This is a genomic window from Propionicimonas sp. (assembly GCF_034927565.1).
GTDB lineage: Bacteria > Actinomycetota > Actinomycetes > Propionibacteriales > Propionibacteriaceae > Propionicimonas.
In genome coordinates this window covers 1-56,600 of record NZ_JAYFPT010000010.1, presented here as the reverse complement: position 1 = coordinate 56,600, position 56,600 = coordinate 1, and the positions used below count along the sequence as shown (strand labels likewise).

At 68.7% G+C, this 56,600-nt stretch carries 52 protein-coding genes and 1 pseudogene (1 of these 53 running past the window's edge); 30 read left to right on the top strand and 23 right to left on the bottom strand.

Annotated features, from left to right (window positions below):
• The 3 genes from VB080_RS03075 to VB080_RS03065 all read right to left on the bottom strand — a co-directional run.
• A protein-coding gene (locus VB080_RS03075; RefSeq protein ID WP_323416952.1) for a heavy metal translocating P-type ATPase crosses the window boundary here: on the bottom strand, nt 1–15 show its 5' end (the start). The gene continues 2,241 nt to the left of window position 1, outside the view; 15 of the gene's 2,256 nt are visible here — the first part of the coding sequence; it begins with the start codon at nt 13–15; its stop codon lies beyond the left edge, outside the window.
• A 138-nt stretch (nt 16–153) separates the two neighbouring features.
• Nucleotides 154–360 (bottom strand): heavy-metal-associated domain-containing protein, encoded by a 207-nt coding sequence (locus VB080_RS03070; RefSeq protein WP_323416951.1) that lies wholly within the window; start codon nt 358–360, stop codon nt 154–156.
• 102 nt (nt 361–462) lie between these two features.
• Complete coding sequence (locus tag VB080_RS03065) at nt 463–807, bottom strand: metal-sensitive transcriptional regulator (RefSeq protein ID WP_323416950.1); 345 nt, start codon at nt 805–807, stop codon at nt 463–465.
• A 502-nt stretch (nt 808–1,309) separates the two neighbouring features.
• Here VB080_RS03065 and dnaB point away from each other — a divergent pair.
• A complete protein-coding gene (gene dnaB / locus VB080_RS03060; RefSeq protein ID WP_323416998.1) occupies nt 1,310–2,653 on the top strand; it encodes a replicative DNA helicase in 1,344 nt (447 codons plus the stop codon).
• 245 nt (nt 2,654–2,898) lie between these two features.
• Here dnaB and VB080_RS03055 read toward each other — a convergent pair whose 3' ends face one another.
• The 3 genes from VB080_RS03055 to VB080_RS03045 form a co-directional block, all read right to left on the bottom strand.
• Entirely contained in the window at nt 2,899–3,183 is a 285-nt protein-coding gene (locus VB080_RS03055) for a YciI family protein (RefSeq protein WP_323416997.1), read from the bottom strand.
• Between the two features lie 630 nt (nt 3,184–3,813).
• Nucleotides 3,814–4,275 carry an SRPBCC family protein gene (locus tag VB080_RS03050; RefSeq protein ID WP_323416949.1) on the bottom strand — a complete coding sequence of 154 codons (462 nt, stop codon included), beginning with the start codon at nt 4,273–4,275 and terminating at the stop codon, nt 3,814–3,816.
• Between the two features lie 56 nt (nt 4,276–4,331).
• Nucleotides 4,332–4,637: a hypothetical protein gene (locus VB080_RS03045; RefSeq protein ID WP_323416948.1), complete on the bottom strand. Its 306-nt coding sequence runs from the start codon at nt 4,635–4,637 to the stop codon at nt 4,332–4,334.
• Between the two features lie 170 nt (nt 4,638–4,807).
• Here VB080_RS03045 and VB080_RS03040 point away from each other — a divergent pair, with 170 nt between their 5' ends.
• Nucleotides 4,808–5,281, top strand: a complete 474-nt coding sequence (locus VB080_RS03040; RefSeq protein WP_323416947.1) for a carboxypeptidase-like regulatory domain-containing protein — start codon at nt 4,808–4,810, stop codon at nt 5,279–5,281.
• Nucleotides 5,282–5,501: 220 nt separating this feature from the next.
• Here VB080_RS03040 and VB080_RS03035 read toward each other — a convergent pair whose 3' ends face one another.
• Nucleotides 5,502–6,635, bottom strand: coding sequence for an ROK family transcriptional regulator (locus tag VB080_RS03035; protein ID WP_323416946.1), 1,134 nt, complete (start codon nt 6,633–6,635; stop codon nt 5,502–5,504).
• 230 nt (nt 6,636–6,865) lie between these two features.
• On the opposite strand from VB080_RS03035, the gene VB080_RS03030 reads away from it, so the two are divergent.
• The 5 genes from VB080_RS03030 (at nt 6,866) to VB080_RS03010 (ending at nt 14,118) form a co-directional block, all read left to right on the top strand.
• The gene (locus VB080_RS03030) at nt 6,866–8,164 is read left to right on the top strand and encodes an ABC transporter substrate-binding protein (RefSeq protein ID WP_323416945.1); all 1,299 of its coding nucleotides are present in this window, start codon (nt 6,866–6,868) and stop codon (nt 8,162–8,164) included.
• 67 nt (nt 8,165–8,231) lie between these two features.
• A complete protein-coding gene (locus tag VB080_RS03025) occupies nt 8,232–9,158 on the top strand; it encodes a sugar ABC transporter permease (protein ID WP_323416944.1) in 927 nt (308 codons plus the stop codon).
• 1 nt (nt 9,159) lies between these two features.
• On the top strand, nt 9,160–10,038 hold the full coding sequence (locus tag VB080_RS03020) for a carbohydrate ABC transporter permease (RefSeq protein WP_323416943.1): 879 nt from the start codon (nt 9,160–9,162) through the stop codon (nt 10,036–10,038).
• Nucleotides 10,039–10,051: 13 nt separating this feature from the next.
• Nucleotides 10,052–12,334, top strand: coding sequence for an alpha-xylosidase (yicI, locus tag VB080_RS03015; RefSeq protein WP_323416942.1), 2,283 nt, complete (start codon nt 10,052–10,054; stop codon nt 12,332–12,334).
• Entirely contained in the window at nt 12,331–14,118 is a 1,788-nt protein-coding gene (locus VB080_RS03010; protein WP_323416941.1) for an alpha-glucosidase, read from the top strand. The genes yicI and VB080_RS03010 overlap by 4 nt, the downstream gene beginning before the upstream one ends.
• Before the next feature lie 67 nt (nt 14,119–14,185).
• On the opposite strand, the gene VB080_RS03005 is transcribed toward VB080_RS03010, so the two are convergent.
• Both VB080_RS03005 and VB080_RS03000 read right to left on the bottom strand, forming a co-directional pair.
• Complete coding sequence (locus tag VB080_RS03005) at nt 14,186–14,674, bottom strand: SRPBCC domain-containing protein (protein ID WP_323416940.1); 489 nt, start codon at nt 14,672–14,674, stop codon at nt 14,186–14,188.
• Nucleotides 14,671–15,015 (bottom strand): ArsR/SmtB family transcription factor, encoded by a 345-nt coding sequence (locus VB080_RS03000; protein WP_323416939.1) that lies wholly within the window; start codon nt 15,013–15,015, stop codon nt 14,671–14,673. The genes VB080_RS03005 and VB080_RS03000 overlap by 4 nt, the downstream gene beginning before the upstream one ends.
• Before the next feature lie 74 nt (nt 15,016–15,089).
• On the opposite strand from VB080_RS03000, the gene VB080_RS02995 reads away from it, so the two are divergent.
• From VB080_RS02995 to VB080_RS02980, 4 genes are all read left to right on the top strand, one after another.
• Entirely contained in the window at nt 15,090–15,425 is a 336-nt protein-coding gene (locus VB080_RS02995; protein WP_323416938.1) for a 4a-hydroxytetrahydrobiopterin dehydratase, read from the top strand.
• A 1-nt stretch (nt 15,426) separates the two neighbouring features.
• Complete coding sequence (locus VB080_RS02990; RefSeq protein ID WP_323416937.1) at nt 15,427–16,569, top strand: alpha/beta hydrolase; 1,143 nt, start codon at nt 15,427–15,429, stop codon at nt 16,567–16,569.
• 287 nt (nt 16,570–16,856) lie between these two features.
• Nucleotides 16,857–17,357, top strand: a complete 501-nt coding sequence (locus tag VB080_RS02985) for a GNAT family N-acetyltransferase (protein ID WP_323416936.1) — start codon at nt 16,857–16,859, stop codon at nt 17,355–17,357.
• Nucleotides 17,358–17,461: 104 nt separating this feature from the next.
• Complete coding sequence (locus VB080_RS02980; RefSeq protein ID WP_323416935.1) at nt 17,462–18,268, top strand: MOSC domain-containing protein; 807 nt, start codon at nt 17,462–17,464, stop codon at nt 18,266–18,268.
• A gap of 774 nt (nt 18,269–19,042) precedes the next feature.
• Here VB080_RS02980 and VB080_RS02975 read toward each other — a convergent pair.
• A complete protein-coding gene (locus VB080_RS02975) occupies nt 19,043–20,257 on the bottom strand; it encodes an MFS transporter (protein WP_323416934.1) in 1,215 nt (404 codons plus the stop codon).
• Between the two features lie 246 nt (nt 20,258–20,503).
• On the opposite strand from VB080_RS02975, the gene VB080_RS02970 reads away from it, so the two are divergent.
• The 3 genes from VB080_RS02970 (at nt 20,504) to VB080_RS02960 (ending at nt 24,397) form a co-directional block, all read left to right on the top strand.
• A complete protein-coding gene (locus VB080_RS02970) occupies nt 20,504–21,943 on the top strand; it encodes a threonine/serine exporter family protein (protein WP_323416933.1) in 1,440 nt (479 codons plus the stop codon).
• A 637-nt stretch (nt 21,944–22,580) separates the two neighbouring features.
• Nucleotides 22,581–23,789 (top strand): cysteine desulfurase-like protein, encoded by a 1,209-nt coding sequence (locus VB080_RS02965; RefSeq protein ID WP_323416932.1) that lies wholly within the window; start codon nt 22,581–22,583, stop codon nt 23,787–23,789.
• A gap of 116 nt (nt 23,790–23,905) precedes the next feature.
• Entirely contained in the window at nt 23,906–24,397 is a 492-nt protein-coding gene (locus tag VB080_RS02960; RefSeq protein ID WP_323416931.1) for a hypothetical protein, read from the top strand.
• Between the two features lie 214 nt (nt 24,398–24,611).
• Here the strand turns inward: VB080_RS02960 and VB080_RS02955 are convergent, their stop codons facing one another.
• The gene (locus tag VB080_RS02955; protein WP_323416930.1) at nt 24,612–27,800 is read right to left on the bottom strand and encodes a S8 family peptidase; all 3,189 of its coding nucleotides are present in this window, start codon (nt 27,798–27,800) and stop codon (nt 24,612–24,614) included.
• A gap of 201 nt (nt 27,801–28,001) precedes the next feature.
• Here VB080_RS02955 and VB080_RS02950 point away from each other — a divergent pair, with 201 nt between their 5' ends.
• A complete protein-coding gene (locus tag VB080_RS02950) occupies nt 28,002–29,390 on the top strand; it encodes an MBL fold metallo-hydrolase (protein ID WP_323416929.1) in 1,389 nt (462 codons plus the stop codon).
• Between the two features lie 127 nt (nt 29,391–29,517).
• Here VB080_RS02950 and VB080_RS02945 read toward each other — a convergent pair whose 3' ends face one another.
• The 3 genes from VB080_RS02945 to VB080_RS16045 form a co-directional block, all read right to left on the bottom strand.
• Nucleotides 29,518–29,652, bottom strand: a complete 135-nt coding sequence (locus tag VB080_RS02945) for a hypothetical protein (RefSeq protein WP_323416928.1) — start codon at nt 29,650–29,652, stop codon at nt 29,518–29,520.
• A 137-nt stretch (nt 29,653–29,789) separates the two neighbouring features.
• Nucleotides 29,790–30,500, bottom strand: a complete 711-nt coding sequence (locus VB080_RS02940) for a transposase (protein WP_323416996.1) — start codon at nt 30,498–30,500, stop codon at nt 29,790–29,792.
• Between the two features lie 329 nt (nt 30,501–30,829).
• Nucleotides 30,830–31,117: a helix-turn-helix domain-containing protein gene (locus VB080_RS16045; protein WP_416339588.1), complete on the bottom strand. Its 288-nt coding sequence runs from the start codon at nt 31,115–31,117 to the stop codon at nt 30,830–30,832.
• 86 nt (nt 31,118–31,203) lie between these two features.
• On the opposite strand from VB080_RS16045, the gene VB080_RS02935 reads away from it, so the two are divergent.
• Together VB080_RS02935 and VB080_RS02930 are read left to right on the top strand one after the other, a co-directional pair.
• The gene (locus VB080_RS02935; RefSeq protein ID WP_323416927.1) at nt 31,204–31,566 is read left to right on the top strand and encodes a hypothetical protein; all 363 of its coding nucleotides are present in this window, start codon (nt 31,204–31,206) and stop codon (nt 31,564–31,566) included.
• Nucleotides 31,563–31,886 carry a hypothetical protein gene (locus VB080_RS02930; RefSeq protein ID WP_323416926.1) on the top strand — a complete coding sequence of 108 codons (324 nt, stop codon included), beginning with the start codon at nt 31,563–31,565 and terminating at the stop codon, nt 31,884–31,886. Before VB080_RS02935 ends, VB080_RS02930 begins: the two co-directional genes overlap by 4 nt.
• Nucleotides 31,887–32,218: 332 nt before the next feature.
• Here the strand turns inward: VB080_RS02930 and VB080_RS02925 are convergent, their stop codons facing one another.
• Nucleotides 32,219–32,899: a nucleoside phosphorylase gene (locus tag VB080_RS02925; protein ID WP_323416925.1), complete on the bottom strand. Its 681-nt coding sequence runs from the start codon at nt 32,897–32,899 to the stop codon at nt 32,219–32,221.
• A gap of 227 nt (nt 32,900–33,126) precedes the next feature.
• Nucleotides 33,127–36,123, bottom strand: a complete 2,997-nt coding sequence (locus tag VB080_RS02920) for an FAD-binding and (Fe-S)-binding domain-containing protein (RefSeq protein ID WP_323416924.1) — start codon at nt 36,121–36,123, stop codon at nt 33,127–33,129.
• A gap of 231 nt (nt 36,124–36,354) precedes the next feature.
• Between VB080_RS02920 and VB080_RS02915 the strand changes: the two genes are divergently transcribed.
• Nucleotides 36,355–37,050, top strand: coding sequence for a GntR family transcriptional regulator (locus tag VB080_RS02915; RefSeq protein WP_323416923.1), 696 nt, complete (start codon nt 36,355–36,357; stop codon nt 37,048–37,050).
• 143 nt (nt 37,051–37,193) lie between these two features.
• Entirely contained in the window at nt 37,194–37,817 is a 624-nt protein-coding gene (locus tag VB080_RS02910) for a CAP domain-containing protein (protein WP_323416922.1), read from the top strand.
• 596 nt (nt 37,818–38,413) lie between these two features.
• On the opposite strand, the gene VB080_RS02905 is transcribed toward VB080_RS02910, so the two are convergent.
• Nucleotides 38,414–38,884: an aromatic ring-opening dioxygenase LigA gene (locus tag VB080_RS02905; RefSeq protein WP_323416921.1), complete on the bottom strand. Its 471-nt coding sequence runs from the start codon at nt 38,882–38,884 to the stop codon at nt 38,414–38,416.
• Between the two features lie 367 nt (nt 38,885–39,251).
• Here VB080_RS02905 and VB080_RS02900 point away from each other — a divergent pair, with 367 nt between their 5' ends.
• From VB080_RS02900 to VB080_RS02880, 5 genes are all read left to right on the top strand, one after another.
• Nucleotides 39,252–40,121 carry an aldo/keto reductase gene (locus VB080_RS02900; RefSeq protein ID WP_323416920.1) on the top strand — a complete coding sequence of 290 codons (870 nt, stop codon included), beginning with the start codon at nt 39,252–39,254 and terminating at the stop codon, nt 40,119–40,121.
• 245 nt (nt 40,122–40,366) lie between these two features.
• Nucleotides 40,367–41,854 carry an MDR family MFS transporter gene (locus VB080_RS02895; protein WP_323416919.1) on the top strand — a complete coding sequence of 496 codons (1,488 nt, stop codon included), beginning with the start codon at nt 40,367–40,369 and terminating at the stop codon, nt 41,852–41,854.
• A 141-nt stretch (nt 41,855–41,995) separates the two neighbouring features.
• Nucleotides 41,996–42,490 (top strand): NUDIX domain-containing protein, encoded by a 495-nt coding sequence (locus VB080_RS02890; RefSeq protein WP_323416918.1) that lies wholly within the window; start codon nt 41,996–41,998, stop codon nt 42,488–42,490.
• Between the two features lie 30 nt (nt 42,491–42,520).
• Nucleotides 42,521–44,212 (top strand): sodium:proton antiporter, encoded by a 1,692-nt coding sequence (locus VB080_RS02885; protein WP_323416917.1) that lies wholly within the window; start codon nt 42,521–42,523, stop codon nt 44,210–44,212.
• Between the two features lie 221 nt (nt 44,213–44,433).
• Nucleotides 44,434–44,958: a DUF2199 domain-containing protein gene (locus tag VB080_RS02880; RefSeq protein WP_323416916.1), complete on the top strand. Its 525-nt coding sequence runs from the start codon at nt 44,434–44,436 to the stop codon at nt 44,956–44,958.
• 75 nt (nt 44,959–45,033) lie between these two features.
• On the opposite strand, the gene VB080_RS02875 is transcribed toward VB080_RS02880, so the two are convergent.
• A complete protein-coding gene (locus tag VB080_RS02875) occupies nt 45,034–46,023 on the bottom strand; it encodes a patatin-like phospholipase family protein (RefSeq protein ID WP_323416915.1) in 990 nt (329 codons plus the stop codon).
• Between the two features lie 100 nt (nt 46,024–46,123).
• Here VB080_RS02875 and VB080_RS02870 point away from each other — a divergent pair, with 100 nt between their 5' ends.
• Nucleotides 46,124–47,062, top strand: coding sequence for a rhomboid family intramembrane serine protease (locus VB080_RS02870; protein WP_323416914.1), 939 nt, complete (start codon nt 46,124–46,126; stop codon nt 47,060–47,062).
• A gap of 109 nt (nt 47,063–47,171) precedes the next feature.
• Here VB080_RS02870 and ccsA read toward each other — a convergent pair.
• Together ccsA and VB080_RS02860 are read right to left on the bottom strand one after the other, a co-directional pair.
• Nucleotides 47,172–47,291 (bottom strand): annotated as a pseudogene (gene ccsA, locus VB080_RS02865) (cytochrome c biogenesis protein CcsA); the annotation flags it as partial.
• A gap of 131 nt (nt 47,292–47,422) precedes the next feature.
• On the bottom strand, nt 47,423–48,622 hold the full coding sequence (locus VB080_RS02860) for a glycine C-acetyltransferase (RefSeq protein WP_323416913.1): 1,200 nt from the start codon (nt 48,620–48,622) through the stop codon (nt 47,423–47,425).
• Nucleotides 48,623–49,263: 641 nt separating this feature from the next.
• Between VB080_RS02860 and VB080_RS02855 the strand changes: the two genes are divergently transcribed.
• Nucleotides 49,264–50,181, top strand: a complete 918-nt coding sequence (locus VB080_RS02855) for a hypothetical protein (RefSeq protein WP_323416912.1) — start codon at nt 49,264–49,266, stop codon at nt 50,179–50,181.
• A 255-nt stretch (nt 50,182–50,436) separates the two neighbouring features.
• On the opposite strand, the gene tdh is transcribed toward VB080_RS02855, so the two are convergent.
• Nucleotides 50,437–51,474 carry an L-threonine 3-dehydrogenase gene (gene tdh, locus VB080_RS02850; protein WP_323416911.1) on the bottom strand — a complete coding sequence of 346 codons (1,038 nt, stop codon included), beginning with the start codon at nt 51,472–51,474 and terminating at the stop codon, nt 50,437–50,439.
• Between the two features lie 268 nt (nt 51,475–51,742).
• Nucleotides 51,743–52,660 (bottom strand): RDD family protein, encoded by a 918-nt coding sequence (locus VB080_RS02845; RefSeq protein ID WP_323416910.1) that lies wholly within the window; start codon nt 52,658–52,660, stop codon nt 51,743–51,745.
• Between the two features lie 95 nt (nt 52,661–52,755).
• Here VB080_RS02845 and VB080_RS02840 point away from each other — a divergent pair, with 95 nt between their 5' ends.
• The 3 genes from VB080_RS02840 to VB080_RS02830 all read left to right on the top strand — a co-directional run bounded on the left by VB080_RS02840 (nt 52,756) and on the right by VB080_RS02830 (nt 54,498).
• A complete protein-coding gene (locus tag VB080_RS02840; RefSeq protein WP_323416909.1) occupies nt 52,756–53,160 on the top strand; it encodes a DUF2752 domain-containing protein in 405 nt (134 codons plus the stop codon).
• Between the two features lie 183 nt (nt 53,161–53,343).
• On the top strand, nt 53,344–54,054 hold the full coding sequence (locus tag VB080_RS02835) for a cyclic nucleotide-binding domain-containing protein (RefSeq protein WP_323416908.1): 711 nt from the start codon (nt 53,344–53,346) through the stop codon (nt 54,052–54,054).
• Between the two features lie 48 nt (nt 54,055–54,102).
• Complete coding sequence (locus tag VB080_RS02830; protein WP_323416907.1) at nt 54,103–54,498, top strand: globin; 396 nt, start codon at nt 54,103–54,105, stop codon at nt 54,496–54,498.
• 69 nt (nt 54,499–54,567) lie between these two features.
• Here the strand turns inward: VB080_RS02830 and VB080_RS02825 are convergent, their stop codons facing one another.
• On the bottom strand, nt 54,568–55,497 hold the full coding sequence (locus VB080_RS02825; RefSeq protein WP_323416906.1) for a polysaccharide deacetylase family protein: 930 nt from the start codon (nt 55,495–55,497) through the stop codon (nt 54,568–54,570).
• 213 nt (nt 55,498–55,710) lie between these two features.
• Between VB080_RS02825 and VB080_RS02820 the strand changes: the two genes are divergently transcribed.
• Nucleotides 55,711–56,319, top strand: a complete 609-nt coding sequence (locus VB080_RS02820; RefSeq protein WP_323416905.1) for a GNAT family protein — start codon at nt 55,711–55,713, stop codon at nt 56,317–56,319.
• The last annotated feature ends 281 nt before the right edge of the window (nt 56,320–56,600 follow it).

Sequence of the window (56,600 nt, the reverse complement as noted above, 5' to 3'; positions counted from 1 at the left end):
CTGCTGGGTTGTCATGGGTTCTCGGAGTTCACTTCCCGCCACGCCGCCGCACAAACCGGGTGATTTCGGCGAGCCGCGTGGATAGTGCACGCCGCCGGCCGATTCCGCCCGGTTTGTGAGGCCGGCTCGGGCTTGGGACTGGTGCTGGACGGATCAGGCGATGCTGTACTGGTCGCCGGCCTCGTAGACCGCCTCGACCAGCCGGTCGAAGTCGATCGGGGTCTGGCTCTCGACCTTCAGGGCGCCGTCCTCGAGGGTGAGCTCGACACCGGTCACGCCGGGGACGGCGCCGACCTCCTCCTTGATCGCGTGCGCGCAGTGGTTGCAGGTCATGCCGGACACGGTGTAGGTGGCAATCATCTTGTTCTCCTTGGTTGGGGTTCTGGGTGGTTTTGAGGCGGTGCGGACGTCCCGATCACCGGCCGGACGGCGTGCCGACCAGCGCGCGGGTTCGGGAACGGGTCAGGAGCGGACGAGCCGGGCGATCGCGGCGGAGGCCTCGCTGAGCTTGGCATCGGCGACATCGCCGCCCTGCTGGACGGCCTGGGCGACGCAGTGGCTGAGGTGCTCGTCGAGCATGGCCAGCGCGAAGGACTCCAGGGCTTTGGTCATCGCCGAGACCTGGGTGAGGATGTCGATGCAGTAGGTGTCCTCCGACACCATCCGCTGCAGCCCGCGGGCCTGGCCCTCGATGCGCTTGAGACGCTTGAGGTAGTCGTCCTTGTTGTGGCTGTAGCCATGTTGGGGGACCGCTTCCGGCGTGTCGTGAGCCGGGTGTTCCGTATGTGACAACTGTGCTGATTCCATGTCCGTCCCTTCCCCTGCACAATACCCCTACGGGGTACCTGTATCAACCAGGGAGGTTGTGGACAGGATGTGTATAACTTCCGGCCCGGCGACCCCTATAGACCCCCTGCGCCGGGTTGTCAACCTGCCGCGTTGGTCCGTTCGTAACCTTCCAGATAATTTCAATCCACACCCTGCGTCTAGCATATCCCCTAGCCAACCGCTATATCGCGACGAAGGCTCGGGACTGTCCACAGGTAGGGCCCCGGGTTGTACACAGCCCCCTAGGCGTGTCCTGAAAGTTATCCCCAGATCATCCACATCACCTGTGGAGACTCGCATTGAGAGTCCTCCGCCAGAGGTCTACGTTGGCATCTCGGAACGTTCGCCGGATTCCCGCCCCCAACCGCTCGGTCACCGGCGACGTGTCCGCAGTACCCGTGACTGTCAGTGGGTCTGCCTAGGGTCGGAGGTGTCCGGTTCGAGGCTGCTCGGAGGTGAACAGGTGTCGTTGGCTGAAGCCATGCCCTACGACGATGAGGCGCCCGTCGCCGGCATCGACCGTACCCCTCCGCAGGACGTCCAGGCAGAGCAGAGCGTGCTGGGCGCGATGCTGGTCAGCAAGGACGCGATCGGCGAGGTCGGCGAGATCGTCAAGGGCCATGACTTCTACCGCCCGGCCCACGAACTGATCTTCAACGCCATCGTCGACCTGTACGGCCGCGGTGAACCCGCGGACGCGATCACAGTCGCCGACGAACTCACCAAGCGCGGCGAGCTGGGCCGGGTCGGCGGGCACATCTACATCCACGAACTGCTCTCCACGGTGTCGATCGCGTCCAACGCCACCTACTACGCCGAGATCGTGCGCGAGAAGGCGGTGCTGCGGCGGCTGGTCGAGGCGTCCATCCGGATCGCCCAGCTTGGCTACTCCGGGCAGGGCGATGTCAACACCATCGTGGACGCCGCCCAGCAGGCGATCTACCAGGTGTCCGAGGGCAAGGCCGGGGAGGACTACGAGCCGCTGTCGGCACTGATGGAGTCGACCCTCGACGAGATCGAGGCGCTCAGCTCGCACGGCATCATGGCGGGTGTGCCGACTGGCTTCGTCGAACTGGACGAGCTGACCAACGGCCTGCACCCCGGTCAGATGGTGATCATTGCCGCCCGTCCCGGTGTCGGCAAGTCGACCCTGGGGCTCGACTTCGCCCGGGCAGCGGCGATCGGGCACGGGCTGTGCTCGGCCTTCTTCAGCCTGGAGATGACCAAGACCGAGATCGTGATGCGGCTGCTGTCGGCCGAGGCGCAGGTGCCGCTGCACGACATCCGGCGCGGACACATGAGCGACGAGAACTGGGCCCGGATCGCCCGCAAGACCGGCGACATCTCGTCCGCCCCGCTGTTCATCGACGACTCGCCGAACCTGACCATGATGGAGATCCGGTCGAAGGCCCGGCGAATGAAGCAGCGCAACGACCTCAAGCTCGTCATCGTCGACTACCTGCAGCTGATGAGTTCCGGCAAGCGGGTGGAGAGCCGGCAGCTGGAGGTCTCGGAGTTCTCCCGGCAGATGAAGCTGCTGGCCAAGGAACTCGACGTCCCGGTGATCGCCCTCTCCCAGCTCAACCGTGGCCCCGAACAGCGCACCGACAAGCGCCCAATGCTCTCCGACCTGCGCGAGTCGGGTTCCCTGGAGCAGGACGCTGACGTCGTCCTGTTGCTGCACCGCGACGACATGTACAACAACTCCTCCGAACGTTCCGGGGAGGCCGACTTCATCGTGGCCAAGCACCGCAACGGCCAGACCAGGACCGTAACCGTCGCCTTCCAGGGGCACTACAGCCGTTTTGTCGACATGCAACACTGACGGCTGGCGGCGAGCCTGGCGAAGACAGGGAGGCGACCGGTGAGTAGCGAGTTGCCCGCCTGGGTCGCGAGCAGGATCACCCTCCTGCAGCGCCAACCCTGCCTTTGATCAGCCTCAGACAGCGCTCCATGTCCGCGACGATCGCCTCGCTCACCGCATCCTCGGCGACGTCGAGGTCACCGAAGCGGCGAGTGAGCGAGGCGACAGCCGTCGGTGCCCGGCACGGAAGACATCATCAAGCGATGTCACAGGGTCTGGAAGGGCCGGACCTCGACCTTCGCCCGGCAGGCCTTCGAGCCCGCCGCAGCAAGCTCCAGCGCGACATCGAGGTCGGGCGCTTCGATCACCCAGAAGCCGCCGAGGTACTCCTTCGACTCGGCGAACGGCCCGTCGGTAGAGACGACCTTCTCGCCCTGCCCGTCGACGGTCGTCGCCGACTCGGGAGGCTGCAGGCCGCCCGCGAAGACGAAATAGCCGTCATCGATGAGCCTCTGGTTGAAGGCCCCCGTGCCGGCCATCGCCTCGTTCATGTCAGCCTCGCTGGCATAGCCGCCGTGTCGGCTGTCGGCGTTGTAGACCTCGATCGAGTGATGCACGGAAAGCAGATACTGCGGCATTGTCGGCCTCCCTCTCCGGCAGCCCCGGTGGCTGCCTCGCATGATGTTTACGGATGCACCCGACCGAATTCGACAGACCCGCCCGGATTTTACCCGGACTGGTTCGCCGACCAGCTCACCCATGGTCACTCGGCGTCGGGCAGGAGGCCACCACGCCGCATGGTCATCCCGGCAAGGACTGTCGTGATCCTGCGCCTCGATGTCCACCGACTGCCGTAAACGGCGAGCAACCAGAATCGAGACGCAGAATCGCGTCAGCGATCTCGCCTGTGCCCACCGGGAACGCTGCGACCTCAGCGGTGGTGTAGGCGGAGCTACGGGTGTGCTCAGTGATCCCGCCTGTGCCCACCAGGCACGCTGCGACGGCGAGCACGCAAGCGTCCTTGCCGGCCCGGGACGGGTGACCGCCGTGCCTCCCTGGACCGGCCCGCACCCCGCCATGCCGGCATCGTCGGTGGCGGACTGCCGTCGTCTCGGGCGGACCGGCGGCGAAGCCGGTTTCCATTCCGGACGCCCGCCCGGCCCGCCACAAATCCCGTGGCCTCAGCGGGCTTCGATCATGGCCTTGATCCGCTGCAGGGTCACCGGTATCCCTGAGGCCGCAACCCGCCGGCGGTTCTCCTCCTCGGTCTCGGCGGCGGCACCAAATCGCTCACGGAAGGCCTCCTCGGCGGCCGCGCCGAAGACCGTGTACTCAGTCAACTCGGTCGCACGACCGGCCGCGGGAGCCATCCGGTAGCCCCACCGGGTCCGGCCGGCACCGACCTCCCAGGCGAACTCGATACCGGGGGTCGCGACCACGACTGTTGAGGTGGTTGACCACTCCCGGTCCGGGGTGCGGTTGTGGCCGACGAAGGTCGCACCGACACCGCGGGCCTCGCTGCTCCACTCACACCGGTAGCACACCGGGCTCCACTCGCCCGTTCGGGTGACATCACTGACCACGTCATAGATCCTCTCCGGGGCGGCCTGGATGATCACGGAGTCAGCGAGTTCGTACGCCATGTCCGGACGCTAGCACCCTGCACCAGGCGTGCCGCTCGTGGAGTTGCGACATTCAGCTAGCTCTTCACCGCCCGGCCAGCCCGTCCCGCCGCGCGGACTGACCACAACAGCGCCAGAGTTGACGCGAGGGCGCACAACAGCGGCGGCGCACCGGCCAGGACCAGGCCGGCCACCGTGATCGCAGTTCCGAAGCCGCTGAGCGCAGTCGCCAGCGCCGACACCGGGACGGGGCCGGCCTCGGTCAGGACGATGCCGCCGGTGAAGTCCGGGGCTGGCGTGGCGATCCGCCGCGAACCGGGGGCGCGTCCGCAAATCTGGCACCTTGGATTCGTCCAGCCCTCTGGCGGAGCTGTAACCCTCATAACCAACACCGGCATCACCTCCTGGAGGCCGTCCACGGTGGGGTTCTTGAGATTTGCCAAGCCAGTGCCTGCAACAAGCCCCCACCACGATCTCGGTGAAGTTCAGCAGCATCGCTGTCACGTCGCCATCGGGCAGCATCACACCCTCGTGAACCAACACGGGTAACGTCGTGCAGCAGCAGTATCAGTTCGACCAGCACCACCACAACACTGGGCTGGAAGATCTCCTGACAATGCCGCAGCAGAGAGGCAGGTATGAAGTGGAGCGCCATCGACACCCGCATTGGCTGGTAGTGACGGTAAGCCTCCTCGTCCTCATGCCCGCCTTGGCCGCGTGCGGCTCAACGGCTTCCAGCGACATGGGTCAGTTGACTGGCGTCGTGTACACCAAGGGCGGGATGAACGCCGAGACCAGCCCGGCCGAGGCGAAGCTCACAGCAACCCCGACCGGTGGGGACACCAGCAAGAACTACACCACCGAGACCGCGAGCGACGGTTCGTTCAGCCTTGATCTACCGGCGGGAACCTACGAACTCACCGGAACACTGATCACCCGCATCCCGGGAGGGCAGACAACTCCGCAAGAGGTGACGATCAGCGCCGGTCAAACCACGAGCGTGGAGGTCTTCGCGATCCACCCATGACGTCCTGACGCACGACCAGGCTGGCCCGGCACCCTTTCGAAGAAGTTCGGTTGAGGCGCTCACCTTTCCAGAACCACCACGGCCTGACGCCATGGCTGCACGCTGCGATCAGCCGGGCAGCCTGACCGGGCCTGAGTCGCCTCGTCGCGAGCTGGCGCGATAAGTGGCGTGATTCTGGCGCGATTCCCCATATTCCCCAGCGGAGCAACCCGACAGCAGGCTAGCGCTCCCGGCGGGCGAACGCCTGCAGTGCCGGGATGGCCGCGCCCCGGGACCACAGCACGGTCTCGGGCTCGCGAACCACGATCCTCGGAGCACTGGCCGCCGGGTGACGCTGGGCAGCCATTGCCGTCTCCAGGTGGGGACGGGCGACGGTGGCGATCTCCACCCCCTCACCGGCCAGCACGACAGCCTCGGGCAGGAACAGATTGGCGGCCTGGCCGACGAACCTGCCCAGGGCGGACGCAGCCTCCTCCAGCAGCCGGCGGGCCGCCGGCTGGCCCTGCTTCGCAACGTCGATGAACTCCTCCCAGCTCAACTCCCGCCCGAGCGCGGTGGCGGCCTGCGAGAGGATCGCTGCGTCGGTGAGCATCGCCTGGGCGCAGCCCCGGTGCCCCTCGGGGCACAGCGGTCCGTTGCAGTCCAGCGGCCAGTGCGTGACCATGCCGAGGCCGAAGTCCTCGCCCTCGATGGCACGGTCGTGCACCACGGCCCCGAAGCCGACACCCGCACCCACCGTGATCACCAGGAAGGTCTCGACCTCGCGTCCGATGCCGAACCAGTGTTCGGCGGACAGCAGGGCTGCCACATCGTTCTCCACGATCGTCGGCCTGGCGATTCGGGCCTCGACCAGGGCCGCGAAGTCCACTCGGTCCCACCCCAGGAAGCCGGCATGCCTGACGGTTGAGCCGCCCGTCACCTGACCACCGACCGACACGCCCAGTCCTGCGCTCACGGCATGCCCGTCGAGTTCGTGGACGACCGCCGCCACCTCCTCGGCCACCCTGGCCGGTTCGGTGACCTCCAATCCGGTCTCGGCGACCGCCACCACTTCACCGCGGAAGTCGACCAGAGCGCCTCGGACATGGTGGCCGGTGACCTTGATACCCGCGAAGTGGTGGGACGAGCGCTCGACGTCCAGCAGGATGGCCGGACGGCCGGCGCCGTCGGAGTCGGCTCGTCCGACCTCGATCAGCAGGCCGCGCCGCAGGAGCGGCTTGGTGAGCCGCGACAGGCTGGGCTGGGAGAGATCCAGGCGCCGGGCCAGTTCGGTGCGGGAGATCGGTCCCCGCAACAGCACCTCCATCGCCACCCGGTGCTCGGGATCGCTGGCCAGGCCCCACGCCGCTGTCACTGAACACACCTCCAGGAGTTTCTTTTGGGGTGAGTGTAATAGCTCGCCACGCGCTGGGCGAGAGGAACTTTCCAGCACCACTTGACGCCCAAATACATTTGCTGCAACAGTATTACCGTCAACGGGGACCAACGGGGACCCCACCGGAAACGTCATCGTCGACGACAACTCCATGAAGCTCGTGCGTCACTCCCGCCTCGCGACGAGCTCACCCAAGGAAGGAAGACACCATGACCACATTCCGTACCGCGTTACTGGCTGCCGGTGCGGCGGCCGCGCTGGTACTCACCGGCTGCAGCGGCAGCCCCGCCGAGTCAGGCACCGACTCGACCACCCTCACCTTCTGGCACTACGAGGACGACACCTCGGCCATGGCACAGTCCTGGCAGGCCGCCATCGCCGACTTCGAGAAGGAGAATCCGGGCGTCACCGTCAAGGTCGAGAAGCAGACCTTCGAACAGCTCCAGAAGAACGCCAAGATCGTTCTCTCCGGGGACACCGTCCCCGACGTCATGGAATACAACAAGGGCAACGGCACCGCGGGCCAGCTGGCCTCCCAGGGCCTGCTGGCCGACCTCACCGACTCGGCCAGCCAGCTCGGCTGGGACCAGAAACTGCCCGGCTCGCTGCAGACCACCGCCCGCTACGACGAGAACGGCCTGATGGGCTCGGGGAACTGGTACGGCGTGCCCACCTATGGCGAGTTCGTCCAGATCTACCTCAACAACGACATGTTCGCCGAGAACGGGATCGCCGTTCCGACTGACCAGGCAAGCCTGATCAGCGCCATGGACGCCTTCGTCGCCAAGGGCATCACACCGATCGCCACCGCCGGGGCCGAGTACCCGCTGGCCCAACTGTGGTCCGAGCTGGTGCTGTCGCGTACCGACCGCTCCTTCGTCGATGCCTACCAGCTGTTCAAGGGCGACGTGTCCTGGACCGACGGCCCGCTGGCCGAGGGCACCAAGGAACTCGCCGACTGGGTGGCCAAGGGCTATGTCGCCAAGTCCGCCAGCGGCCTGAAGGCCGAGGACATGGCGGTCGGGTTCATTTCGGGCAAGTACCCGATGATGGTCTCGGGTTCCTGGTGGTTCGGACGGCTGCAGTCCGACGTGAAGTTCGACATGGGCCAGGTGCTCTTCCCCGGGTCGGGCTACAGCAGCGGCTCGTCGGGCAACCTGCTCGTGGTGCCGACCAACGCGAAGAACAAGGATCTGGCGATCAAGTTCATCAACGACGCCCTCGGTGAGAACGCCCAGAACGTGGCCGCTGTCAAGGGCGGGCTGCCCGTGGCCGGCGATGCCAGCAAGATCACCGACCCCCAGACCAAGCAGCTCACCGAGAACTGGCAGACCCTGGTCGGCCGGGACGGGCTGTCGTTCTACATGGACTGGCCGGTGGCCGGCTTCTACGACAAGCTGGTGAGCTTCTGCCAGACGGTGATGAACGGCTCCAAGGATCCGATGGCGGCCCTTGCCGAACTCGGCGAATTCTACGAGTCCGGCAAGAAGGACATCGTCGGAGGCTGATGCCAGGCAGCGGGGACGGCCCGGCCGTCCCCGCCCCGGCACCCCGGCCTGCTGAGAGGAAACTCTGATGACAACAGCCACCAACTCCCGCCGCCTGCGCGGCACCCGCATCTACTGGGCTTACCTCGTCCCGGGAGCCCTTGCCCTGATCGCGGTGATCCTGGTCCCGTTCGGCATGAACGTCTGGTACTCGCTGCACCGCTGGAAGGGCGGCCTCGCGCCGATGATCTGGACCGGGGCGGGCAACTACCTCGCCCTGCTGGGCGACCAGGCCTTCTGGCAGTCCTTCCAGAACTCCCTGTGGATGATCGTGGCCATGGTGATCCTGCCGACCCTGATCGGGCTGGTGCTGGCCGCGGTGCTCTTCGACTACATCGGCAAGCACGTCGGCGACCGTGTCGCCACCTTCCTGCGGGCCACCTACTACCTGCCGCAGATCATCCCGATCGCGGTCGCCGGCATCGTCTGGAACTGGATCTTCAACGCCGAGACCGGGGCGCTGAACCAGATCCTGCGTGGCCTGGGCGTCGCCGAGCCGCCGAACTGGCTGGGCGACCCCGCCCTGGCCATGCCCGCGGTGATGCTGGTCCTGGTCTGGATCCAGATCGGCTACCCGACCGTGATCTTCATGTCCGCGCTGCAGCGGGTCGACCCGGAACTCTACGAGGCTGCCGAAGTCGACGGGGCCACCTGGTTCGCCCGGTTCCGTGCGATCACGATCCCGCAGATCCGCCCGGAGACCTTCGTGATCACCCTCACCTGCACGATCGCGGCGCTGAAGGTGTTCGCCCCGATCTACGTGCTCACCCGCGGCGGCCCCGAGGGCAGCACTCTGGTGCCGTCCTACTACTCCTACCTCAACTTCTTCGACACCTCCAAGGTCGGCTACGGCGCCGCGATCGCCACCGTCCTGACCCTCGTCATCATCATCGTCGCGTTCATCATCCAGTTCTTCCAGGCACGCTCCGACCGTCGCGAGGAAGCAGGTCTCTGACATGACTGCCACCGCCATCGACACCCCGATCGTCATCACACCCAAACCCAACCGGCACCATCGCGGTGCCCTGCGCTGGGTGGTGCTGATCGGCTGCGCCATCGTCGCCCTGCTCATGCTGGCGCCGATCCTGCTGATGCTGCTCAACGCGTTCAAGGATCCGGTCACCTACTCGACCGAGGGGCCGCTGTCGCTGCCCCACTCCTTCTACGTCGACGGGCTGCAGAAGTTCTGGGAGGCGACCAACTTCCCGACGAAGCTGTGGAACTCGGTGTGGACCTCGGCAGCGGTCTCGGTCCTGGCGACCGCACTGTCGCTGCTGACCGCCTACGCGATCGGCATTGGACGGGTCCGCGGCCGAATGTGGATCGTCATGGTCTTCCTGCTGGCCAACATGCTTCCCCAGGAAGTGCTGCTCTACCCGCTGTTCACCATGGCGCAGAAGATCGGGATCGCCGACACCGGCTGGTCGATCGTGATCATCTTCACCGTGATCAACTCCGCGTTCGGTACCTACCTGCTCGCCTCGGTGCTGGGCACCTTCCCCCGTGCACTGCTGGAGGCCGCCTCGCTGGACGGCGCCAACAGCTGGACGGTGCTGTGGCGGGTGGTCTTCCCGGTGGTGCGGCCTACCTGTTCGGTCCTGATGATCTTCTTCTTCATCTGGACCTGGAACGAGTTCTTCATCCCGCTGGTCATGCTCACCAGTCCGGACTCGCAGACCGTGCCGATCGCGCTCGCCTCGCTGCAGGGCGATCGCATGCTCGACGTTCCCACGCTGAACGCCGGCGCCCTGCTCTCGCTGATCCCGACCCTGGTGTTCTTCCTGATCTTCCAGCGCACCCTGGTCCGCGGCGTCACCGCCGGCGCGGTGAAGTGAGGGTCACCCGGCGATGAAGTTCACCGACGGCTACTGGTTGCTGCCCGCGGGGTTCACCGCCCTGCGGGCAGCGGAGGTCCGCGATGTCGAGGTCGATTCCGACCATGGACGCCTGATCGTGTACGCGACGACCCGGGTGGTCCGCGACCGGGGCGACACCCTCAATGCGCCGCTGCTGACCGTGACATTCAGTTCCCCTGCGTCGGGGGTGGTGGGGGTGAGGATCGCCCACCACGAGGGCTACCCCCGGCGCAGGCCCGGCTTCGAGTTCACCGGCGAGCCGGGTTTCCGGCCGGTGGTGTGGGCCGATCCCGATGCGGCGGTGCTGGTGAGCGGCGACCTGGTGGTCACAGTCCGGCGCGGGCCGGGCTGGCAGGTCGAGTTCAGCTCGGCGAGACGGGTGCTCACCACCAGTACCGCGCGCTCGGTCGCGGCGGTGATCGACGACCAGGGCCAGCACTACGTCCATGAGCAGCTCACCCTGTCGCCCGGGGAGGCGATCTACGGGCTGGGCGAGCGGTTCGGCCCGGCCGTCCGCAACGGTCAGTCGGTCGACATCTGGAACGCCGACGGCGGCACCTCCAGCGAGCAGGCCTACAAGAACGTCCCCTTCTTCCTCAGCTCGCGGGGCTACGGCGTGCTGGTCAACGACCCGGGCCGGGTGTCCTTCGAGATCGCCTCCGAGGCCGTGGAGCGCACCCAGTTCTCGGTGCCGGGGCAGAGCCTGGAGTACCTGCTGATCGACGGGCCGACCCCCGCCGACGTGCTGCGCCGCTACACCGCGCTGGCCGGACGTCCGGCGGCCCTGCCGGCCTGGTCGTTCGGGCTGTGGCTGTCGACCTCGTTCACCACCTCCTACGACGAGGCGACGATCACCGGCTTCGTGGACGGGATGGCCGAGCGCGGGCTGCCGCTGTCGGTCTTCCACTTCGACTGCTTCTGGATGCGCGAGTTCCACTGGACCGACTTCGTCTGGGACCCGGAGGCCTTCCCCGATCCCGGTGGCATGCTGGCCAGGCTCAAGGCGCGCGGGCTACGGATCTGCGTGTGGATCAACCCCTACATCGCGCAGCGCTCGCGGCTGTTCCGCGAGGGCGCGGAGCGGGGGTACCTGGTGCACCGGCCGGACGGCAGCGTGTGGCAGTGGGATCTGTGGCAGGCCGGCATGGGGCTGGTGGACTTCACCAACCCGGACGCCCGGAAGTGGTTCACCGGCTACCTGCGGCAACTACTGGATCTCGGAGTGGACTGCTTCAAGACCGACTTCGGCGAGCGGATCCCGACTGAGGTGACCTACCACGACGGTTCCGATCCGGTCCGGATGCACAACTACTACACCCACCTCTACAACCGGGCCGTCTTCGACACCCTCCGGGAGGTCAAGGGCGAGGGCGAGGCCGTCCTGTTCGCCCGCTCGGCCACCGCCGGCGGCCAGCAGTTTCCCGTGCACTGGGGCGGCGACAACGAGTCGACCTTCGCCTCGATGGCCGGCACCCTGCGCGGCGGGCTGTCGCTGGGCCTGTCCGGCTTCGGCTACTGGAGCCACGACATCGGCGGCTTCGAGGGAACCCCCGATCCGCTGCTGTTCAAGCGCTGGCTGGCCTTCGGCCTGCTGTCGTCCCACTCCCGGCTGCACGGTTCGGGCTCGGTGCGGGTGCCCTGGTCCTTCGACGAGGAGGCGGTCGCCATCACGGGGAAGTTCACCCGGTTGAAGCACCGGTTGATGCCCTACCTGGCCCGGATCGCCGAGCAGGCCCACAGTGACGGCCTGCCGATGCTGCGCCATCTCGTCCTGGAGTTCCCCGACGACCCGGCCGTCCGGCAGGTCGACACCGAGTATCTGCTGGGCGACTCGCTGCTGGTGGCACCCGTCCTGGAACCCTCGGGGGAGGTCGAGTTCTACCTTCCCCAGGGCCGCTGGGTCTCGTTGCTGGACGGCTCACAGACCAGCGGCGGGCGCTGGCTGCGGCAACTCCATGCGGTCGACTCCCTGCCGTTGCTGGTCCGGCCGGGCACCGTGCTGCCGCTGGGAGCGGTCGACGACCGTCCCGACTACGACTGGGCCGACGGTGTCACCCTGCTGGCGGACGCCCTGGCCGAAGGTGACCGCTGCCAGGTGCACGTCCCACGCCCCGCCGGCCAGCCGGCCCAGTTCGTGGTCGAGCGGACCGGCGGACTGCTCACCGCCACCGGTCCACAGAACCTGGTCTGGAGCCTCCGGCTGGACGCCCGCACCGTCGCTGCCCGCGGCGGCAGGGCGGAACTGACCATCGACGACCGAGAGCCGATCCCGTGACCACCGCAGCGCCGAACCCACCGTGGTGGACCTCTGCCGTGGTCTACCAGATCTATCCGCGTTCCTTCGCTGACTCCAATGGCGACGGCCTCGGTGACCTGCGTGGCGTCCTCGCCCACGTCGACCACCTCGCCGAACTCGGGGTGGGTGCGGTCTGGTTCTCGCCGCTGTATCGCAGCCCGCAGCAGGACAACGGCTACGACATCAGCGACTACACCGACATCGATCCGAGGTTCGGCACCCTGGCCGACTTCGACGAAGTGCTCGCCGCACTGCACGACCGCGGCATCCGGGTGGTCATGGACCTGGTGGTGAACCACACCAGCGACGAGCATCCCTGGTTCGCCGAGGCGCGATCCGCGAAGGACAGTCCGCTGCGGGACTGGTACTGGTGGCGTCCGGCCCGGCCCGGCCGGCGGCCCGGCGACCCCGGTGCCGAACCGACCAACTGGCGTTCCTTCTTCTCCGGGCCGGCCTGGACTCTCGACCAGACCACCGGCGAGTACTACCTGCACCTGTTCGGCACCAAACAGCCCGACCTGAACTGGGAGAACCCCGCGGTGCGCCGGGCTGTCTACCAGGTGATGCGGTGGTGGCTGCAGCGGGGGGTGGACGGCTTCCGGATGGACGTCATCAACCTGATCTCCAAGGACGTCGCGGCGGACGGCTCGCTGCCCGACGGCGCGGTGGGGCCGGACGGGCTGGGGGATGGCACGCCCGTCTTCACCGGTGGACCGCGGCTGCATGAGTACCTGCAGGAGATGCACCGCGAGGTGTTCGCCGACTACGCCGATCGGCTGCTGCTGGTCGGCGAGTGCCTCGGCGCGACGGTGGACGACGCCCGGTTGATCACCGACCGCGGCCGCAGTGAACTCGACATGATCTTCACCTTCGAGCACATGGTGCTCGACCACGGCCCCGGCGGGAAGTACGACCCGGTGCCGCTGCGGCTGCCGGAACTCAAGGCCACGATGAACCGCTGGCAGCAGGGTCTGGCCGAGGTGGGCTGGAACTCGCTGTACTGGGAGAACCACGACCAGCCCCGGGTGGTGTCCCGGTGGGGCGACGACGCGCGCTACCGCCGGGAGTCGGCGACAGCCTGGGCGACCGTGCTGCACCTGCACCGCGGCACCCCGTATGTCTACCAGGGCGAGGAACTCGGCATGACGAACGCCGGTTTCACCCGACTCGACCAGTTCCGTGACATCGAGGCGCTCAACCATGCCCAGGCGGTGCTGGACGGCGGCGCGACCGAGGCCGAGGTGGTGGTGGCGCTGAGTCCTCTCGGCCGTGACAACGGCCGTACGCCCATGCAGTGGGACGCGCGCCCGAACGCCGGCTTCAGCAGCGGCGAACCCTGGATCGAGGTGAACCCCAACCACCAGACGGTGAACGCCGCCGCCGAACGCGCCGACCCCCACTCGGTCTTCCACCACTACCGCCGGCTCATCGCCCTGCGGGCAGCTGACCCGGTCGTGCAGTTCGGTGATGTCACCATGCTGCTGCCCGAGCACCCCACGCTCTACGCCCTCGTCCGCCGGCTCGGCGATGCGGTGGTGCTGATGGTGGCCAACCTGAGCGGCGCCGACCAGCAGGTGAGCCTCGATCCTGCCTTCGGGGACACCGCCGACCTGGTGCTGGGCAACTACGACCGTGCCGCAGGCTGCACACTGTCCGAGCTCACGCTGCGTCCCTGGGAGGCGGTCGTGCTGCGGCCGGCGCCGCTACCACCCACATCGCCATCATCAGCGGCTGGCTCAAACGACTTTCATAGCAGGCGCTAGGACGCGTCCGAGAAGAGGTGCCAGGAAGTGGCCGCGCGGAGCGGCGAGTTCCTGACGTGCCCTCAGCTCAGGAGCCGGAGCCGACCATCGGGTGTCCGGTCTCGACCAGCGTCTTGAGGCCGGCCAGCGTCCACGGCCAGCCACCGCCACCCTGGTTGGGTTCGCCACCACCGGCGACCTCGTCGGCCAGCGGCGGGTAGGCGGTCACGTCGTGGGTGAGCACCACCCGGGTCAGGGGCCCGTCGAATTCAGTCAGCTCCCAGGTGAGAACGGTGGGCGGCGTGCCCGGGTACCAGGCCGGCTGCCAGGTCAGCTCCAGCCGCCTGCCCGGGTCGACCGAGACGACGGTGCCGCTGATTGCCACCTCGCCCATCCCCACGGCCTTCATGGCGTCCGTCGTGAGGTTGCGGTACGCACCGCCGGGGGTGAGGTCGTACTCGGTGTCGCCGCCGTAGCCCCACCGGTTGGTGTACTCCGACGTGGTGATCGCATCCCACACTGTGCTGGCGGGTGCCTCGATGTAGATGGTGTAGACCTGAATCAGCTTGTCGCTCATGGTTCGGGGTTCTCCTCGAGTCGGGTTTTGAGATCGACCAGCGCGCCGGCGATCACCGATCGCTCGGTGTACTTGCCGATCCAGCGCCGCTGGATCTGCTGGATCGGGACCGGGTTGAGATAGTGCAGCTTCTCCCGGCCGCGCCTGCGGCTGGTGACGAGATTGGCCGCCTCCAGTTGTCGCAGGTGTTTGGCGACACCGAACCGGGTCATCTCGACCTCGTGGTTGACCACTGCCTCGAGTTCCCCGAGCGAGCGGCCGTCCCGCTCAAAGAGGGCATCCAGCAGCAGCCTCCGGACGGGATCGGCCAGCGCCCGGAACACCAGGTCGCCGTCATCCACCCTTCGACAATAAGTGACCATTTAGTCACATGTCAAGAGGTTTCATTCCGCCGCTCATGGGGCATGGTGAACAGATGAGTGATGTGAGACTGACCCCTGAGCAGGTGGCGGCAGCCGGCCTTGACGGCTGGCAACAGTCGGACGACACCCTGCGCGCCCGTTTCGCCACCGGCGACTTTGCGACCGGCCTGGAGTTCGTCAATCGCGTCGGTGCCGCCGCCGAAGCCCGGCAGCACCACCCCGATCTCACCTTGACCTACCCCGAGGTGACGATCTCGCTGAGCAGCCACGATGTGGGCGGGCTGACCAGCCGCGACATCGAACTCGCCCGCGAGATCTCGGCCATCGCCGCCGCGTTGCACCTCGATCACAGCGCCATCGCGGACGGAGACGGCGCACTCGGAGGATGACATGCCCGCCGGCTACCTGATCACCGTCCTCCTGGTCGCCGCGGCGACCGCGGCAGCGGTCTGGCCCCGGCCCACGAACGGCCCGCACACCACACCGTCGTTCGTCCTCGGCACCCTGGGCAACGAGATACCGTTCGCGCTGACCTGGTACCTGATCCTCGCCACCTGGCTGGCCTGGGACGCCGGCGACCTGACGAGCCCGGCGGGGTGGGCGATGGCCGGCCTGGCTGCCGTCACGGTGGCCGGGCTCGCCTGGATCGCCTGGCAGTCGACGCGGGCGTCGGGCATCCTCGACGCAGCCCTCGACACCACCTTGGGCACCGATCGCCCCCGGGCGAGCAGACTGCACCACCGACTGCGGTCGGCCTGGGCCCTGGTCGCGCCGCTGCGAGTGCCCAACCCGCGCATCCAGCGGACACGCAACCTACGCTACGGCCCGTCCAAGCGCTGGAACCGACTGGACGTCTACCGCCGGCGCGACGCGATCTCCGCACCGACCCTCCTCTACTTTCACCCCGGGGGTTTCCGCAGCGGCTCCAAGAACCGGCAGTCGACGCTGCTCCTGGAGGCGCTCGCCGCCCGCGGCTGGGTGTGCGTGAGCGCCGACTACCACCTGCGCACCGAGTACCCGAACATCCTGATCGACGCCAAGCGGGCGATCGCCTGGGTCCGCACCGAAGGAGCGGCCTACGGGGCTGATCCGGGCACCCTGGCGATCGTCGGCGGCTCGGCCGGTGCCCACCTCGCGGTCAACTGCGGGCTGTCGGCCGGCCAGCCGGAGCTACAGCCGGGGTTCGAGAGCATCGACACCTCGGTCTCGGCGGTGATCGGCCTCTACGGCTACTACGGCCGGGCGTTCGGGCAGCACCCTTCCGCTCCGGAGGACTTCACGGGTTCTGCGCTCCCTCCGCTGTTGGTGGTCCACGGAGAGAAGGATCCGATGGCCAGCGTCGGCCACGTCCGGGAGTTCGTGGCGGCGATGCGCGCCCGTGACGAGTCCCCGGTCGCCTACGCCGAACTCCCGGCCGCCGGGCACAACGTCGACCTGTTCGCCTCGCTGCGGCACGCAGCGATCACCACGGCCGTGCTGGAGTTCACCGACTGGCTCACCGCGAACCGGCACCACGAGGAGCCTGCTGAATAATGCCGGAACCATCCACAGGCCGCTGGCAAGGTGCGATGCGTTCACATCGGGCCGGACCGACACTTGTTCAGCAGGCTCTCCCAGCCATGGCGCTCCGGGCGGGAGCCTGGCTGAAACCGTCCACACCAGCCCCGCTCGCTGGCGTCCAGTGGCACCCCGAGCACCCGGCGGTGAGCCTGGCCCAGCCCACCCGCCGGCTCCGGCAGTTGGATCGGCAGGTCCGGGCCGGACGGGCGACGCGGTCCACTGATCAGGGCGGGGACGGCTCCGCGGCCTACGATCGCGCCATGACCATCCGTATTCGTCCGGTCACGCCCACGGACCACGCCGCCGTCGAGGCAATCGAGAACGCCGCCGACCGGCTGCTGGTCGAGTGGCTGGGGGCGAGCGACTGGCCGGCGGCTCCGTCCGGGCAGTCGCGGGCGGAGCAGGACGGGTTCCTGCTCGTCCTCGAGGTGGACGGGGAGGTCGTCGGGTTCGCCCACGTCCTCCAGCTGGACGGACTGACCCACCTGGAGCAACTCTCCGTCGCCCCCGACCACAGCCGCCGCGGGTACGGACGGCAACTGCTGCAGGCGGCCAGGGACGAGGCCCGCAGCCGCGGCCACCACCGCCTGACCCTGCGGACCTATGCCGAGGTGCCGTGGAACGCCCCGTTCTACCGCCGCGCCGGGTTCGTCGACGACCTGCCCACCACCGCCTTCCACCGCCAGCTGATCGAGGTTGAGGAACAGCTCGGGCTGGACCGGTACGGCCCCCGCGTCCAGCTGGTCGCCCGCCTGGACTAGGTGCAGGTCTCCCCATCCCAGCAGTGGCCTACTGCGCGGTGCCCCGCTCGCGACGCCCAGGGATGAGGAGACACGCTCGAAGCCGAACAGGCAAGAATGGGGTCATGCCCCAGGTCTCCGCGCTCTACCGGTACCCCGTCAAGGGGTTTACCCCCGAACGCCACGACGCCCTGGTGGTGCAGGACGACGGCCGGGTCGCCGGCGACCGGGTGCTCGCCTTCCGGTTCGCTGACGCCACCCGTCCCGAGGACCGCGACGGGCTCGACTACTGGCCGAAGTCGCGCGGGCTCGCGCTGATGGACTTCCCGTCCCTGGCCCGGCTGCGGCTGGCCTACGACCACGGCGCCCATCGGCTACGGATCACCGACAGCGACCAACGGGTGGTCGAGGACGGCCTGGACGAGGCCGGCCGCCGCCGGATCGCCGACGCCGTCACCGACTGGGTGCTTGCCACCGGGGACGGGGCCCGCCTGGGCAGGCCCGGACGGCTGCCGCTGGCCCTGCTGGGGGACGGCGACACCTCGCGCTTCCAGGACCGGCCGCGAGGGTACATTTCCCTGCACGGCGAGGCCTCCGTGCAGGCGGTCGCCGATCACGCCCCCACTGCGCCGGTGGACGATCGGAGGTTTCGCTCCAACGTGGTGATCGACGGGGTCGAGGCGTGGCAGGAGTTGGCCTGGGCCGAGGCGGGAGCCGAGATCGTGATCGGCGAGGTGCGCTTCACCGTTCAGGCACCGATCGGACGCTGCCTCGCCGTCGCCGCCAACCCGGACACCGGCGAGCGCGACGCCAACCTGCTCAGGGTGCTGACTGGCGACCTCGGCCAGGACAAGCCGACCCTCGGGGTCCTCCTGCTGCCCGCCGGCCCCGGCGGCACCATCCGGGTCGGCGACCTGGTGACGGTCGCCTAGCCCCGGGCCGGGGGACGGTTCCGGTGTCCCACCTTGTGGGCCAGGGGACGGTTCCGGTGTCCCAGCTTGTCAACCGGCGATTGAGCTGCAGACGGCCCAACTCGGGAGCGAGCCGGGACGCGGAACCGTCCTTCGAGCCCACGGCACCCCGTCCCTCGCCCGACATTGCGCGCCGTGGGTCACGTTGCGCGTGTTCTGACAGGCGCAACGTGATGTCGCAACGTGACAGCGGACGCGCAACATACGTCATCGCGTCCCATGCGTATCTGTTCGGGGATGACCGCCCGCGACACCCTGCTGGCCAACGTCGCCACGAGCGGATGCGGGAGTTCGGGGTGTCCGAGCGCACGCTGGCGATGGAGCGGGAGGGCTGGATCCTGGTGGAGGTGCTCTACCCCGACCTGATCGACGCGTGGATCCGGTCGCAGTCGGCGATGTTCGATGACCCCGGGTTCCGCGAGCCCTACCTGCTCACCGACCAGGCCCTCGACTGGCCGCCGGACGACCCGCTCGCACACCTCACCCTCGAGGTCGGACGCACCACCTACGAGAACCTCTCGGCGGACACCGACGTGGTGGTCTGGCAGGCCCCCGCCCCCGCCAGCCCCGCACATCGAGCGCCTGCCTTCACGCCGAGCGCCAGGCCCCTGGGACGGGCGCTCGGCGACAACGGTGGCGCTCGATTCTCTAGGGGTGGCGCTCGATGGGCTTGGGTGGCGGTGGTGGGCGGTGGGGGGCGGGGCTTGTGGGGGGACGGGAGGCCGGTGGCGTGGCTCAGCCGGCGGGGGTCGGCGGCTCCGCGGCCGCCGCCTGCGGCGGCTTGGCCACCGGGACGATCAGAATCGCCAGGACGGAGATCGCGCCGACCACCAGCAGTGCATGCAGGATGCCGAAGTGGTCGCCCAGCAGGCCCAGCAACGGCGGACCGGCGAGGAAGGCGCCGTAACCGATGGTGGACACCACGCTCAGCCGCAGCGGCGCCCGGACCGGGTCGTCCGCGGCGGCCGACATACCGACCGGGAAACCGAGGCTGGCGCCGAGCCCCCAGATCGCGGTGCCGACGAAGGCCAGCCAGGGCGGCCCGAAGACCACCAGGACACAACCCACGATCGCCGCACCGAACAGGATCCGCAGCACCGGCACCCGGCCGTGCCGGTCGAGCAGATGGGTGCCGAGCAGTCGTCCCGCGGTCATGAAGGTCAGGAACACCGCCAATGCGACCACGCCGAGGGCGTTGTCAAGGTGGTGACCGTCGACGAAGGCGACCGCCAGCCAGTCGTTGGCGGTGCCCTCGGTGAACGCGGCAGCCAGCACCATCACCCCGATCAGCAGGGTACGCGGCTCGGTCCAGGCCGAGCGGGCCGGACGGTCGGCGGCGGCAGCGCCCGCGTCCTCCTCGAAGGCCGGCAGGAACTGCGCGGTCCCCCACCACACGGCGACAGCACCGAGCACCGCCATCACGCCGACATGCCAGACCAGTGACACCTTCAGCGCGGTCATCCCGGCCCCGATCAGTGCCGCCAGCACGGTCCCGCCACTGAAGGCGGCATGGAACCACGGCATGATCGCGCGCCGGGTGGCGCGCTCGATGATGGTGCCCTCCAGGTTCTGGGCCACGTCCCAGGTGCCGTTGCCCAGGCCGAACAGGAACAGCCCCGGCATCACCGCGTACATCGACGTGTGCGCCTCCACTGCGACCGCGGCCAGCACCAGACCCGGCAGAGCCAGCACCATCCCGAGCCGCACAGTGTTCGCAGCGCCGATCCGGCGCGTCACCCGTCCGGCCATCGGCAACCCGACCAGCGAACCCACCGACACCGACAGCAGCAGCACGGCCAACTGGCCGGGGGTCAGGCTGAGGAAGTCCTTCACGTCCGGCACCCGGGACATCCAGGAAGCCAGCCCGAAACCGTTGACCCCGAACACCAGCAGATCGGCGTTGCGGGCGCGCGAGATCCTGCGGGCGTCCAGGGAGATCGGGCTGGCCATCTGCTGTCGGGCTCCTCGGGCTGTGGTGGGTGCGCGGCAGTCGTGTCACCCCGGTCCTGCCGCCACGGCGGCGTACCACACAGCAGCCTGCCAGCCGGCGGGCACCAAGAGCGAATCCGGCACCACCGGTATCACGGTGGCGGCGAAGGAGTGCGTGAAACAGGCGCACGGACGCCGGCGGTGCGGGCGTCCCGGCGACCGCGCAGGGGTCGGGTAGGCGGCCGGCACTGGCGTAGCGTTGTCCCCATGTCGGACGACCAGCCTTTCAGTACCGAGTCCTTCGACGAGCACGAGTACGAGGACGCCCTCGAACCCCGCCATCTGATTCGGCGCTCGGATGTCATCCTGAAGGCTGGCATCCTGATGCTCGGCGCCGGCACCAGCGGGCTGCGGGTTCGCGAGTTGATGCAGTCCGTGGCCAGCTCGGTGGGCATCCAGCGACTGCACGCCTCGATCTCCTACACCGACATCGTCCTGACCGTTCGGCGACGCGACACCTTCCGTACCCAGGTCGCCGAGATCGCCAACCCGGGGGTGAACGCCCACCGGATCGCGCTCCTGCAGGACTTGGGCCGTACCCTGCCCGACCGGGCGACCGCCGCCGAGGTGGACGACCGACTGCGCCAGATCGAGCAGACTCCGCGGCTCTACCCCGGCTGGGTGCTGGTGCTCCTGGTGGCGCTGGCCTGCGCGTCCATCACCGTCCTGGGCAACGGCGGCTGGCGTGAGGTGGTGGCGGTGCTGCCGGCGTCCGCGCTGGCCTACGGCCTGCACCGCCGGCTGTCCGCCTGGCAGCTGAACCACCTGGCAGTGGTGCTCACCTCGGCGGCGGTGGCGTCCGGGTTGTACCTGGCGTTCAGCAACCTGCTCGGCCTGCTGCTCGGCTCGGGCAGCCCTCGGACGGCCGCGGGCTTCATCAGCGCGTGCATCTTCCTGATCCCCGGCTTCCCGCTGGTCACCGCCGGGCTCGATCTCACCCGGATCGACCTGGAGGCCGGTGTTCCCCGGCTGGTCTACGCGGCGATGGTGCTGCTGGCGATCACCCTCGGAGTGTGGATCGTGGCGTCGGTGGCCGGGCTGTCGGCCGATCCTGTCCCGGCCATCGACGGACATCCGGCGGCGGTGCTGGCCGCCCAACTGGCAGCAAGCTTCTTCGCGGTCTTCGGCTGGGCGGCAATGTTCAACAGCCCGCGGTGGACGGCGGTCGCCTCCGGCCTGATCGCCCTGGTCTGCAACCTGCCTCGCCTGCTGCTGCTCGACCAGGGCGTCCGGCCGCATGTGGCCACCTTTGCCGCCACCTTCCTGATCGGCCTGGGCTGCGCCGCGGTCGCCCGGATCTTCGGCATGACGAAGATCATCATGACCGTCCCGGCGATCCTGGTGACCATCCCGGGCGGATCGGCGCTGCGCACCCTGCTCTACTTCGACCAGGCCGATGTCACCAGCGCGCTGGAATCGGGGGTTTCCACCGTCCTGGTGGTGATCGCGATGATCGCCGGACTGGCCGGCGCCCGCATGCTCACCGACCCCGAGTGGGCGTTCACCCGTCCCGAGCCGCAGACCGTGGCGCTGGCCAGAATGCGCCGCCTGCTCGCCTTCGGACGCAGCAGCCGGTTGCGCGAGTTGGTGCGGGAGGGAAAGGTCAGCGCCGCCGACGCCGACCATGCCGCCGACACCGAGCCCTGACCCGACCGAACCGGGCAACGAATCCGGTGCCCCGCGTTCCGACCTCGGCTCGACACGCTGAGATGAACGCTGCCGCCGGGAGCACCCTGTCGCGATGCTGCTCCTCGATACTGCACGATCGCCCAATTCGGGCCATCGCCGCCATCGAACTGCAGAATTGCGACAGAGACCTGGCCGTGGAGGACAATCCTGGGCCGGGGACGGTTCTAGGCCGGGGGACGGTTCCGTGGCCCAGCCGGTGTAGGCCAGGGGACGGTTCCATGGCCCAGCTGGTGTATAGGCCAGGGGACGGTTCCATGGCCCAGCTGGTGTATAGGCCAGGGGACGGTTCCATGGCCCAGCTGGTGTAGGCCAGGGAACGGTTCCATGGCCCCCGCTTGTCAACGGGGCTTGCCGTGGTGGCGGTCGTGGGCCGGACGAGAGGTGGGACACCGGAACCGTCCCCTGGCCCAACGGAGCCGGCGCTGCCCAACGGAGCCGTCGGACCGCGGGTCAACCAGCCCGCGGTGACCGCTAGGCAATCGCTCTCCTAGCACGCGGCGGGTGCTGCCACTAGTCTCCCCGGCAGAGAACCACACAGGAGGTGCTTGGTGGAGCCCGCTCCAGCACGCCGACGGCATGCCCTGGAAAGGACACCATGAGCTACGACGTGGCGCTGCTGCGCTCCGCCTTTCCGTCCCTGCTCTCGGGGACCGCTCACTTCGACTCGCCCTCGGGCACCCAGACCCCCCGCGCGGTCGGTGAAGCCATCGCCCGGACGATCACCGGGCCGCTCTCCTATCGCGGTGCGCTCGGCCGCTCCGAGGCCAACGCCGAGACCACCGTGCTGCGCTTTCGCAAAGCCTGCGGTGCCCTGCTCAACGCCGACCCGACCGGGATCGTCTTCGGCCGCAGCGCCACCCAGCTGATCTACGACTTCTCCCGCCACCTCTCGCTCGCCTGGGGCCCCGGCGACGAGATCATCCTCACCCGGCTTGAGCACGACGCGAACCTCCGTCCCTGGGTGCAGGCAGCCAAGCGCACCGGCGCCCAGGTGAAGTGGGTCGACTTCGACCCCGAGACCGCCGAACTGGACGCCGACCGCGCCGTCGAGTTGATCGGTGACCGCACCCGGCTGGTCGCGCTCACTGCGGCGTCCAACCTGCTGGGCACGATGCCGCCGGTTGCCCGGCTCGCCCGGGCAGCGCACCGCGCCGGCGCCCTGGTGTTCGTGGACGGTGTGCACTACACCGCCCACAACCTGGTGGACATCCACGCGCTGGGCGCCGATTTCTTCGTCTGCTCGCCGTACAAGTTCCTCGGCCCGCACTGCGCTGTGCTCGCCGCCGACCCGGCCACGCTCCAGGGCATCCACCCGGACAAGCTGCTCCCCTCCCCAGACGACGTCCCTGAGCGCTTCGAGTACGGAACCCTGCCCTACGAGATCCTCGCGGGGGTGACCGCGGCGATCGACTTCCTCGCTGGCATCGCTCCCGGCGAGGGCAGCACCCGCCGGGAGAAGCTGGAGCAGTCCTGGGCCGCGATCGACGCCCACGAACTCCGGCTGCGCGAACGGATCGAGTCCGAGTTGGCCCAGTTGCCAGGTGTCGTGGTGCACTCCCGGGCCGAGCACCGCACCCCCACTCTGCTGGTGACCATCGACGGCCGCTCGACCCGCGAGGCCTATGCCTTTCTCGCCCGGCGCAACGTCCTGGTGCCGGCCGGCTCGTTCTACGCCGTCGAGGCATTCGGACGACTCGGCCTGGCCGACACCCACGGCCTGCGGATCGGTCTGGCCCCCTACACCGACGACCAGGACGTGCAGCGCCTGATCGAGGGCCTGCGCAGCTTCCTGACGCTCGGCTGAGCGGCCGGGGGACGCCTGTGCCCCGGTAATCCGCACCGCCCCGCCGGAGGCGGCCGGGCCCGAGGCTACGCTGGAGGAGTGGCGCCACCGGGCGCCCCCATCAGCAGGAGGCAGCCATGGGGCAGCGTTCAGCAGCGCGCATCGCGGCCGCCCTCGCCCTCGGTCTGCTGACCGCCTGCAGTTCCCCGGGAGGTTCCATGCCCGCCAGCCAGCCACCGTCCGCCGGTTCTGCCTCCCCAGCACCGGAAGAGTCGGTCCAGCCGCCGTCCGGCACGCCGCCGACGGTCCCGACGCCGTCCGGCAGGCCGCCCTTCCAGACCATGCCCCCGCTGCCCGACAGCACCCCGGTGACCATCCCGCAGGACCGCTGGCAGGCGATCCTGGACGATCTCGCCAGTCGTGGCGTGGCCGTCGAGGTGGCCCCCGAGGTGGAACGGGCCGAGCGGGTGACCTGGCCGGACTCCTCGCTCGGCTGCCCGTCCCCGGGGACGATGTACACCCAGCAGCTCATCGACGGCATGCGGGTGGTGGTGACGGCGGACGGCCAGCGCTACGACTACCGCTTCGGGACAGACGCCACGCCGAAGCTCTGTACCCGAGCCCGCTGACCGGGCGCAGCCGCCGCTTGCCCGGCAGAAACCGGGCAGGAGAGACCACGCGCGTGGATAGTGTCCGCGACTGGCCTGAATCACCCGGTTTCTGCGGACGCCACCCGCCTGACTCAGGTTGGAACCGCCCTGGGTTCGACAGTCCCCCAGCGCACACCGCCGGAGAGGCCGAAGCGCCCCGCCCCAGGAAGGGACGGGGCGCTTCGGACTTGCCTTACTTGCCGGCGATGAGCAGGGCCTCGTCGGCTGCCTTGTTGTCGAAGGCCACCACCATCGAGCCCAGCGGCTTCTGCGCGGCCCACTGGTCAGCGTCGATGGTCAGGGTCGTCTTCGCCGAACCCTTGCGCGCCACCTGGAGGTAGTCGCCGTCGGAGATCGCCTTGGCGTACGGGTTGTACGTCGCGGACGACGTCGAGTCCGACTCCGGGTAGCCGAGCACCGAGTAGGTGTCGACCGAGTAGCGGAAGGCTCCGGTGTCCTGCGAGATCCCCAGATCGCTGGCGAAGACCGGGATCAGCACGGTGCTGCTGTCGGTCGGGGCAGTGGCCAGGAAGCCGGCGGCGTACACGTCACCCGTGGCCGCTTCCAGCAGGAAGACCTCCATATGCCCGTCAGCGCTGCCGTCCCGGATCAGGCCCGAGTCGACCGCGATCACCTGCCAGTCCACGGCGCCGTCCCGGTCGACGTCGATGTTGACGTCGTACTCGAACTCGGCAGCGTTGGAGAACCGCTTGTGCGAGTTGACCGCGAACACCAGCAGTTGACCGTCCGCGCCGTAGTCGAGCGACTGCACGCCCACGGCCCGGACGTCGAGGCCACCCACGGCGCTCCGCGGGAGGTCCTTACCGTCCGAGATCCCCCAGGTGTAGAAGTCCGCCGCCGCGGGCAGCGCGCCCTTGGAGTTGGTCAGCTTCACGTCCACCGAGGTGACCGGCACCGGCGTGGGCGTCGGCTTGCCCTTGCCGTGGCTGCCCTTCGACGATGACCACGGGGTGCCCGGCTTGGTCTTCTCGGCCAGCTTGAAGGACGAGGGGCTCGCCTTCACATCGGCCTGCGCCCGCGGCACCAGCAGGTACGGCACCGCCAGCTTGACGCCGTCACCGGAGGGCTTCAGCACAATGCTGCCGGAGACCTGGTTGAAGCCGAACTCGCTGGCCAGGGACGAACCGATCACGCCCGCCGACACCTTCAGGTGCACCGCCACAGCGGTGGTCTTGCCAGCCTTGACGGTGACCGTCTTCGGGAAGATCGTCAGCTTCGCCGGCAGCGACTGCTCGGAGGCGACCGCGGACAGCTTGTAGGTGACCGACGTCTTGCCCTTGTTGGTGATGGTGAGCACCTTGATCCCGTTGTAGCTCTTCTGGACGTCGGCGAAGCCGAAGCTCAGCGAGGCCTCCCGCGCCCAGCCCTTGGTGGTGCGGTAGTAGTCGCCGCCGACCAGCACCTGGGCAGCCACCGCTCCGGCAGCATCCACCAGCCCGAGGCCACCGCGGACGGTGTCCTGGTCGCCCACCTTCTCCGGATCGGCGGTCTCGGCGAGCGCCGTGGCGACCTCCGAGGCCGACCACTTCGGGTGCGCCTGCACGGTCAGGGCGGCCACGCCGGCCACATGCGGTGCGGCCATCGAGGTGCCCGAGATGGTGGCCGCGCCGTTGCCCGTCCCGGACCCGGTCGACACCACGGAGACACCCGGGGCGGCAAGGTTCGGGCTCACCGAGGAGTCCCCACTGCGCGGTCCGTTGGACGAGAACGAGCCGTACTTGGTGTAGCCGGGATTGTCCACCTGGGCTGCGACCATCGACACCGTGCCGCCGTCCGCGGCGGCCAGCACGTCAGCTGCCGTGCTGGGCACGCCCAGGAAGGGGATCGTGACCTCGTACGGGGTGCCGTCGTCGGGGTTGCTGGTGATCGGGCCCTCATAGGGCGGGTAGCCGGCGTCGGTGTTCAACTGCAGGACGGCTGCGGCCCCGGCCTGCTGGCCGTAGATCGCCTTGGCCACCCGGGCACAGTTGCCCCGGGTCGCCACCGCCAACTGCTTGCCGCCCGGGCGCACACCGGCGGCGGCGAAGGCCTCCGGGCTGCAGCCCAGAGCCTCGTTCTCGGCGGTGGCCGGATTGTCCTTCAGCACCACGACGTCGTAGCTGGCGTCCGGGATGGTCGCACCGGTGGCGTTGACCGCGGACAGCGTGGCGCCGGTGCTGAAGCTCAGCTTCGCGCCCGGGAAGGTCTTGATGGCGTCCACGGCGGCCACCGAGATCACGCCCTCGCCGGTGCCGGGGCTGCCGGCCAGGTAGGGGCTGTCGCCCTCGTTGCCGGCCGAGGAGATGACGACGACGCCGGCGGCCACCGCGTTGGTGGCGGCGGTGGCGACCGGATCGTCCCTGCGTCCGTAGGGCGAACCCAGGGACATGTTGATCACGTCCATGTCATGGGCGACCGCCCAGTCGATGGCCTCGGTCACCACGTCGGAGGTGCCACCGCAGCCGAAGACCCGCAGCGCGTAGAGATCGACCGCCGGAGCGACGCCGGGGCCGACGTTGAAGGACTTCGACGCGGTGCTGTCGTCGTACGGCCCGGGGTAGGTGGCGCCGGCGCTGGTCACGCCGTTGCCGCCGATCGTGCCGGCGACATGACTGCCGTGCCCGTTGCAGTCCAGCGGGTTGGGATCCGGCTTCGGAACCGAGTTCGGGTCGTCCGCGTCGTAGGCGTCGCCGACGAAGTCCCAGCCGCCCTTCACCCGCGGCGCGGTGGGGCCGAACAGGGCGGGGTCAGCTTCCTTGCCCTCGGACGCGTGCGCGGTCTCATAGGCCTTGACAGTGCCGGGGCCGGAGAAGTTCGCGTGGGTGTAGTCGATGCCGGTGTCGATCACCGCCACCTTCACCCCCTTGCCGGTGTAGCCGGTGTTCTTCCACACCTGCGGCACGCCCAGGTAGGGCACCGACACCGCATTGTCGAGGGAGAAGGTCTGCACCGGGTGGACCGCCACCACGTCCGCGGAGCCGGCGATCGCGTCCAGCTGGGAGACCGCCACCCGCACCCGCAGGCCGTTGTAGGCCGACTGCATCCGGGTCTCAACCTTGCCGCCGCGGCCGGTGACCGTCTTGGCCACCTTGTCCTGGGTCTTGTCCAGCTTGGTGCGCACCGAGGCCCGCTCGGACGAACTGAGCCGGCGGCCCTCCCTGGCCTCCACCACGGCGACCGGGTCACCGGCCACCTCGACGATCACGTCCACCTTGGCATTGCTGCCGCCTGCCTTGAGGGTGATCTGCGGATCCACCTTGCCGGTGTTCCCGGTGCGGGTGAAGCGGTCAGTCGGGATGTCGGGGGACGGCGCCGCCCATGCGGCGCCCGCAGGCACCACCAGGGCGAGCACGCCCGTGGCGACCAGGAGCTTTCGATACACGATGTTGGCCAGCCTTTCGTGAATGCACTGGGGCGCTGTGCCCACTGCCGAACAGCCCACGCGGGGGTGAGACTGCTAGGGAGGCTAGGGGGTGGGGCGGACGGGGTCAACGGTCGCCGCCGCACTGGACTGTCACACCTGAGGAGCGACTTGAGGTTCGTGCTCCTGCCCTGCGGCCCCGGGATGCGCCACAGTGGGGGCATGGCAGCACACTCCACCACCCTGAGTTTTCTCGGCGGCGCCCGCACGGTCACCGGCTCGAAGTATCTGCTCGGCCAGGGAGAACGACGCATCCTGGTGGATGCCGGGCTCTTCCAGGGCGAGAAGCGGTTCCGGGAGCTGAACTGGGCCGACTTCCCCGTCCCGCCCTCGTCCATCTCCGACATCCTGCTCACCCATGCCCACATGGATCATGTCGGCTATCTGCCCGCCCTGGTCGCGAAGGGGTTCTCCGGGCGGGTCTGGGCCACCCCGGCGAGCATCCGGCTGGCCGAGATCGTGCTGCGGGACTCGGCCTTCCTCAACGAGCGGGACGCCGAGCATGCCGCCCAACGTGGCTACTCCAAGCACATTCCGCCGCTGCCGCTCTACACCACTGCCGACGTGGAGGACACCCTGCCGCTGTTCCGGGCGGTGTCATTCGACAGCGACGTCGACCTGGGCAGCGGGACCATCGCCCGCTGGACCAGGGCAGGGCACATCCTCGGCTCGGCCAGCATCCGGGTGCAGACCCCGGCCACCGCGGTGCTGTTCTCCGGCGACCTCGGCCGGCACGACCACCCCGTGCTGCGCGCCCGGGACATCCCCGAGGGAGCGCCCACCGTCCTGATCGAGTCGACCTACGGCGACCGGGAGCATCCCGAACCCGAGGGACTGCCGCACGAGCCCTTCGCCGACCTGATCCGGCGGACGGCGCGCCGTGGCGGCTCGGTGCTCGTCCCGGCATTCGCCGTCGACCGTACCGAGGTGGTGCTGAAGACCCTCTCGGAGATGCAGGACGACAGCCGCATCCCCGATCTGCCGATCTTCGTGAACTCACCGATGGCGCTGGCGGCGCTACGGGTCTACCGCGATCCGGAGTTCGCCGACGAACTGCGGCCCGACCTCGATCCCGACCACTTCATCCACCTGCCGCAACTGCGGGAGGTGCGTTCCACCGAGGAGTCGATGCAGCTCAACGATCCCAAACACCCGTGCATCATCATCGCCGCCAGCGGCATGGCGACCGGCGGACGGGTGCTGCACCACCTGGAGCACATGCTGCCCGACCACAAGCACGCGGTGGTGCTGGTCGGCTACCAGGGCGAGGGCACGCGCGGCCGCTCGCTGGTCGAGGGCGCCACCCACCTGAAGATGCACGGCCGCTACGTGCCGGTACGCGCCGAGATCCTGCAGGACAACGAGTTCAGCGTCCACGGCGACTGCTCCGACCTGCTCGACTGGCTGACCGAGCTGAGTCCGCGCCCGCAGACGGTGTTCACCGTCCACGGCACCGAGGACGCGGCGCGCTCCTTCGGCGTGAAGATCACCGAACACACCAGCGCCGCGGCGATCCTTCCCACCTTCGGCGAGACGGTGCGCCTCGACTGACCCCGGCCGGCCAGGCCGGACGGACAACCTCAGCGCTAGACGGCCGCTTCCGGACCGGCGCGCCCCTTGGCGGGCCGTCCAGCGCCGGAATCGTCCCAGCAGCGGGCGCGAGAGCCCTGCCAAGGAGCTATCCGCTGGTCACCCCCGCCTGCTCGGCCAGCAACTCCAGGATGTGGCGGTAGGGACGGCCGGTGGCGCGGGTCATGCCCAACTCGCAAGTGCGTTTCAGGCTGGCGTGGGCGGTCGCGTCCAGCCGTGCCACCTCGGCAGCCTCGGGACGGGTCGCAGCAGCCCCAGCGTGAGCCGGGGGACGGTTCCCCGGTCCGGTTCACCATCACTGGGCCGAGGCAGGGGGCCGCGACCCAGTTCACCGCCGCTGGACTATGCGCCCGGCGCTGACTAGGCAGTGCTGTCCAGCTGTGCCAATCGTTGGACCGTCCCTCGGCTCAGCGAAGTCAGGCGGGCCAACTGCCGAACCGATGCACCCTCGCGCAGCGACTGCACGATGGCCCACTGTTGGATTGAGCGGGGGAGGTCCACAATGTCTGTCACGGAGTGCTGCCGACAGAACTGGCTGAGGATCCTCGCCACCGCGGGGTCCGTGAGTGCCACGCGGGGCGGCGGCAGCGGGTCGGGATCGATGGCCTCGGGATCCGGCGTGGCAGCCAGCTGAGCAATCGTGGCCACGTCGATGAGGGACAGTAGCGCATCCTGGTCGATGGGAGCATCGGCGCTCAGGCTGCTCCAACGATACTGATCGGGCCGCTCGACCATTCCCGCCTTAACCGGGTTGTTCCAGACGTAGCGAAGCAGCGTCACAAAGTACCCATCGTCCTCCACCGGACGACTCCTGAACCGGTCCTGAAACACGTGCCCAACGCGTCCGTACTTCGTGTTGTACCACCAGGCATAACGCACGCCGAACCGCTTCACCACCTGCCCAACCGTCTCGCTGCCGGTGCGGAGGACGAGGTGCACATGGTTTGTCATCAGGCAATAGGCAAGCACGCGGCAATCTGCGGCTTCCCGCGCGGCCCTCAGGTCGCGCAGGAAGCGCAGGTGATCCTCCTCGTCAAGGAAAATCGCCTGCCTGTTGATGCCGCGGAGCATCACGTGGTAAACGTCTGATTCGCTGAGTAGCCGACTCCTTCGAGGCATAAGCCCGTCTCCGTCCTGTGAGTACATCCCCCACTCTCGTCAGGAGGACAGCGAACGTGCCACCCAATTGGAAACCTGTGGATAACTGGTCTTGACACAAGCTCCGTCCACAGGCGCACTGCGCTGGATAGTGGCCTTGGACGGATTGACGCCGTTAGTCCTGTCGCCCAGCAGGACGAAACAGTCCTCGTGCACGAGCCGCAACATCACTCAGCGGGCCTCCGAGGTGCAACTCAAGATCGCAAGGTTGTCGCCCAGCAACAGGGACGACCGCGAACAGACTAGGTCACACGATGGCGAGGGACGGCTGACGAAACCGGAAACTGATCCAGCGAGATGCCCTCCAGCAAATCTCCCGGTGCAACCTCAAGTGCCGTAGCGATGCGGACAAGCGAGTGAATGCTCGGCATTGCTCGACCGCTCTCGTACGCCCGCACATTGGACGAGTCGATCGAAGCTCGAACGGCAACCTCGTCCTGAGTCAGCCCACGCTGAAGCCGTCGTTCGGTGATGCGAGCCCCGATATGAGCTGCTGCAGCTGATGGGACTCGCGACACAACGTCCACCATGGTCGGTCCCGGTGGCGCGTACCAGAGCGCTAGTACCCGGGTTCTAGTACATTGAGCCCAGCACGGAAACCGAAAGGAGAAAGGCAATGGGGACGAGAGACGAGCTGGCGAGGCTCGTGACTGCCTACGGATACACCATGGTTCGACCATTCAGCTTGCCCACGTCCAGCGATGAGTTCTCGGCCGATCTATCGGGCGTCGGGCAAGTGCATTTGACCCTTCGACATGATGACGGTGTCCTGGGCGCGCTGACGGCGAACCTCAGCGGCAACGACAGCTTCGAGCAGACTTGGGCTGCCTTCAACACTGAGGTCGGGTCGAAGCAACACCACTCGATACCGCTGGCTATCGCGGAGATTCCTGCGATAGCCGTGGCATGGCACTCTGCGCCGGAAGATTCCATCGTAGACGTCAAGCATGTGCTCGATTTGCTCGAGAGCCTGCGGTGAGCGAGTACACGCGTTCCGAGGCGTTCGCCGTCGCACGTGCACAAGAGAGGAAGGCCATCAAGCGGATGCAGAGCTACGGGACCTTCCTGGTTCTGGGGATCATGGCAACCGGGTTCGGGCTTTTTCTTCTCCTCATCTCCGGCGCGGGATGGACCGCCCCTGAAGATCTGGACGGCTTCCGTACCTGGGGAACGTGGATGCTGATTGGCGGCGGCGTGAGCGTTGCGGCGGCATTCGTTTCTCGTTCGAACGCCAAGCGCGACTTCGATCGAATTCATGAACTGGCCAGACGATACGGTTTCGATCCGAAGGATCTCTAGATGCGCAGCGCCGTCCTACCCTACGAGTAGGGGTAGGGGGCCGTCCCTTACTCGCTCGTCGCCCCGAATGACGAAAGCAGTGGCCGCGGGCCGGAGAACCGTCCCCTGGCCCGCGTGTCCAAGCTGGGCCGAGAAAGGCGAGGAGACCGACCACCAGCGTCCAGCGCAGCAACCCACCACGGCCGGAACGCCGTCGAATGCGGCATCAACAGGTCCAAACGCCAGCGAGCGTTCGTCAACTGCTACGACAAACTCGCCGTCCGCTCCACCACCACCATCCAGATCGTCGTCCTCAACGGCTGGCTCAAACCATCTTCGTAGCCCGCCTCAGGTCAAGCCGACTGCTGACCCGTGATCCGGAGAGCTGCCGTGCCTGCCAGTCGGACAAGGTTGTCGCGAACCTGGGGCTGATTTGTCCAGTCGCGCTCATCCCAGGCCTCGCCGGTGAGATCGTCCCCGCTGTAGAGCAACTGGGCAAGCGGGACGCCGCGGAACTGCGCAACCGCAGCCAGGGACGCGGCCTCCATTTCAACGGTGATGCAGCCCTCCCGACGGCGGGCAGCGATCTTGGCCGGCGTCTCCCGGTACGGGGCGTCGGTCGTCCAGGTGCGTCCCGTCGCGAAGGGGACACCCTCCTCGGCCAGTACCTGTTCGAGGAGGCGGGTCGCGGTGTCGTCCAGATCGATCCACCGGCCGGCGGGAAAGTAGTGGTGTGACGTGCCCTCGTCCCGCAGTGCGGACCTGACGACGACAAGGTGTCCGACGGTGAGGTCTTCGTGCAGAGAGCCGGCTCCGCCACAGACAACGAAGGTGCGGCAGCCCAGCGCAATTGTCTCCTCGAGCAGACCGGCGGCCAGCGGGCCACCGACACCGCTGTACAGGACAGCGAGTCGCTCACCCTCGTGGTCTACCTCGATGAGCGGATGCTCGCCGTCCGCCCATCTGTTGTACGCCAGCACCCGGCCGCCGTTGGCGAGCAGTCGCTGCACGGTGTCGCCAAAGAAGGTGATCACGCAGGCAGCTGGAGCATCGAGCGGCTGCAGTTGGTCCGCCGGCTCGATAAACGCTCGCGGCGCTGGGTCGAAATCGAGAAGTGGGCTGTGGTGATCGGTGCTGACGTCGTTCACCGCCTCAGGCTACCCAACGGCATATCCAGTGGTCGGGCAGATCTGCGGGCCTGGGCACGGGCCGGGGACGGCCCGGTCAACCGAGCCGTCCCCGGCCGTCCTTTCCCAGACGTCTATCCCAGCTGCTCGGCGAGCAACTCCAGGATGTGGCGGTAGGGACGGCCGGTGGCGCGGGTCATGCCCAGCTCGCAGGTGCGGTTCAGACTGGCGTGGGCGGTCGCGTCCAGCCGTGCCACCTCGGCAGCCTCGGGACGGGTCGCAGCGGCTGTCAGCTCGGGGTGCAGCATGCCGCGGTCGCCAGCGAAGGCGCAGCAGCCCCAGTCGAGCGGGACGTTGACCTGTTCGGCGACGGCCTCGGCCACGGTCACCAGGTCGGGGTTGATCCCCAGTTGGGTGGACGAACAGGTCGGGTGCAGGGTGACCGAGTCGAGCTTGCGGATCCTGGACGAAGGCCGTGCAGAACACGGGGCCTGCCCGGGCTCTCCCGAGGCCAGGGACGACGTGTCCTCGCCTCGCGAGGGAGCTTTCCCCAGCACCGGCAGGACATGACGAGCGACGAAGGTCACCGCGTCGATCACCTCAACATTCAGGCTGGGGTCCGACTCGATCATGTGCCCGAAGCCCTCGGTGCAACTCGATGCGTCGCAGACCACCGGCAGGCGTCCGTCCTCGGTCGCGGACCGGATCACCGGCAGCACCCTGGCTTTCATCTCCTGGTAGCCGGTCGGGACACCCTTGCTCGACCACGGCGTGCCGCAGCACAGCGACTCGATCCCGTCCGGGATCAGCAGGGTGATCCCGGCCTCCGCGCAGAGCGCCTCGAAGCTGCGCTGCACCCCGTGGCCTTCGACCGGTCCGAACATCACGTTCACGCACGCGGGCAGATAGACGGCCGCGGGAGGAGTCGGGACGGCTTGCCCGCGTGGGGTCTCGACGAGGTCCGCTGCAGCCGAGGAAGAGACGACCTCACGGGACGCGGGGGGCTGCTGGCTTCCGGCAGGCTGCCCGCGGCGGGGCTGTCCACCCCCGGGCAGTTCGGCCGACCACAGCGGGATGTTGTCCGTCCCCAGCACGGCCCGGGCGGCGTGGTTCAGCCCGCGCAGCACCGGGTCGAGCGGCCCCGGCATCGCCGCGGTGATGGTCAGCACCGTCGAGAAGGTGCCGGTCGTCCCCTTCCAGTGCCTGGCCAGCGTCGTCCAGGCCGCCTTGGTGGCCGCGGGCGTCGTCCGCTCCCGCCGCAGCTTCTTCACCAGCAACCCGGTGTTGATCTGCACCGGGCAGGCGGTGCCGCACATCCCGTCCACCGCGCAGGTGTGCACCACCTGATAGTCGAACTCCTTCTCCAGCCGGGCCACCGCAGCCAGCTCGCCCGCCGCCTCCAGCGACTCGATCTCGCGCCGGACGGCGATGCGCTGCCGCGGTGTGAGCGTCAGGCTGCGGGAGGGGCAGACGGGCTCGCAATAGCCGCAGGAGGTACAGCGATCGACTTCCTCATCGACGCTCGGGTTGAGCTTGATGTGCTTCAGGTGCAACTCCGGGTCGTCGGTGATGATCGTCTGGGCGTTCAGCAGCCCGCGCGGGTCGAACAGCCGCTTGACCTCGCACATCACCTCGTACAGCTCGTCGCCGTATTGCCGCCGGACGAACGGCGCCATCACCCGGCCGGTGCCGTGCTCGGCCTTCAGCGAGCCGTCGTTGGCCAGGATCAGGCCGACCATGTCCTCGGTGAAGTCAACGTAGCGCTGCAGCTGGGAGTCGTTCTCGAACCGGTCGGTGATCATGAAGTGGACGTTGCCGTCCTTGGCATGGCCGAAGATCACCGAATCGGCATAGGAGTAGCGGTCGAACAACCCCGCCAGTTCCACGCAGGTGTCGGCCAGCTTCGCCACCGGGACGACGACATCCTCCAGCAGCGCCGTCGAACCGCTGGGACGGGCCCCGGCCACCGAGGTGTAGAGCCCCTTGCGCAGCGTCCACAATCCGGCTCGCAGGGCGGCATCATCGGTGAGCTGAACCGGACCACCGACCGGCAGGTCGTCAAGCGTCGGACGGGCTTCCTGGACGAGGTGCTCCAACTCCTCGGCACTGGTGGCCTGGTACTCCAGCAACAGCGCGGCCTGGGTGGAGACGTCCAACTGCTTGATCATCGCCGGGCTGTCCCCGAACCGCTGGCCGACCCGCAACGAGGTGGCGTCCATCAATTCCAGGGTGGCAGCACCGGTGGCCACCAGCCCTGGCAGGGAGTTGTTCGCCGCATACAGGTCGTCGAAGACCACCAGCGCAGTAGCGACGTGGCCACGGACCGGGACGGTCCGGAAGGTCGCCGAGGCGACGAAGGCCAGCGTGCCCTCGCTGCCGATCAGCAGGTGGGTGAGGATGTCGACCGGGGTGGTGTGGTCCACCAGGGCGTTGATGCCGTAGCCCATGGTGTTCTTCATGCTGAACTGCTGGCTGATCTTCGCCACCGACGCCGGGTTGCCGACCACCCGCCGGCGCAGCGTCAGCAGCCCTTCGTAGAGCGCGGGTTCGAGGGTGCGGAGCTTCTCGTCCGCATCGGCAGCACCGGTGTCGATGATCGTCCCGGACGGCAGCACCGCGACCACTGACTCCAGCGTCCGGTAACTGTTCTCGACGGTCCCACAGGCCATCCCCGAGGAGTTGTTGGCCACCACGCCGCCGATCGTGCAGGCGGCCTCGCTGGCCGGATCCGGCCCGAACTTGCGGCCGTAACGGGCGAGGTGGGCATTGAGTTGCCTGACCGTGACCCCGGGCTCCACCCGGACCCGCGCCCCGTCGTCCAGGATCTCGACGCCGGTGAAATGCCGCCGGACGTCGGCCAGCACCTGGTCGGTGCCGGCCTGCCCCGACAGGCTGGTGCCGCCGGAACGGAAGGTGAGCCCGATTCCGGCTGCAGAGGTGGCCCGCAGCAGGTGGGCCACCTCCTCGGCAGTGCGGGGGGTCACCACCGCCGCCGGGTGCAGCAGGAAGTGGGAGGCGTCGTGGGCCAGCGCCCGGCGGTCGAGTTCGGCCATCCGGAGCTGTCCCGAATCGGCCACGCACCCCGCGAGCAGGGTCGCGAGGGTCTCGGCGGACACCGACGTGGCGGTCATGACGCGGGCACCAGCTCGACGAGCAGGGCGAGGGGAGGGAGCACAGCAACTCCAGCCGGGCGGACGAGACGTCCTCCGACCGGAGCCAACGGCTGAACGAGGAGTGGCATGGGCAGATCCTCCAGGACTACTGATTGACAGGTGGATTGTCGGACAAGTTGACTTGCTCTGCAAGTGGTTTTGCCCAGAAGCCGGCCTAGAATCGCCACCACCAGCAGCAAGGACACAGCCGTGGTTCGAAATCTGACCATCACGTCGGTCGTCGACGCGGTGGTTGACGACCTGAAAGCCCAGGTACTCGCCAGGGAACTCGCTCCCGGACTGCCGCTGACCGAGGCCGAGATCGCCGTCCGCTACGACGTCGCCCGAGCCTCGGCAAAGGCCGCCATCGAACGCCTGGTCAGCGACAAGGTGCTGGTCCGCAAGAACCACAAGACCGCCCGCGTGGTCGAACTCGGTCCGGCCGACGTTCGCGACATCTACGACACCCGCGCCTACGTGGAGTCGGAGGTGCTGCGCCGGCTGGCACTGCGCCGGACGGTCCCGGCCGAGTCCCGGGCGGCCAACGCCGAGATCGCAGCCCTGTGGGCCCGGGGCGACTACGACATCGCCGAACCGGACATGCGATTCCACACCGCCCTGATCGACGCCCTCGGCAGCCCCCGGACGAGCGCCATCTACGGCTCGCTCGCCTTCGAGGTGAAGCTCTGCATGGCGCAACTGCAGGGCAGCCATCAACTCAGCCCGCAGATCATCGTCGCCGAGCACGCCCGGATCCTCGACCTGATCGAGGCCGGGGACGGGGAGTCGGTCGCCCATCTGCTCGCCGAACACCTCGCCCGGGCCCGGGAGCTGCTTGCCGGCGCCCTGGGCGGTACCCCCGGTGCCGAGGCCCACCTGCCGTCCTCAGCCCTCCAGGCCGTCTGACGCGGCAAACCCTTCGTTTTCTCAGCAAATCGCAAGCAATTCATCAGCTCCCGTTGCGGTGAGCCTCACCAACCGGCAGACTGGACACGCAACTGCACGCCTGGGGGGAACCGGACGCGTCCGGTCCTATCAGGAACACCCCCATGGTCTTCACCCGACTGATTACTCGTTCAGTGGTTGCCGTGTCCTGCCTCGCGCTGGTCGGCGTCGGTCTGGACAGCCCGGCCCTCACCGCAGCAGCACCCATCCCGGAGGTCGCCCGGGCGAGTAAGCCCGTGATCCCTGCCGAGGCTCCGGCCGTCACGCCGGTCAAGGCCGTCGCGCTGGCGTCCAACAACAAGATCGGCTCCTTCGAGAAGAGCCTGCTGAAGGAGATCAACAAGGCCAGGTCGAAGGCTCGCAAGTGCGGCTCGACCAAGTACAAGGCCGCCAAGTCACTGTCCTGGAACGCCAAGCTCGGCACCGTCGCCGAGAACCACTCCAAGGACATGTCGAAACGGAACTACTTCAGCCACAACACCAAGGGCAGCAACGCCTCGCCGTTCACCCGGATCAAGAAGGCCGGGTACAAGTACAAGGCGGCCGGCGAGACCATCGCCGCGGGCTATGCCACCCCGCAGGCCGTGGTGAAGGCCTGGCTGAAGAGCCCGGGCCACTGCAAGGTGCTGATGAACAAGACCTACACCCAGATCGGTCTGGGCTTCTACAAGGGCGGCGGCACCTACGTGACCTACACCACCGCCGACTTCGGCAAGCCGAAGAAGTAGCTGCGGCAGCGTCCGCGCAACGCTGACCCAGCCTGGAACCTGATCAGCTGCGACCCAGCGGTCGTCGATGTCGTGGGCTGCTCGTGGCGCATCCGGGCCTCAGGTGGGACGGAGGGCCCGTCCGGCCCACCGCCGACCCGGCAACGACGCACTGCCGGATCTCCCAAAGCCAGACCCACCGCAGCCATGGGTCCGTCCGGCCCGCTGCCGATCCAGGTAGGCCCACCACCCAGCCCCCGGAACCCGATCCACCGCGGACGCGCGTCCGACCTCAACCACCTGCCGATCCAGCCAGGGGCAGCACCGGGCTCGTGCCCAAAAACCAGGCTCACCTCCGACATCCGCCGGAGGTGAGCCTGGTTTGGATCTGGAGGGAAGCCTGGTGGAGGTCAGCTTCCCGTTGTGGTCTTCAGTTGTAGACGTGAGGAGAGCTCCTCGGATCGGCTGCCCGGCCGGTGTCCCACCTCTTAACTCGGGTGGGGGGCACTCACGCACCCCCCACCCGAGGGCAGGTGGCAACACACCTGGCTGGATACGCCGTCAAGCGGCGAACGAGCAGACGATGTGGCGGCCGGGGCGGTCACGCCCCGGACCGGTCAGGCCGAGACGGTCTCGGACTTGGTGGCAGCCGCGGCCTGCACAGTCGCGGTGCCCGAGATGCGCAACCCCCAACCCACCAGGATGGACACGACACCGACACCGACGGCGAACAGCGCGACACCGAAGGCGATCACCGAGGTGAACAGCGAGGCGCGGAGGAAGGAGCCGTTCATCGCGGTGGCGCGAAGCGGATCCTCCTTGTCGAGTTCGGCGTAGGTCTTGCCGCCGGTGGCCTCCAGGGCGTGGTGGCTGATCATGTCGGCCTGGACGAAGGCGCTGATCGGATCGACGACCGGAGCACCGGCCATCAGGTAGGCGTCGCCGGACACGGTGATCTTCTCGGCGGCGAGCTTGGAACTGACAGCGCCCCAGGTGGCGATGCCAGCGATGATGAAGACGAGGCCAAGGATCATGGTGACCAGGCCGATGGTGCGTACTTTGGAGCCGTTCGCTGCTGCGATAGCCATGGGAGTATCCCCTGTTTCCTGCACGAGTTCTGTTGCCACACTGCCTCCACGATGGCCTTGCCGTTGGCGACCCGTCGTGCATACCGAGTCGGTGTCAAGAACCATCCGCTACGCAAAGTTAGGCAACCCTGCCCTGTTCTGTCCACTCGAAATCGCGAATTGTGCGCATGGATTTCTTAGGAAGTGCATACCTACGAACGGAAGCGGACATCCGAGTCCTGTTCTGTATCACATCTTGTCAGAACGGGTTTCGGCAGGCGAAGATATTGATCTGCCTGCCGAATGTCCGGCCGAGTCCGTCAGAACCCGCTCGCGGGGATGCCGTCTGGAGTTAGGCTCAAGCGGTCCGGACGAGAGGAGTCGCCAGATGAAGTACCGCAGGATCGGTGGACGGTCCGTCAGCGCGATCGGGCTCGGGGGCATGCCGATGTCGATCGAAGGGCGCCCGGAGGACCGCTCCCAGAGCATCGCCACCATCCACGCCGCGCTGGACGCCGGCATCACCCTGATCGACACCGCCGACGCCTATCACCAGCACGCCGGCGAGGTGGGCCACAACGAGATCCTGATCGCCGAGGCCCTCGCCTCCTACGGTCCGGGCGCCACTGACGTACTGGTCGCCACCAAGGGCGGGCAACTGCGTCCCGGGGACGGAAGTTGGACGGTCAACGGCCAGCCGCAGTACCTCAAGCAGGCCGCTCGCGAGTCCGCGAAGCGGCTCGGGGTCGAGGCGATCGCCCTGTACCAGCTGCACCGGCCGGATCCGGCGGTGCCGTACGCCGATTCGATCGGCGCGCTGCGCGACCTGCTGGACGCGGGCGTGATCCGGCAGGCGGGGATCTCGAACGTCTCGATCGAGCAGGTCGACATCGCCCGCGACGTCCTGGGCGACGACCTGGTGTCGGTACAGAACCAGTTCAGCCCGCTGCATCTGGATTCCCAGCCCGTGCTGGAATACTGCACCGAACGCGGGCTGGCCTTCCTCCCCTGGAGCCCGCTGGGCGGCATCCGCCGAGCGTCTCAACTCGGGGCGACGCAGAGCGTGCTGAGCGAGATCGCACACGCTCGCGGGGTGAGTCCCTATCAGGTGGTCCTGGCCTGGGAGCTCTCGCTGGCCGAGAACGTCGTCCCGATCCCCGGCGCCTCCAAGGCCGCATCGATCGCCGACGACGCCCTGGCTCCCGACCTGGACCTCGACGAAGCCGAGATCGTCCGGATCGAGAACTCGCTGGCCTGACGGCGCCCCCGCCGGACCATGCGGGACGGCGGCGCGCCACCGCCGCCGGGCTGGCGGCATGGCGATGACCGCCCCCGCCCAGAACCCGCTACCTGCAGCGTCCCTTTCCCGTCGAATCCCAGGGACAGAGTTCGACCCAGCCGGAATATCCCGACCTGACAACGCCTTGTACCATCGTCAGCGCCAGTGTCGACGCGGCATGCCCGACCCGCCCGGTTCGCCGGACAACCTCCTCAGGGAGAGCTATGAGCCACGCTGACGCGACCGTCGCCAACGACCCCGTCCCCGCGCCCGATCCCGCCCAACCGGCGCGGCACCCCTCCGACCGGCTGCCGCGCGAGACGGTCACCCTGCTCACCGTCCTGCTGGTGGGCGCCTTCGTCGTGATTCTCAACGAGACTGCGATGAACGTGGCGCTGGCGAGCATCATGCACGACCTGCAGATCGACGAACGTGCCGCGCAGTGGCTGACTACCGGCTTCATGCTCACCATGGCGGTCGTGATCCCGACCACCGGGTGGTTGCTGCAGCGGTTCTCAACCCGCGCCGCGTTCACCCTGGCACTGGCGGTGTTCAGCATCGGGACGCTGGCCTGCGCGCTGGCCTTCACCTTCCCGCTGCTGCTGGCCGGCAGGATCATCCAGGCGACCGGCACCGCGATCATGATGCCGCTGCTGATGACCACCGTGATGGATGTCGTCCCGGCTCACATGCGCGGCCGGGTGATGGGCACGATCAGCCTGGTGATCGCTGTGGCACCGGCGATCGGGCCGACGGTGTCGGGCGTGGTGCTGCAGTTCCTGACCTGGCGGTTCGTCTTTGTCGTGGTGCTGCCGATCGCCCTCGGCATCCTCGCACTGGGCCTGCGATTCGTCCGCAATGTCGAGTCCGGACGGCCGGTCGGCCTGGACATGCTGAGCGTCCCGCTGGCGGCATTCGGCTTCGGCGGTCTGGTGTACGGGCTCAGCCTGATCGGTGACGGCACCGTCCCGACCTGGCGGCTGACGGCCGTGCTGGGCGTCGGCCTGCTCTCGCTGCTGGCGTTCGGCTGGCGTCAGGTGCGGTTGCAGCGGACGGACGCGGCGCTGCTCGACCTGCGCACCTTCACCCAGCCGGCCTTCGCGCTGGCGGTCGGCATGCTCGCGATCATGATGGTCGCGCTGTTCGGCTCGATCATCGCGCTGCCGCTGGTGCTGCAGCAGGCGCTGCACCTTGACCCGCTCGGCGTCGGCCTGCTGATGCTGCCCGGCGGCGTGCTGATGGGAGTGCTCGGCCCGCTGGTCGGGCGGCTCTACGACCTGGCCGGGCCGCGCTGGCTGCTGCTGCCGGGTGGGGCGGCCGTGCTCGGCGCGTTCGCCCTGTTCGCCCAGGTGACCCCGGACACGCCCTGGCCGTGGCTGATGGCGGCGAACCTGCTGCTGAGCCTCGGCTTCGCGTTCATGATGACCCCGTTGATGACCACGGCGCTGGGCTCGCTGCCCCACCAGTTGCGCAGCTACGGTTCGGCCGTGGTGGGCACCGTCCAGCAGGTCGCCGGTGCTGCCGGGACCGCCCTGTTCGTGACCGTGATGACGACCGTCGCCGCGACCGCCATCGGGACTCCCGAGGAGGCCCTCACAGCCGGGGCACGAGCAGCCTTCACCGTGGTCGGAGCCATCTGGCTGGTTCCGTTGGTGGCCGCTGGCTTCCTGAAGAAGCCCGCCGACACCGACCTCGACCAGCCCCTCCACTGACCGCCGCCTGGATCGGTAGCTCGCCCGGGACGATTCCACGTCCCGGTTGGGACGGGGGACGGTTCCCTGGCCCACAACGACGGGACACGGAACCGTCCCCTGGCCCAGGTATCCCCCGCTTGGGGTGAGTACGCTCTTCCCGTGCCGACACCTGAGTTCATCCTCCGCCTGCGCGAGAAGGTCGGGAACGAACCGCTGTGGCTCTCCGGGGCGACCGCGGTGGTCGTCCGTCCGGGTGAGGACGGGGACGAAGTGCTGCTCGTGCAGCGCTCGGACGACAACTCCTGGACGCCAGTCAGCGGCATCGTCGACCCCGGCGAGCATCCACACGAGGCCGCCCTGCGGGAGATCGCCGAGGAGGCCTGTGTGGTCGCCGAGGTGGAGCGGCTGGTCTGGCTGAACGTCACCGAACTGATCACCTATGACAACGGCGACCAGACCCGCTACATCGACCACGTCTTCCGTTGCCGGTATGTCGGCGGCGAGCCCTACCCTGCCGATGGCGAGGCCCTCCAGGCGGGCTTCTTCCCCGTCCATGCCCTACCTGCGATGACCACCCGCCAGCAGGCCTGCGTCCAGGTGGCGCTGGCGAACCACCCCGAGACCAGGCTCGGCGACCTCTCGTCCGGCGAGTAGGGTCAGACCCCCGCAGAGAACGGAGCCACCATGGAAACCGCTTTGCTGATCAGCATCGCCGGCATCGTGCTGGTGGTTGCGATCACCGCCTTCGCGCCCAAGTTCGGAGTGGCGCCACCACTGATCCTGGTCGTGCTGGGCACCGCGATCAGCTTCCTGCCGAACCTGCCGCCGATCGAGATCGAGCCGGAGTGGATCCTCGGCGGGCTGCTGCCACCGTTGCTGTTCTCGGCAGCGGTCAACATCCCGTCCATGGAGTTCCGCCGTGATCTGTCCCTGATCTCGGGGTTCTCGGTGCTGCTGGTGATCGTCTCGGCGCTGGTGGTCGGCGTGCTGCTGACCTGGCTGATCCCGGGGCTCCCGCTGGCACTGGGCATCGCCGTCGGCGCCATCGTCAGCCCCACCGACGCGGTCGCGACCTCGATCGTGAAGAAAGCCGGCGTCTCCACCCGGATGACCACCGTCCTGGAGGGCGAGAGCCTGCTGAACGACGCCACCGCGCTGGTGCTGCTGCGATCGGCGATCGCCGCCGTCGGGACGGCGGTGTCGATCTGGCAGGTGGGGCTGAACTTCCTCTATGCGGTGGCGATCGCGCTGGCGGTCGGCTGGCTGGTCGGACGCCTGGCCAGCGCGGTGATGGCCCGGCTGCGCCAGACCAGTTCGGTGGTCGCGCTCTCGCTGGTGATCCCGTTCGCCGCCCATCTGCCGACCGAGCACCTGGGCGGGTCCGGCCTGGTGGCAGCGGTGATCGCCGGTCTGGTGATCGGCGGCCGGTCGCCGCGCGATCTCTCCCCGGGGACCCGGCTGGCCTGGGTTGCGGCCTGGAAGACCGTCGAGTTGGTGCTGGAGAGCGCGATCTTCCTGCTGATGGGACTGGAACTGGCCACCCTGGTGGAGGACGTCCGCGAAACCCACGACAGCGTGCTGGTGGCGATCGAGCTCGGTGCGATCGCCGCGACGGCGGTCCTGGTTGTCCGGGCGGGCTTCGTGGCCTGGTCACTGTGGCTGCTGGCCCGCCGGGAGCGCCGCCAGGCCGGCCACCGCGAACAGCTCGAACTGCTGCAGGAGCGGCTCGATCGGTTCGGCGAGGCCGCGCCCGAGCCCCGGGTGAACCGGATGCGGACCATGCTGAACCGGCGGCTGGCCGACATCGACTACCTGGCCGCCGAGCGGTTCGGCAAGCGCGAGGGCCTGATCCTGTTCTGGGCCGGCATGCGCGGAGCGGTCACCCTGGCCGCTGCGCAGACCCTGCCACGGGCCACCGAGCACCGCTCACTGCTGATCCTGATCGCCTTCGTCGTGGCCGCCGGCACCCTGGTGATCCAGGGGGCCACGCTCAATCCCCTGGCCAACCGGCTCGGCCTGACCGGCCAGACCGGTTCCGACCCGGCGCAGAAGACCGCCCTGCTGGGCGAGCTGAACCGGGCCGGGCTGGCCCGGCTGGACGGCCTGCGCCGTCCCGACGGGACGCCGTACTCCGAGCAGTCCCTCGCGATCACGCGGCAGATGCTCGGCAGGACCTCCCCCGACCGAACACCGGACGAGGAGGCAGCCGTCACCCATGCCGACGTGATCGCGCTGCGGCTGGCGGTCCTCGGCGTCCAGCGCGAAGCGCTCCTGGACCTGCGCGACCAGGGCAGCTACCCGTCCAGCCTGCTCGACGACATGCTCACCCAGTTGGACGCCGACCAGCTCGGCCTGCAGCTACGCCAACCCGACTGAGCACCTCCCGCCGGACCCGGGCGAACCCGCCCACCGAGTGGTTCGACGGGGACGGGTCCGCCGAACCACTTTCGCGATCGGCCGCTCCCGGGACACGCTCGCGGGCATGACCGTCGCGCTGCTCATTCTCGCCGCGACCAGCTCCCGGGACACGCTCCCGGGCAGGGAGCAGATTTCGGGGTTTCCCGGCGGCGGGACGGATCCTGAACAAGAATGAAGCCATGTTCTCCGCAACCGGTAGCGGCACACCCCAACCGTGCCCGGTCTGCAACCAGACCCACCTCGAGGTGGCAGACCTGCTAGGGGCCAGCGCGCCCGACGCGTGGCTCGCCGTCACTCCGGGCGAGCGCCTGGAGGCCGAGCTCACCCCGGATGTCTGCATCATGACCGACCATGGGCGGACAAGGCATTTCATCCGCGGGCACATCCAGTTGCCGGTCCACGATTTCACGTCGGAGGTCTTCGTGTGGTCGGTCTGGGTGGAGCTGGACGCGGAGGCGATGGAGCGGGTGGCCCGTTCGTGGTCGAACCCCAACCGGGCGGCGATCCCGCCGATCGAGGGCAGACTCGCCAACGAGCTGCCCTACGAGAAGGCCACCCGCGGGCTGACGATCACCGTCCACACCCGCGACCCGGGATTGGCACCGCTGCTGATGGTGGGCGAGGAGCACGCCCTGGCCATCGAACAGCGCGAAGGCATCGACCTGCACCGGGTTGCCGAACTCGAGGAACTGCTGCGCCGCTGAGCTCCCCGGCCCGCGCCGACGCACACCGGATCCGCGCTGCATCGGATGCAGACCCCGTCCGGTCTGGATCCAGTGTCAGCCGTCGGACGGCACCGCCTCCAGCACCGGCTGCTCCTCGACCGGGAACGCCTTGTCGAGCGCCTCGACCGCCAGCGTCCGTCCCAGCTCGATGAGTTCCTCGGCGCGGTGGAAGTCCATCGTCTTCGCGGCGTCACCGGGGACGTTGATCAGCAGATCGGGCGGCAGCGCAGCCAGCCGGTAACGGGTGATCGCCGCACCCATCGCGTCCAGCGCCATGGCCGCGACCTGGGGAATCCCCAGCCCGGGCGGCGCGTCCTCGAAGGGACGCGGGTCCGGCTCGGCGTGCTCGCGTCCGAACCTGGCCATCACCGACGTCACCCACTCGTTCTCGAACAGGCCGGCGGCGCTCCTGCGGAAGCGGTCCAGCCACTCCGCCGGCGGGCTGGACTGCGAACTCTCGCGCGCGGGCGTGGCGTTGAAATCGGTGGGCGTCCAGCCGGACAGCGCGACCGCCAGGGTGAAGTCGGCGTCCACCCCCATCACCGGCTCCACCGGGACGGGGTTCAGCACCCCGCCGTCCACCAGCAGACGGCCGTTGACCATGATCGGGGTGATCGCACCGGGGATCGCCACCGAGGCCCGAATCGCCACGTCCACCGGGCCGGAGGTGAACCAGACCTCGCGCCGGGCGCCGAGGTCGGTCGCCACGGCGGTGTACGGAATCGGGAGTTCCTCGATCCGCGCCCCGTCCAGGATCTCGCTCATCCTGGCCAGCACCCGCTCGAGCTTGATCGCCCCGGCGCCGAACGGGGAAGCGTCCACCAGCCGCAGCACATCGCGCTGATTGAGCGTTGTCGCCCAGTCGACATACTCCTGCAGCTTCCCGGTCGCCTCCAGACCGCCGACCAGCGCACCCATCGAGGTGCCGGCGATGGCGACGATCTCGTAGCCGCGCTCCTTGAGCACCTGGATCACACCGATCTGGGCATACCCGCGCGCGCCGCCCGAGCCGAGGACGAGCGCCACTCTCCTGTGCTTGGCCATGCAGCCATGATAGGGAGGCCCCGGGGCGTCGCCGATGGGCTGGACGGGCAGTCCGGCAACCGGGCCCACCGGCCTGCGGCGGCCACGTATTGTTGCCCGCATGACCCAGCCGCAGTTCGTGCCGCCGCAGCCTCCGACACCGGAGTGCTACCGGCATCCCGGCCGGGTCAGCTACATCCGCTGCCAGCGCTGCGGACGTCCGATCTGCCCTGAATGCATGACTGCCGCCGCGGTTGGCTACCAGTGCCCCGAGTGCGTGGCCGAGGGGGTGCGCACCACCCGCCAGAACCAGGGACCCTACGGTGGTGCCCGCTCGAAGAATCCGGCGCTGAGTTCGATCGTGCTGATCGCGATCAACGCCGCCGTCTGGCTGGCGACCACCCTCACCGGCGGCGCGGCGAGCTGGCTGGCGTGGTGGCTGCCGTTGCATCCGGTCGGAGCCTGCGTCCTGAGTTCCGACCCCTCCCGTTACCTGCCTGGTGCCGGTGCGGTTGCCTGCGCAGCCCGGGACGGCCTCACCTGGGTGCCCGGTGTGGCCGACGGCGCCTGGTGGCAGCTGATCACCAGCGCCTTCTCCCACATCGATGTGCTTCACATCGGGCTCAACATGCTGGCGCTGTGGTTCCTCGGACCCCAGCTCGAGCGGGTCGTGGGACGGGCGCGCTTCGTGGCCCTCTACCTGCTCTCGGCCCTGGCCGGCTCCGCCGCCGTCCTGTGGCTCTCCTCGCCTGACACCATGACCCTGGGCGCCTCGGGCGCCGTCTTCGGCCTGATGGGTGCGCTGCTGGTGCTGGTGATCAAGGTGCGCGGCAATGTGCAGTCGATCCTGATCTGGCTGGCCGTCAACGTTGCCTTCACCTTCACCGGCGGAATCTCCTGGCAGGGCCACCTCGGCGGGCTGGTCGGAGGCGCGATCATTGCCGCCATCCTGGCCTATGCACCTCGGCAGAACCGCAGCCGCGTCCAACTGCTGGGGCTGATCGGCTTCGGCGTGCTGATCGCGGTCCTGATCGTCGTCCGCGTCCTGCAGTTGGCCTGACCCCGTCATGACTCGAGGTGGAGGCGGTTCGACAGGACGGTTTCGTCGAGCCAGCACCGTTTCCTGAGGCTGGGGGGCGGACGCGGCCCGACTGGGGTCTCGTCGAACCACCGATCAGGGCGAGGACGGCGGCCCGCTTGCCCTTCCAGCCGGCGGTGGTCCGGGTGTGCAGGTAGGCGGCGTGGACGATCCAGCTGACCAGCGACCGGCTTTCCTTCGGATCCCAGCCCTCAGAACCGATCCCCACGAGAGCCGGCACCCGACACAGAAGACCAACCCTGCCGGCCAGCCACGGGCCAGCCAGCACAAGTCTTACAGTCCCTGAATCGAGTCAGTCCCCACCTCTGGTCCCCACCTCTGTCAGGGGGCGTCGACGGCGGCGCGGGCGGCGATGAAGGCTGCCACGCAGGCGCGGACATCCTCGGGAGTGTGCGCGGCGGACAACTGGACGCGGATCCGCGCCCTGCCGCGGGGGACGACCGGGAAGGAGAACGCGATCACGTACACCCCGGCGTGGGTGAGCATGTGGTCGGCGATCCGGGTGGCGCGCCGTGCGCCGTCCTCGCCGGGGAACATCACCGGGGTGATCGGGTGGCTGCCCGGCAGCAGGTCGAAGCCGGCCTGGCTCATCAACTCGCGGAACAGGACGGTGTTGGCACGCAGCCGTTCGCGGGCCTCGTCCTGGCCGGCGATCAGGTCGAGGGCGGCCAGCGAACCGGCGACCACCGCCGGTGCCAGCGAATTGCTGAACAGGTAGGGACGCGAGCGCTGCCGCAGCAACACCACCACCTCGGCCGGCCCGCTGACATAACCGCCACAAGCGCCCCCGAGCGCCTTGCCGAGCGTGCCGGTGTAGAGGTCGACCCGGTCGGCCACGCCCAGCGCCTCGGGCGTGCCGCGGCCGTGTTCGCCGACGAACCCGACGGCGTGGGAGTCATCCACCAGCACCAGCGCGCCGTACGCCTCGGCGAGGTCGCAGATACCGGGCAGCGGGGCCAGCGAGCCGTCCATCGAGAACACGCCGTCGGTCACGATCATCCTCCGGCGCGCTCCGGTGGCAGCCTTCAGCTGAACCTCCAGATCGGCCAGGTCGGCGTTGCGGTAGCGGAACCGCTGGGCCCGGCACAGCCGAATGCCGTCGATCAGGGAGGCGTGGTTGAGTTCATCGGAGATCACCGCGTCGCGTTCGTCGAGCAGCACCTCGAAAACCCCGCCGTTGGCGTCGAAAGCAGAAGAGTAGAGAATGGTCGCCTCAGTGCCGAGGAAGGCCGACAGCCGCTGCTCGAGTTCGACGTGCTGGCGCTGCGTCCCGCAGATGAACCGCACCGACGCCATCCCGAAGCCCCACTCCGCCAGCCCGCGGCCGGCGGCCGCCACCACGTCCGGGTGGTTGGCCAGGCCAAGGTAGTTGTTGGCGCAGAAGTTCAGCGCGGGCCCGGCGGCCGTGGTGATGTGCGCGGACTGTGGGCTGGTGAGTTCGCGTTCGACCTTCAGCAGCCCTGCGTCCCGGATCTCATCGAGGGTCGCAGCCAGGTCCCGTCGGACGGCATCGTCGTACATGCCAGCCAGCCTATGCCCGCTACCCCCGCCCAGGCAGAAGCCCGCACCCCGGGGAGGATCTGACGTACTACCTCCGGCCGCTGCCCCTGCCCAGGCAGAAGCCCGATCCCGCCTTCTTCACTCCCTCCGGCCGCTGCCCCTGCCCAGGCAGAAGCCCGATCCCGCCTTCTTCACTCCCCCCGGCCGCTACCCCCGCCCCGGCAGAAGCCCGATCCCGCCTTCTTCACTCCCCCCGGCCGCTGCCCTCGCCCCGGCAGAAGCCCGATCCCGCCTTCTTCACTCCCCCGTCCGCCTTCACTCCCCCCGTCCGCCTATCCCTGTGCCCCACCCCCACGCCGGACGCCCGTCTCAACACCGAGCACCCCCCCCCACCGAGCGCCCGCCTTCACGAACCGACCGCCCGTCCCGACACCAAGCACCCACTCTCCCCACCGAGCACCCACTCTCCCCACCGAGCGCCTGCCTTCGCGAACCGACCGCCTGTCTTAACGCTGAGCGCCCGTCCTCAGGCCGAGCGCTCGACAGGACGGGAGGCGCTCGATGACACCGACGGCGGTCACGGCCCGCGCCAGTGGGGATGGGGGGCACCAGGCCTGTGGATAAGTGACACGAAGCCCGGCCGGTTGCCAACAGTGTCGAGCATGACAATCACACCTCAGCAATGGGCGGACGCAGGACGCACCCGCAGCCAACTCCGTACTGAACTGGCGAGTCAGCGCCTTGTCCGGCTGCGCCGCGGGGCCTATCTGGCCACTCCGCTGCCCACAGACTGGCAGTTGCATCAGCTGAAACTCCGTGCCACGTTGCCCTCACTGGGGCCGTCCACCTACTTCGCGTACACCTCCGCGGCAGTCGCCCACGGGCTCCCCCTGCTCGCCAGACGCCTGGGCGAGGTGGTGGTCGTCCGGACCGGCGGCGGCCATGGCTGTGTCAACCCGACCCTCCACGCCCGGATCGCTCAACTCGGCGACACCGAGACGAGCATCGTTGACGGCCTGCCCGTCACCAGCCTTGCCCGGACGGTAGCCGATCTGGTCCGCACCCTGCCCTACGACGAGGCAGTGATGATTGCCGATGCCGGACTGCGGCGTGGCCTCGACCGCGACGATCTGCTCGCTGCAACCCACAAGGGACGCGGCTGCCGAATGGCGCGGCGCGCGTTGCTGTTCGCCGATGGACGCTCCGAGAGTCCTGGCGAGTCACTCAGCCGGATCCGGATGGAGGCGGCAGGCCTGCCTGCACCTGAACTGCAACAGGTGATCCTCGACCGACTCGGCAACTTCCTGGCACGAACCGACTTCTGCTGGGAGGACTACGGCATCATCGGTGAGTTCGACGGGGCGGTGAAGTACGGCCGGCTGCTGAAGCCGGGCGAAACCGCCGCCGATGTCATCAAAGCGGAGAAGCGACGCGAGCAGGCGTTGATCGACGCCGGCTGGATCGTCATCCGCTGGACCTGGGACGACCTGTGGAACCACGGCTTCGAGAGCCGGCTCCAGCGAGCGATCGACGGCCGCCGTGACCTGCTGTCCATGGGCATCGATTGGCGCCTCCCCTAACCCTCCTGCCCCACCCCCTGGCTCATCGACCGCCTGCCTTCGCGTCCACCGCCAGGCCCCTGGGACGAGCGCTCGACGACAAGGGTGGCGGTCGATTCCCGAAGGGTGGCGGTGGATGAGCCCGGGGACGGTGGCCGCGCACTGCCGACAGGACGGGTGGGGGACGGTTCCCGAAGGGTGGGGGTCGACAGGGGAGGGGGGAGAGAGGCGAGAGGGGAGAGGGGGGAGGGGGCGAGAGGTGCGGCCCGCCGGGGGTCAACTCCAGTCCAGCAGCACTTTGCCGCACTGCCCGGAGCGGGCCACGTCGAAGGCGTCCGACCAACGCTCGGCCGGGAACCGGTGGGTGATCACCGAGCGAATCGAGTCGGCCAGGGCCGGCGAGGTCGACAGCATGGAGCTCATCAGATACCAGGTCTCGAACAGTTCACGGCCGTAGATACCCTTGAGCGTGATCATGTGGGTGATCACCTTGCCCCAGTCGACCGCATAGGGCTCCTTCGGCAGGCCCAGCATGGCCACCCGGGCACCGTGGTTGAGGTTGGCCAGCATCTCGGTGACCGCCGCCGGCGATCCGGACATCTCCAGGCCGATGTCGAAGCCCTCCAGCATGCCGAGATCGCGCTGGGCATCGGCCAGCCGCTCCCGGCTGACGTTCACCACCCGGTCCGCCCCGGCCCGGCGCGCCAGTTCCAGCCGGGTATCGCTCAGGTCGGTCACCACCACATGCCGGGCGCCGGCGTGTCGCGCGATGGCGGTGGCCATCACCCCGATCGGCCCGGCGCCGGTGACCAGGACGTCCTCGCCCACCAGCGGCCACTGCAGGGCGGTGTGCGTCGCATTGCCGAGCGGGTCGAAGATCGCACCCAGCTCGGCGTCGACGAAGCCCGGCTGCCGCCAGACATTGGCCGCCGGGATCACCACGTAGTCGGCGAAGGCACCGTCCCGGTTGACTCCCACCCCGACCGTCCGGATGCACAAGTGCCGCCGGCCGGCCCGGCAGTTGCGGCAGCGTCCGCACACGATGTGCCCTTCGCCGGAGGCGAAACTGCCCACCGCAATGCCCTCGACCTCGTCGCCGACCTCGACCACCTCGCCGTAGAACTCGTGCCCCAGCACCAAGGGCGGACGGACGGTCCGAGCCGCCCAGTCGTCCCAGGCCTGCAGGTGCAGATCGGTGCCGCACAGCCCGGCCTTCAGCACCCGGATCTTCACCTCGAACGGGCCGCACTCCGGTTCCGGCACCTCCACCAGTTCCAGCCCCGGCCCGGCGACCGTCTTGGCCAACGCCCTCATCGCTGTCTCCTTCCGGTGGCGCCGTGCCACGACTCACCCGGCGACCGGCACCGGTTCGCGGCAGCACCCCCGCATCCGACGGCAGATCGGGCACCACCGGTCCCATCATGTCCCCCCTGCGGGCCCGGACGGAACCGGCGGATCGCAACCGCCGGAACCGCCGGTGTGACACCGGGCAGGGGCGCCGCTCACTCAGCCCGACGCGCCCCCGGAAAGGCGCGAGGGGCCCCGGTCACCCGGAGCCCCTCGTCGTCTCAGACCGGATCGATCACGGCCACCAGGTGTACTTCCCGGCGTTCGGATCGGCGGAGTTGTCGAGCACGACGGTCTTGACCAGCTTGTCAGCGATGGTCTGCCGCTTGGTGTCCCACAGCGGGAACAACCAGCCGACGAAGCAGATCGCCGTGTCAATGATGTGCGCGACCTGGCGGATGATGCCGTTGGCCACCCCGATCGGCTGCCCGGTCTCCTCGCTGACCAGCTTGGTCTTGGCGATGCTGCGGCCGATGGTGACCCCTGTCGTGCCGCTCTTGTAGCCCAGGTACGCCCACCAGGCGAGGCCGAGCAGCGAGCTGAGCGTGCCGCGGAGGCCGTCGCCCGGGATGACGCTCAGCACGATCGAGATCACGATCGACGGAGCGATGTAGTCGATCAGGCCTCCGAGGGCACGCTTGGGCCAGTCCGCCAGCGGGACGCCGCCGAGGGTCGGGCTGGGCGATGCACCCACCGGCGGTGTGGCCGGGTATCCGGGCGGCGGCGGGTAGGCACCGGGCTGCTGGGCGTACGGGTCGGCAGGCGGGTAGGCACCCGGCTGCTGCGCATACGGATCGGCCGGCGGGTAGCTCGGCTGTTCGGGATAACCGGCGCCGTACGGGCCGGGCGGCGGAGGCACACCGTAAGAGCCGACGGCTGGCTCGGGCGGAAGGTCGAAACCTCCCGGTGTCGGCGCACCGGGCGGGGTAGAACCGTCCGGTGCAGGTGGGGTGTAACCACCGGGTGCAGGTGGGGTGTCCGCGCCCGGCACCGGCGGGACGTAACCACCGGGCTCCGCACCGTCGGGCGGCGGGTAGCCGCCCGGGGCCGGGGGCTCGTAGGACGGGCTCCCCGCCGACTCAGGCGTGGTGTCCTCAGGCGGATTCGCGCCATCGCCCTGGGGGTTGGCGGGCGGCCAGTTCTGATCTGACATCAATCGTCTCCCTCTGATGTTCCTGGTCGGCATCCTAGGGGGAACCGGCTCGTGCGGATATAGGGGTCTACCCCGGTTTCGGACATAATTGCGCAGTGGCCCAGTCCGTCCAGCCCGCCCGGTTCTCGCCGACGCGCGCCCTGCGATCCGCGGGGTGGCTCGGTGCTGTCGGCCTGGCACTGAGCGGCGCGAAGCTGTTCGCCGGGGTCGGTATTCCCTGTCCGTGGCGGACTCTGACCGGGACGCTGTGCCCGTTCTGCGGCAGCACTCGGCTCGGGGTCAGCCTGCTGCAGGGCGATCTGGCCGCCGCCTGGGTGGCCAACCCGTTCGTCCTCGTCCTACTCGGCGGGCTGGGGCTCGCGGTGGTCGCCTGGAGCGTCGAGGCGCTGGGCGGCCCGGCGCTGCGCCCACCGGCAGGGCTGCGCTCGGCGGCGCTGTGGTCGACGGTGTTCGTGGTGACGGCACTCGGTTTCGCGCTCGTCCGCAATCTGTGGCAGTAGCCCGGATAGGCAAACGGCCTGGGTGTGATGCCCCAGGCCGACCCCGGATACCCCCCCACAGAAGATCCAGGCAGGCACAGTCTGACAGGGCGAACCCTGGAGGAAAAGACGACTCCCATCGCGCGATAAGCAGAATCCGCGCTACCTTGTCAGGTGGCGGGGGCCACGCTCGAAAGGGGACTCATGGCACGCGAAGGTGAGCACGGTCACGCTGTCCGGAGCCTGCAGTTACTGCTCGAGGCCTATGTCGGCGAGTCGCTGCCGGAGTGGCCGGTGTTCGAGGCGGGGCTCCGGCTGGTCCACCTCGCACCCAATGACATCCTGTTCCGGGCCGGTGAGGTGCACCCCTATCTCTATCTGGTGCACACCGGCCTGCTGCGGGCCCAGAGCACCACTCCCACCGGCCACACCTCCACCCTGTTCTTCTCCGAGGACGGCGATGTCCTCGCCTCGATGACAGCCCTCTCCCCCCGCGCCGCCCACCGGGTCTACAACCGGGGGCTGCACCCGCGCGAACGGGACCTTCGAACAGCGGTCGAGGGACGGGCGGTGCACACCGTCAGCGCGATCGAGCGCAGCACCCTGGTGCGGGCCGACTACCGGGTCTTCGAGCAACTGGCCCGGCAGAACGCGATCTGGGCCCGAATGGCGGCCTCGCTCACGATGATCTACACCATGACCCTCCAGGCGGACGCGATCTGGACCAGGGACAGCCCCGAGGAACGCTACCGCGACCTGCTGCAGGACCGCCCAAACCTGGTCTCGCGGCTCACCCAGCGCGACCTGGCGTCCTTTCTGAACGTCACCGAAGTGACGATGTCACGGATCGCCAAGCGGGTGCGGGCGGACCAAACCTTCGCGGCGGAGGACAAACCGGCCGACGTGCTGGTGTAGCCGTCTCCCGGCTCGGGACCGGGTTCGGCCGCCGGGCACAATGGCCGGGTGAGCGAGCCAACCCCACCCGAGGCCACCCTCTATGAGCGGATCGGCGGCCACCAGACCTTCGTCACCCTGGTGGACGCCTTCTATGCCGGGGTGGCTACCGACCCCGAGTTGCGGGCGCTGTACCCCGAGGAGGAACTCGGCCCGGCCAATGAACGCCTGCGGATGTTCCTCGAACAGTACTGGGGCGGGCCGAAAACCTACGGCGAGCGGCGCGGCCATCCCCGGCTGCGACTACGGCATGCTCCCTTCGCGGTCACTGCGGCGCAGCGCGACCGCTGGCTCACCCACATGAATGCGGCGCTGGACTCGCTCGGGCTGCCCGAGCCGGAGCTGGCCGAGTTCCGCGAGTACGTCACGCGCGCCGCCCAGTTCATGGTCAACGCCTTCGACTGACCGCCTCCCGTCCGGCGCGGGAGCCATCACCGGGACGAGCCGGGCGCCAGCCCTGGTCCCGTGACCAGTTCACTTGGACGAGTGCGACTTCAGCAACTCGGAGTAGTTGACCCCCGGCTTGGTCTTGCCGAGCAACTGCGGGACGGTCACGAAGGTGTAGCCCTTCTTCCGCAGGCTCTTGATCACCCCGGGGATCGCCGCCCGGGTCTCCGGATGGATCTCGTGCAGCAGCACGATCGCCCCGGGCTTGGCTTCCTTGTTCACCAGCTTGATGATCTTCTCGGTGTTGCGGGACTTCCAGTCCAGCGAGTCCACGCTCCACAGGATCTGTGCCAGGCCGAGCTTGCGCTCAATCCCGTGCACGGTGCTGTTGGACTGCCCGTAGGGCGGCCGCAGCAGGGTGATCTTCTTCCCGGTGCTGGCCTCGATCGCGTCCGAGGTGCGGGTGATCTCCGAGGTGATCGCGGCAGCGCTCAGGTGCCAGAACTGCGGGTGGGTGTAGGAGTGGTTGCCGACCACATGGCCCTCCGCGGCCATCCGTTTCACCATCGCCGGGTGCAGTTTCACGTTCTCACCGATCACGAAAAAGGTCGCCTTCACCCCCTCCTTCTTGAGCAGGTCGAGCACCTCCCCGGACTGGGCGCTGGGCCCGTCGTCGAAGGTGATCGCAATGCACTTGAGCTTGGCGCAGTTGACCTTGGCTGGCTTGTCCGGCTTCAGCGGTGGCTTCGTGGGCGAGGCCGGAGCGGTGGTGGGCGAGGTGGCCGGCGTGGACGGCGGGGTCGTGGACGGTGTGGACACCGACGGCGGGGCCGTTGGCGGCGGTGAGGGCGAGGTACTCAGCGAGCTCGTGGGTCGGGGCGAACGGCTCGGAGCCGTGAGGGACGGGGTGAGCGGATGGACGCGGGCACACCCCGAGAGCATCAGCCCCGCCACCGCCAGGCCAGCCCCCAGCACCTTCCAGCGGTGCCGGGCACCCTCACCGAAAACCCACGCCATCCTGGCAGGGTACGTCGGCTCCCAAGCCTCGGCGCCAGCGGTGGCGGCGTGTCCCGGATTCCTCACCGCCTTCGGGGGCTCAGCTGGCGAGGTGCGGGTCGTCCGCCCACCGTCCCGGCTCGCAGTCGGCCACGGCATCGACCGCTGCCGCGGCGTTCGGCGGAGCGCTGTGCAAGGCAGAGGGCACTCTCAGCAGTCTTCTAGACTCGCTGGGTGCAGCGACCCGTCCCCATCTCCCTCACCGGACGCTCGATCCGGCTCGATCCGCTCCAGCAAGGCGATGTGCCGGCCCTGGCCGACACCGTCCGTGACGGGCGGCTGTGGGAGAACCCCTACGCGATGACCCCTCCGCCGGAGGCGATGGAGTCCTTCGTCGCCCGCCGCCTGCAGGCGGTGGCGGACGGCAGCTGGGTGGCGTTCACCGTCCGCCGGCTCGCCGACGACAAGGTGGTCGGCCTGACCAACTACCTCACCATTGAACCGGAGAACCGCAGGGCGCATATCGGCGGCACCTGGTACGCCGCCTCTGCCCAGGGCACAGTGGTCAATCCGGAGGCCAAGTGGCTGCTGTTGCGGCACGCCTTCGACGACCTGGACCTGCTCGGGGTGGAACTGCGCGCCCACGTGCTCAACACCCGCTCGCGGGCGGCGATCGAGAAACTCGGCGCGAAGCTGGACGGCATCCTGCGGCAGAACCTGATCCTGCCCAGTGGTGCGGTCCGCGACACGGCTGTTTACTCGATCCTCGCCGCCGAGTGGCCCGGCATCCGCGCCGGACTGGAAGCCAGGCTCGACCGGGACGACGCCCACCCCTCCGTTTGACCTGCACAAACCGGGTGATTTCGGTGGGTCGCGTGGATTATCCACGCGCGTGGCCTCTACTGCCCGGTTTCTGCTGGGCAGAGGGTGGGCTGTTGTTCGGCGCATCGCCGTCGACCCCGGCCGGAAGGTGCACAAACCGGGTGATTCCGGGGGTTCGCGTGGACTATCCACGCGCGTGATCTCTGCTGCCCGGTTTGTGTCGGGGACAGGGTGGGTGGTTGTCGGGCGCGCCACCCCGCCCAGCCCTGCTTCTGACTCACGGTGGGGACTGTCCCAACCGG

Excerpts from the sequence above, each read along its gene's own strand:
- VB080_RS02825 (WP_323416906.1), bottom strand. The coding sequence starts at position 55,497 with ATGGCGTGGGTTTTCGGTGAGGGTGCCCGGCACCGCTGGAAGGTGCTG.
- VB080_RS03005 (WP_323416940.1), bottom strand. The coding sequence starts at position 14,674 with ATGAGCGACAAGCTGATTCAGGTCTACACCATCTACATCGAGGCACCC.
- VB080_RS02880 (WP_323416916.1), top strand. The coding sequence starts at position 44,434 with ATGTTCTCCGCAACCGGTAGCGGCACACCCCAACCGTGCCCGGTCTGC.
- VB080_RS02990 (WP_323416937.1), top strand. The coding sequence starts at position 15,427 with ATGCCCGCCGGCTACCTGATCACCGTCCTCCTGGTCGCCGCGGCGACC.
- VB080_RS02975 (WP_323416934.1), bottom strand. The coding sequence starts at position 20,257 with ATGGCCAGCCCGATCTCCCTGGACGCCCGCAGGATCTCGCGCGCCCGC.
- VB080_RS02965 (WP_323416932.1), top strand. The coding sequence starts at position 22,581 with ATGAGCTACGACGTGGCGCTGCTGCGCTCCGCCTTTCCGTCCCTGCTC.
- VB080_RS02895 (WP_323416919.1), top strand. The coding sequence starts at position 40,367 with ATGAGCCACGCTGACGCGACCGTCGCCAACGACCCCGTCCCCGCGCCC.
- VB080_RS02845 (WP_323416910.1), bottom strand. The coding sequence starts at position 52,660 with ATGTCAGATCAGAACTGGCCGCCCGCCAACCCCCAGGGCGATGGCGCG.
- VB080_RS03020 (WP_323416943.1), top strand. The coding sequence starts at position 9,160 with ATGACTGCCACCGCCATCGACACCCCGATCGTCATCACACCCAAACCC.
- VB080_RS03055 (WP_323416997.1), bottom strand. The coding sequence starts at position 3,183 with ATGAACGAGGCGATGGCCGGCACGGGGGCCTTCAACCAGAGGCTCATC.
- VB080_RS02950 (WP_323416929.1), top strand. The coding sequence starts at position 28,002 with ATGGCAGCACACTCCACCACCCTGAGTTTTCTCGGCGGCGCCCGCACG.
- VB080_RS02910 (WP_323416922.1), top strand. The coding sequence starts at position 37,194 with ATGGTCTTCACCCGACTGATTACTCGTTCAGTGGTTGCCGTGTCCTGC.
- VB080_RS02970 (WP_323416933.1), top strand. The coding sequence starts at position 20,504 with ATGTCGGACGACCAGCCTTTCAGTACCGAGTCCTTCGACGAGCACGAG.
- VB080_RS02980 (WP_323416935.1), top strand. The coding sequence starts at position 17,462 with ATGCCCCAGGTCTCCGCGCTCTACCGGTACCCCGTCAAGGGGTTTACC.
- VB080_RS02905 (WP_323416921.1), bottom strand. The coding sequence starts at position 38,884 with ATGGCTATCGCAGCAGCGAACGGCTCCAAAGTACGCACCATCGGCCTG.
- tdh (WP_323416911.1), bottom strand. The coding sequence starts at position 51,474 with ATGAGGGCGTTGGCCAAGACGGTCGCCGGGCCGGGGCTGGAACTGGTG.
- VB080_RS03025 (WP_323416944.1), top strand. The coding sequence starts at position 8,232 with ATGACAACAGCCACCAACTCCCGCCGCCTGCGCGGCACCCGCATCTAC.
- VB080_RS03065 (WP_323416950.1), bottom strand. The coding sequence starts at position 807 with ATGGAATCAGCACAGTTGTCACATACGGAACACCCGGCTCACGACACG.
- yicI (WP_323416942.1), top strand. The coding sequence starts at position 10,052 with ATGAAGTTCACCGACGGCTACTGGTTGCTGCCCGCGGGGTTCACCGCC.
- VB080_RS03030 (WP_323416945.1), top strand. The coding sequence starts at position 6,866 with ATGACCACATTCCGTACCGCGTTACTGGCTGCCGGTGCGGCGGCCGCG.
- VB080_RS02900 (WP_323416920.1), top strand. The coding sequence starts at position 39,252 with ATGAAGTACCGCAGGATCGGTGGACGGTCCGTCAGCGCGATCGGGCTC.
- VB080_RS02875 (WP_323416915.1), bottom strand. The coding sequence starts at position 46,023 with ATGGCCAAGCACAGGAGAGTGGCGCTCGTCCTCGGCTCGGGCGGCGCG.
- VB080_RS02860 (WP_323416913.1), bottom strand. The coding sequence starts at position 48,622 with ATGTACGACGATGCCGTCCGACGGGACCTGGCTGCGACCCTCGATGAG.
- VB080_RS03045 (WP_323416948.1), bottom strand. The coding sequence starts at position 4,637 with ATGAGGGTTACAGCTCCGCCAGAGGGCTGGACGAATCCAAGGTGCCAG.
- VB080_RS02960 (WP_323416931.1), top strand. The coding sequence starts at position 23,906 with ATGGGGCAGCGTTCAGCAGCGCGCATCGCGGCCGCCCTCGCCCTCGGT.
- VB080_RS02935 (WP_323416927.1), top strand. The coding sequence starts at position 31,204 with ATGGGGACGAGAGACGAGCTGGCGAGGCTCGTGACTGCCTACGGATAC.
- VB080_RS03050 (WP_323416949.1), bottom strand. The coding sequence starts at position 4,275 with ATGGCGTACGAACTCGCTGACTCCGTGATCATCCAGGCCGCCCCGGAG.
- VB080_RS02885 (WP_323416917.1), top strand. The coding sequence starts at position 42,521 with ATGGAAACCGCTTTGCTGATCAGCATCGCCGGCATCGTGCTGGTGGTT.
- VB080_RS02920 (WP_323416924.1), bottom strand. The coding sequence starts at position 36,123 with ATGACCGCCACGTCGGTGTCCGCCGAGACCCTCGCGACCCTGCTCGCG.
- VB080_RS02870 (WP_323416914.1), top strand. The coding sequence starts at position 46,124 with ATGACCCAGCCGCAGTTCGTGCCGCCGCAGCCTCCGACACCGGAGTGC.
- VB080_RS02835 (WP_323416908.1), top strand. The coding sequence starts at position 53,344 with ATGGCACGCGAAGGTGAGCACGGTCACGCTGTCCGGAGCCTGCAGTTA.
- VB080_RS02995 (WP_323416938.1), top strand. The coding sequence starts at position 15,090 with ATGAGTGATGTGAGACTGACCCCTGAGCAGGTGGCGGCAGCCGGCCTT.
- dnaB (WP_323416998.1), top strand. The coding sequence starts at position 1,310 with ATGCCCTACGACGATGAGGCGCCCGTCGCCGGCATCGACCGTACCCCT.
- VB080_RS02985 (WP_323416936.1), top strand. The coding sequence starts at position 16,857 with ATGACCATCCGTATTCGTCCGGTCACGCCCACGGACCACGCCGCCGTC.
- VB080_RS03070 (WP_323416951.1), bottom strand. The coding sequence starts at position 360 with ATGATTGCCACCTACACCGTGTCCGGCATGACCTGCAACCACTGCGCG.
- VB080_RS16045 (WP_416339588.1), bottom strand. The coding sequence starts at position 31,117 with ATGGTGGACGTTGTGTCGCGAGTCCCATCAGCTGCAGCAGCTCATATC.
- VB080_RS02940 (WP_323416996.1), bottom strand. The coding sequence starts at position 30,500 with ATGCTCCGCGGCATCAACAGGCAGGCGATTTTCCTTGACGAGGAGGAT.
- VB080_RS02855 (WP_323416912.1), top strand. The coding sequence starts at position 49,264 with ATGACAATCACACCTCAGCAATGGGCGGACGCAGGACGCACCCGCAGC.